This is a genomic window from Streptomyces sp. NPDC059679 (genome assembly GCF_042734105.1).
In the GTDB taxonomy this organism is placed as follows: Bacteria; Actinomycetota; Actinomycetes; order Streptomycetales; family Streptomycetaceae; genus Streptomyces.
The window spans coordinates 1-57671 of the sequence record NZ_JBHWES010000003.1 but is presented as its reverse complement, the minus strand read 5'-3'; the positions used below and the strand labels follow the sequence as shown (position 1 = coordinate 57671).

48 protein-coding genes, 1 pseudogene and 1 riboswitch (1 of these 50 running past the window's edge) are annotated in these 57671 nt (G+C 72.1%); of the genes and pseudogenes, 18 read left to right on the top strand and 31 right to left on the bottom strand.

The genetic code is table 11. From position 1 onward, the window contains the following. Positions 1-1113, top strand: partial view of a lipase maturation factor family protein gene (locus ACFV2X_RS05180; protein ID WP_385611624.1) — the 3' portion only. The gene continues 333 nt to the left of window position 1, outside the view; only the last 1113 of its 1446 coding nucleotides appear in the window; the start codon falls outside the window, past its left edge; its stop codon occupies positions 1111-1113. Between the two features lie 20 nt (positions 1114-1133). Here the strand turns inward: ACFV2X_RS05180 and ACFV2X_RS05175 are convergent, their stop codons facing one another. Both ACFV2X_RS05175 and ACFV2X_RS05170 read right to left on the bottom strand, forming a co-directional pair. After that, entirely contained in the window at positions 1134-2984 is a 1851-nt protein-coding gene (locus tag ACFV2X_RS05175) for a BTAD domain-containing putative transcriptional regulator (RefSeq protein WP_385611622.1), read from the bottom strand. 238 nt (positions 2985-3222) lie between these two features. After that, positions 3223-4236 (bottom strand): cation diffusion facilitator family transporter, encoded by a 1014-nt coding sequence (locus tag ACFV2X_RS05170; RefSeq protein ID WP_385611619.1) that lies wholly within the window; start codon positions 4234-4236, stop codon positions 3223-3225. 275 nt (positions 4237-4511) lie between these two features. On the opposite strand from ACFV2X_RS05170, the gene ACFV2X_RS05165 reads away from it, so the two are divergent. Next, positions 4512-4763 (top strand): hypothetical protein, encoded by a 252-nt coding sequence (locus ACFV2X_RS05165; RefSeq protein ID WP_385611616.1) that lies wholly within the window; start codon positions 4512-4514, stop codon positions 4761-4763. 55 nt (positions 4764-4818) lie between these two features. Here ACFV2X_RS05165 and ACFV2X_RS05160 read toward each other — a convergent pair whose 3' ends face one another. Beyond that, entirely contained in the window at positions 4819-5247 is a 429-nt protein-coding gene (locus tag ACFV2X_RS05160) for an NUDIX domain-containing protein (protein ID WP_385611614.1), read from the bottom strand. Continuing rightward, positions 5244-8891, bottom strand: coding sequence for a cobaltochelatase subunit CobN (gene cobN / locus ACFV2X_RS05155; protein ID WP_385611611.1), 3648 nt, complete (start codon positions 8889-8891; stop codon positions 5244-5246). Before cobN ends, ACFV2X_RS05160 begins: the two co-directional genes overlap by 4 nt. Positions 8892-8921: 30 nt before the next feature. Beyond that, positions 8922-9083: riboswitch (cobalamin riboswitch) on the bottom strand. A gap of 62 nt (positions 9084-9145) precedes the next feature. Here cobN and ACFV2X_RS05150 point away from each other — a divergent pair. Genes ACFV2X_RS05150 through ACFV2X_RS05140 form a run of 3 tightly spaced genes read left to right on the top strand, consistent with a single transcriptional unit; the run spans position 9146 to position 12896 of the window. Beyond that, positions 9146-10765: a nitrite reductase gene (locus tag ACFV2X_RS05150; protein WP_385611608.1), complete on the top strand. Its 1620-nt coding sequence runs from the start codon at positions 9146-9148 to the stop codon at positions 10763-10765. Continuing rightward, the gene (locus ACFV2X_RS05145) at positions 10762-11403 is read left to right on the top strand and encodes a precorrin-8X methylmutase (RefSeq protein WP_385611606.1); all 642 of its coding nucleotides are present in this window, start codon (positions 10762-10764) and stop codon (positions 11401-11403) included. The genes ACFV2X_RS05150 and ACFV2X_RS05145 overlap by 4 nt, the downstream gene beginning before the upstream one ends. Continuing rightward, positions 11400-12896, top strand: a complete 1497-nt coding sequence (locus tag ACFV2X_RS05140; RefSeq protein WP_385611603.1) for a precorrin-2 C(20)-methyltransferase — start codon at positions 11400-11402, stop codon at positions 12894-12896. The genes ACFV2X_RS05145 and ACFV2X_RS05140 overlap by 4 nt, the downstream gene beginning before the upstream one ends. Positions 12897-12928: 32 nt before the next feature. On the opposite strand, the gene ACFV2X_RS05135 is transcribed toward ACFV2X_RS05140, so the two are convergent. Beyond that, complete coding sequence (locus ACFV2X_RS05135; RefSeq protein ID WP_385611601.1) at positions 12929-13720, bottom strand: cobalt-precorrin-6A reductase; 792 nt, start codon at positions 13718-13720, stop codon at positions 12929-12931. Between the two features lie 113 nt (positions 13721-13833). Between ACFV2X_RS05135 and ACFV2X_RS05130 the strand changes: the two genes are divergently transcribed. Beyond that, a complete protein-coding gene (locus ACFV2X_RS05130; protein WP_385611598.1) occupies positions 13834-14994 on the top strand; it encodes a cobalt-precorrin-5B (C(1))-methyltransferase in 1161 nt (386 codons plus the stop codon). Between the two features lie 12 nt (positions 14995-15006). Here the strand turns inward: ACFV2X_RS05130 and cobM are convergent, their stop codons facing one another. The 13 genes from cobM to ACFV2X_RS05065 all read right to left on the bottom strand — a co-directional run bounded on the left by cobM (position 15007) and on the right by ACFV2X_RS05065 (position 29805). After that, complete coding sequence (gene cobM, locus ACFV2X_RS05125) at positions 15007-15750, bottom strand: precorrin-4 C(11)-methyltransferase (protein ID WP_385611597.1); 744 nt, start codon at positions 15748-15750, stop codon at positions 15007-15009. Continuing rightward, on the bottom strand, positions 15747-17105 hold the full coding sequence (cbiE, locus tag ACFV2X_RS05120; protein WP_385611594.1) for a precorrin-6y C5,15-methyltransferase (decarboxylating) subunit CbiE: 1359 nt from the start codon (positions 17103-17105) through the stop codon (positions 15747-15749). The genes cobM and cbiE overlap by 4 nt, the downstream gene beginning before the upstream one ends. A gap of 108 nt (positions 17106-17213) precedes the next feature. Further along, the gene (locus ACFV2X_RS05115) at positions 17214-17948 is read right to left on the bottom strand and encodes a (2Fe-2S)-binding protein (RefSeq protein ID WP_385611590.1); all 735 of its coding nucleotides are present in this window, start codon (positions 17946-17948) and stop codon (positions 17214-17216) included. After that, complete coding sequence (meaB, locus tag ACFV2X_RS05110; RefSeq protein ID WP_385611588.1) at positions 17941-18954, bottom strand: methylmalonyl Co-A mutase-associated GTPase MeaB; 1014 nt, start codon at positions 18952-18954, stop codon at positions 17941-17943. The genes ACFV2X_RS05115 and meaB overlap by 8 nt, the downstream gene beginning before the upstream one ends. A gap of 4 nt (positions 18955-18958) precedes the next feature. Further along, positions 18959-21118: a methylmalonyl-CoA mutase gene (gene scpA, locus ACFV2X_RS05105; RefSeq protein ID WP_385612334.1), complete on the bottom strand. Its 2160-nt coding sequence runs from the start codon at positions 21116-21118 to the stop codon at positions 18959-18961. Positions 21119-21171: 53 nt separating this feature from the next. Next, on the bottom strand, positions 21172-23070 hold the full coding sequence (mutA, locus tag ACFV2X_RS05100) for a methylmalonyl-CoA mutase small subunit (RefSeq protein ID WP_385611586.1): 1899 nt from the start codon (positions 23068-23070) through the stop codon (positions 21172-21174). Between the two features lie 227 nt (positions 23071-23297). After that, positions 23298-24545 (bottom strand): cytochrome P450, encoded by a 1248-nt coding sequence (locus tag ACFV2X_RS05095; RefSeq protein ID WP_385611584.1) that lies wholly within the window; start codon positions 24543-24545, stop codon positions 23298-23300. A 412-nt stretch (positions 24546-24957) separates the two neighbouring features. Continuing rightward, positions 24958-26154 carry an MAB_1171c family putative transporter gene (locus ACFV2X_RS05090; RefSeq protein ID WP_385611581.1) on the bottom strand — a complete coding sequence of 399 codons (1197 nt, stop codon included), beginning with the start codon at positions 26152-26154 and terminating at the stop codon, positions 24958-24960. Next, positions 26147-26806 carry a hypothetical protein gene (locus ACFV2X_RS05085; protein WP_385611579.1) on the bottom strand — a complete coding sequence of 220 codons (660 nt, stop codon included), beginning with the start codon at positions 26804-26806 and terminating at the stop codon, positions 26147-26149. Before ACFV2X_RS05085 ends, ACFV2X_RS05090 begins: the two co-directional genes overlap by 8 nt. Further along, positions 26793-27320 (bottom strand): helix-turn-helix domain-containing protein, encoded by a 528-nt coding sequence (locus ACFV2X_RS05080; RefSeq protein WP_385611577.1) that lies wholly within the window; start codon positions 27318-27320, stop codon positions 26793-26795. Before ACFV2X_RS05080 ends, ACFV2X_RS05085 begins: the two co-directional genes overlap by 14 nt. A gap of 231 nt (positions 27321-27551) precedes the next feature. After that, on the bottom strand, positions 27552-27728 hold the full coding sequence (locus ACFV2X_RS05075) for a hypothetical protein (protein ID WP_385611575.1): 177 nt from the start codon (positions 27726-27728) through the stop codon (positions 27552-27554). Positions 27729-27913: 185 nt separating this feature from the next. Further along, positions 27914-29185, bottom strand: a complete 1272-nt coding sequence (locus ACFV2X_RS05070; protein ID WP_385611572.1) for an MFS transporter — start codon at positions 29183-29185, stop codon at positions 27914-27916. A gap of 119 nt (positions 29186-29304) precedes the next feature. Continuing rightward, the gene (locus tag ACFV2X_RS05065) at positions 29305-29805 is read right to left on the bottom strand and encodes a MarR family winged helix-turn-helix transcriptional regulator (RefSeq protein ID WP_385611569.1); all 501 of its coding nucleotides are present in this window, start codon (positions 29803-29805) and stop codon (positions 29305-29307) included. 120 nt (positions 29806-29925) lie between these two features. On the opposite strand from ACFV2X_RS05065, the gene ACFV2X_RS05060 reads away from it, so the two are divergent. Next, on the top strand, positions 29926-31416 hold the full coding sequence (locus ACFV2X_RS05060; protein ID WP_385611567.1) for a PQQ-binding-like beta-propeller repeat protein: 1491 nt from the start codon (positions 29926-29928) through the stop codon (positions 31414-31416). A 44-nt stretch (positions 31417-31460) separates the two neighbouring features. Here the strand turns inward: ACFV2X_RS05060 and ACFV2X_RS05055 are convergent, their stop codons facing one another. Beyond that, positions 31461-33092, bottom strand: coding sequence for a TROVE domain-containing protein (locus tag ACFV2X_RS05055; RefSeq protein ID WP_385611566.1), 1632 nt, complete (start codon positions 33090-33092; stop codon positions 31461-31463). Between the two features lie 248 nt (positions 33093-33340). Between ACFV2X_RS05055 and ACFV2X_RS05050 the strand changes: the two genes are divergently transcribed. Then, positions 33341-34240, top strand: coding sequence for a CPBP family intramembrane glutamic endopeptidase (locus tag ACFV2X_RS05050; protein WP_385611564.1), 900 nt, complete (start codon positions 33341-33343; stop codon positions 34238-34240). A gap of 185 nt (positions 34241-34425) precedes the next feature. Beyond that, positions 34426-35331, top strand: a complete 906-nt coding sequence (locus tag ACFV2X_RS05045) for a lytic polysaccharide monooxygenase (protein ID WP_385611562.1) — start codon at positions 34426-34428, stop codon at positions 35329-35331. Here ACFV2X_RS05045 and ACFV2X_RS05040 read toward each other — a convergent pair. From ACFV2X_RS05040 to ACFV2X_RS05020, 5 genes are all read right to left on the bottom strand, one after another. Continuing rightward, complete coding sequence (locus tag ACFV2X_RS05040) at positions 35294-35977, bottom strand: nucleoside/nucleotide kinase family protein (protein WP_385611560.1); 684 nt, start codon at positions 35975-35977, stop codon at positions 35294-35296. The two genes, ACFV2X_RS05045 and ACFV2X_RS05040, sit on opposite strands and share 38 nt — an antisense overlap. Further along, positions 35974-36858, bottom strand: a complete 885-nt coding sequence (locus tag ACFV2X_RS05035) for a sugar phosphate isomerase/epimerase family protein (protein WP_385611557.1) — start codon at positions 36856-36858, stop codon at positions 35974-35976. Before ACFV2X_RS05035 ends, ACFV2X_RS05040 begins: the two co-directional genes overlap by 4 nt. Before the next feature lie 36 nt (positions 36859-36894). After that, positions 36895-37680, bottom strand: coding sequence for an ATP-binding cassette domain-containing protein (locus ACFV2X_RS05030; RefSeq protein ID WP_385611555.1), 786 nt, complete (start codon positions 37678-37680; stop codon positions 36895-36897). Continuing rightward, positions 37677-38651 carry an ABC transporter permease gene (locus ACFV2X_RS05025; RefSeq protein ID WP_385611552.1) on the bottom strand — a complete coding sequence of 325 codons (975 nt, stop codon included), beginning with the start codon at positions 38649-38651 and terminating at the stop codon, positions 37677-37679. The genes ACFV2X_RS05030 and ACFV2X_RS05025 overlap by 4 nt, the downstream gene beginning before the upstream one ends. 83 nt (positions 38652-38734) lie before the next feature. After that, on the bottom strand, positions 38735-39748 hold the full coding sequence (locus ACFV2X_RS05020; RefSeq protein WP_385611549.1) for a substrate-binding domain-containing protein: 1014 nt from the start codon (positions 39746-39748) through the stop codon (positions 38735-38737). Between the two features lie 150 nt (positions 39749-39898). On the opposite strand from ACFV2X_RS05020, the gene ACFV2X_RS05015 reads away from it, so the two are divergent. Together ACFV2X_RS05015 and ACFV2X_RS05010 are read left to right on the top strand one after the other, a co-directional pair. Beyond that, positions 39899-41107 carry an ROK family protein gene (locus ACFV2X_RS05015; RefSeq protein ID WP_385611546.1) on the top strand — a complete coding sequence of 403 codons (1209 nt, stop codon included), beginning with the start codon at positions 39899-39901 and terminating at the stop codon, positions 41105-41107. Between the two features lie 32 nt (positions 41108-41139). Beyond that, the gene (locus ACFV2X_RS05010) at positions 41140-41634 is read left to right on the top strand and encodes a hypothetical protein (protein WP_385611544.1); all 495 of its coding nucleotides are present in this window, start codon (positions 41140-41142) and stop codon (positions 41632-41634) included. Here ACFV2X_RS05010 and ACFV2X_RS05005 read toward each other — a convergent pair. After that, positions 41613-42641 (bottom strand): LacI family DNA-binding transcriptional regulator, encoded by a 1029-nt coding sequence (locus ACFV2X_RS05005; protein WP_385612331.1) that lies wholly within the window; start codon positions 42639-42641, stop codon positions 41613-41615. The two genes, ACFV2X_RS05010 and ACFV2X_RS05005, sit on opposite strands and share 22 nt — an antisense overlap. 121 nt (positions 42642-42762) lie before the next feature. Between ACFV2X_RS05005 and ACFV2X_RS05000 the strand changes: the two genes are divergently transcribed. Together ACFV2X_RS05000 and ACFV2X_RS04995 are read left to right on the top strand one after the other, a co-directional pair. After that, positions 42763-44511 (top strand): DUF2264 domain-containing protein, encoded by a 1749-nt coding sequence (locus tag ACFV2X_RS05000; protein WP_385611542.1) that lies wholly within the window; start codon positions 42763-42765, stop codon positions 44509-44511. Beyond that, on the top strand, positions 44508-47207 hold the full coding sequence (locus ACFV2X_RS04995) for a carbohydrate-binding protein (RefSeq protein WP_385611540.1): 2700 nt from the start codon (positions 44508-44510) through the stop codon (positions 47205-47207). Before ACFV2X_RS05000 ends, ACFV2X_RS04995 begins: the two co-directional genes overlap by 4 nt. A gap of 50 nt (positions 47208-47257) precedes the next feature. Here the strand turns inward: ACFV2X_RS04995 and ACFV2X_RS04990 are convergent, their stop codons facing one another. Both ACFV2X_RS04990 and ACFV2X_RS04985 read right to left on the bottom strand, forming a co-directional pair. After that, positions 47258-48463: an XRE family transcriptional regulator gene (locus tag ACFV2X_RS04990; RefSeq protein ID WP_385611538.1), complete on the bottom strand. Its 1206-nt coding sequence runs from the start codon at positions 48461-48463 to the stop codon at positions 47258-47260. Next, positions 48460-49281: a hypothetical protein gene (locus ACFV2X_RS04985; protein WP_385611535.1), complete on the bottom strand. Its 822-nt coding sequence runs from the start codon at positions 49279-49281 to the stop codon at positions 48460-48462. Before ACFV2X_RS04985 ends, ACFV2X_RS04990 begins: the two co-directional genes overlap by 4 nt. 176 nt (positions 49282-49457) lie before the next feature. On the opposite strand from ACFV2X_RS04985, the pseudogene ACFV2X_RS04980 reads away from it, so the two are divergent. From ACFV2X_RS04980 to ACFV2X_RS04970, 3 genes and pseudogenes are all read left to right on the top strand, one after another. Next, positions 49458-50816: pseudogene (locus ACFV2X_RS04980) on the top strand (rhodanese-like domain-containing protein); the annotation flags it as partial. Between the two features lie 57 nt (positions 50817-50873). Beyond that, positions 50874-51233: a rhodanese-like domain-containing protein gene (locus ACFV2X_RS04975; RefSeq protein ID WP_385612328.1), complete on the top strand. Its 360-nt coding sequence runs from the start codon at positions 50874-50876 to the stop codon at positions 51231-51233. Beyond that, positions 51230-51976, top strand: coding sequence for a sulfite exporter TauE/SafE family protein (locus ACFV2X_RS04970; protein ID WP_385611532.1), 747 nt, complete (start codon positions 51230-51232; stop codon positions 51974-51976). The genes ACFV2X_RS04975 and ACFV2X_RS04970 overlap by 4 nt, the downstream gene beginning before the upstream one ends. Before the next feature lie 3 nt (positions 51977-51979). On the opposite strand, the gene ACFV2X_RS04965 is transcribed toward ACFV2X_RS04970, so the two are convergent. After that, positions 51980-52267, bottom strand: a complete 288-nt coding sequence (locus tag ACFV2X_RS04965; protein WP_014174404.1) for a metal-sensitive transcriptional regulator — start codon at positions 52265-52267, stop codon at positions 51980-51982. An 83-nt stretch (positions 52268-52350) separates the two neighbouring features. Between ACFV2X_RS04965 and ACFV2X_RS04960 the strand changes: the two genes are divergently transcribed. Beyond that, entirely contained in the window at positions 52351-52923 is a 573-nt protein-coding gene (locus tag ACFV2X_RS04960) for a rhodanese-like domain-containing protein (RefSeq protein WP_385611529.1), read from the top strand. A gap of 71 nt (positions 52924-52994) precedes the next feature. Here ACFV2X_RS04960 and ACFV2X_RS04955 read toward each other — a convergent pair whose 3' ends face one another. Both ACFV2X_RS04955 and ACFV2X_RS04950 read right to left on the bottom strand, forming a co-directional pair. After that, the gene (locus ACFV2X_RS04955) at positions 52995-53402 is read right to left on the bottom strand and encodes a PPOX class F420-dependent oxidoreductase (protein ID WP_385611527.1); all 408 of its coding nucleotides are present in this window, start codon (positions 53400-53402) and stop codon (positions 52995-52997) included. A 123-nt stretch (positions 53403-53525) separates the two neighbouring features. Continuing rightward, entirely contained in the window at positions 53526-53969 is a 444-nt protein-coding gene (locus ACFV2X_RS04950) for a spore-associated protein A (protein WP_385611525.1), read from the bottom strand. 222 nt (positions 53970-54191) lie between these two features. Between ACFV2X_RS04950 and ACFV2X_RS04945 the strand changes: the two genes are divergently transcribed. Then, positions 54192-55799 (top strand): DUF6055 domain-containing protein, encoded by a 1608-nt coding sequence (locus ACFV2X_RS04945; protein WP_385611523.1) that lies wholly within the window; start codon positions 54192-54194, stop codon positions 55797-55799. A gap of 83 nt (positions 55800-55882) precedes the next feature. On the opposite strand, the gene ACFV2X_RS04940 is transcribed toward ACFV2X_RS04945, so the two are convergent. Continuing rightward, on the bottom strand, positions 55883-57671 hold a 1789-nt coding region (locus tag ACFV2X_RS04940), incomplete at its 5' end, for a glycoside hydrolase family 9 protein (RefSeq protein WP_385611520.1).

The following is a 57671-nucleotide window of genomic DNA, read 5'->3' as shown; positions in this document are numbered from 1 at the left end:
TCGATCGTCAACGTCGGACAGGTGTGGTACGGATTCGGCTGGGAGTCACTGCTCCTGGAGACCGGCTTTCTCGCCGTCTTCCTCGGCAACGCCCGCACCGCGCCGCCGGTCCTGGTGCTGTGGCTGCTGCGCTGGCTGCTGTTCCGGGTCGAGTTCGGCGCCGGGCTGATCAAGATCCGGGGGGACCGCTGCTGGCGGCAGCTGACCTGTCTGTACTACCACCACGAGACACAGCCGATGCCGGGCCCGCTGAGCTGGTTCTTCCACCGGCTGCCGAGGCCCCTGCACCGGGTCGAGGTCGCGGCCAACCACGTCGCCCAGTTGGCCGTGCCCTTCGCGCTGTTCACGCCGCAGCCGGTGGCGAGCGTGGCCGGGGGCGTGATCGCGGTCACCCAGCTGTGGCTGGTCGCGTCCGGCAACTTCTCGTGGCTGAACTGGGTGACCATCCTGCTGGCCCTCGCCGCCGTCGACGGGCGGCGCGCGGCCCAGGCGCTGGGGCTCCCCGAGCCGCCGCCGCTCGCCGCTCCCCCGGTGTGGTACGAGGCCCTGGTGCTGGCCGCCACCGTGCTGGTGGTGGTGCTCAGCTACTGGCCGGCCCGGAACCTGGTGTCGGGCAGTCAGCTGATGAACTACTCCTTCAACCCGCTGCACCTGGTCAACACCTACGGCGCCTTCGGCAGCGTCAACCGCGCCCGGTTCGAGGTGGTGATCCAGGGCACCGACGATCCGCTGCCCACGCCGGACGCGGTGTGGAAGGAGTACGAGTTCCGGGGCAAGCCGGGCGATGTGCGCCGGATGCCGCGCCAGTTCGCCCCGTACCATCTGCGGCTCGACTGGATGATGTGGTTCGCCGGGATCTCACCGGCCTACGCCCGGTCCTGGTTCGGTCCGCTGGTCACCAAGCTGCTGGAGGGCGATCGGGCGACGCTGAAGCTGCTGCGGGTGTGCCCCTTCCCCGGCGCGCCGCCCACCCACATCCGCGCCCGGCTGTTTCTGTACCGCTTCACGACCTGGGATGAGTTGCGGGCCACCGGCGCATGGTGGCACCGCACACTCATCCGCGAATTCCTGCCCCCGGTCGCCCTCGACCGCCCGGACCGGCGAGACCGATAGCCAAGGGGGATGCCCGCGGCTCATAAGCCCCTGAAGTGGCGCGCCGACGGCGCCGTACGCTCCACCGCCACCTTCTCCAGCGCGTAGGCGCGGACCGGTTCCCGGAAGCGGTAGTGCCGCCCGCCCGCCGCCCGCTCCTCCGAGACCTCCACCAGTGAGGCGTCGACCAGCCGCATCAGCACCACATCGGCCGTGGTGGTGTCCGTGCCCAGCACCTGAGCGCCCTGCCCTGCGGTGAACAGCCGGAGCGGTATCAGGGCCACCCGCAGAAAGGCTTCCTGGGCGTCCTCATCGAGCTTGCGGAAGCAGCTGTCCAGCCGGTCGTACAGATCGAGCCCCAGCGCCGACAGTTGGGAGAGCCGGTGCTGCCCCTTGGCGGATCGTATCTTCGCCAGTACGCAAGAGATACTCACCGGCCGCAAAGCCATCAGCCGCTCGCCGAGGAAGGTGATGGCCAGGGGCAGCCCGTCCGCCAGCCGCACCACGTCGGCGACGGCCTCGGGCTCGGCGTCCCTCCACTCCCGTCCGATCAGCCGGGTGAGCAGCTGCCCGCCCTCCGCGGTGGACAGGCAGCCGAGCGCCACGGTCCGCGCCCCGCGCAGCCCGTACAGCAGGGAGCGGGCGGTGATCAGCACGGCGCAGCCGGTGCCGCCCGGGAGCAGCGGTTCGACCTGCTGCGGCGAGTCGGCGTCGTCCAGCACCAGCAACACCCGGCGGTCGGAGCTCCAGGTGCGGAACAACGCCGTCCGCCCGCCCAGTGTGGAGGGGATGTCGCGCGGCGCCACGCCGATCCCCCGCAGGATGTGCTCCATCGCCTCCGCCGCGGTCGCCGGGGTGGGCTGCGATCCGCCCAGAGGTACGTACAGCTGCCCGTCGGGGTAGCGGGCGCGGACCGCATGGGCGAGGTGGACGGCGGTGGCCGTCTTGCCGACACCCGGCATACCGGCCAGCGACACCACGGGCAGGCCCGTGGTGTCGCCGTGGGCCGCGAGCAGGCCGGCGATCTCGTCGAGCACGGTCTGCCGACCGGTGAAATCGGCGGTGTCCCGGGGGAGTTGGGCAGGCGGGGCCGGGGGCTGCGCGCAGCGGGGCGGCGGGGGCGGGGCGGCCGGTGGGTCGAGCGAGGCGTCCCCGGCGAGCATGGAGCGCTGCAGCCGCTGGAGTTCGGGGCCCGGCTCCAGGCCCAGCTCGTCGACCAGATGGCGGCGCAGATCGTGGAAGACCTTCAGCGCCTCGCCGCGCCGCCCGGAACGGTAGAGCGCGAGCATCAGCTTGGCGTGAATGCCCTCGTGCAGGGGCCTGGCCGCAGCCAGCGCCTTGAGCTCACCGTTCAGCTCATGATGCCGGCCGAGCTGGAAATCGGCTTCGACGCGCATCTCCAGGGCGCGCAGCCGGCGCTCCTCCAGTTCGGTGGCATGCGCTTCGAGCAGTTCCCCGCAGTCCACATTGGCCAGGGCGCTGCCCTGCCACATCCCCAGGGCCCGGTTCAGCACTTCCCTGGCATGTCCGGGGTCCCCGGCGGCAAGCACCTCCCTGCCTTCTTCGACCAGGGCCCGAAAGGAATTGAGGTCGATCGCGCTTTCCGGTACGCGGACCGTATAGCCGCCCGGCCGGGTCCGGAGTAACAGCTCTCCGCCGCAGCCCGGACGGGCCAGGCTGCGGCGGAGTTCATAGATATAGGTGTGTACTGCGCGAATGGCCTTGTCCGGGGGGCTGCTTCCCCACAGTTCGCCGATGAGGTCCTTGGTGGGCACGACCTCGTTGTGCCGCAGTATCAGCAGGGCCAGAGTCCGGCGGAGCTTGGGGGCGCTCGGCGTGCGGACGCGGGAGTCGTCCAGGACTTCGAAGTTTCCCAGAACCTGAAACCTCATTCGCGAACCCCCCGGTTCATTGGCGACAAGGCCCTGCCCGTTCCCCCGTATTCAGTTCGTAGCCGAGGATACCTCCGCCCTGCATGATCACTGGATTCGGGGAATATTTCGACTCATTCGCACCTGTGCCTGTTGATACGCGATTTAGTTGATGAGCCGTACGCGCCCAGCAATCGCGGATCAGTTCGGCGCATATCTTTCCGAACCGGGGTGGCGGATTACCCGCACCGCGAATGTGTCAATGGCCGTGCGGCGCCGAGCGGTGCACCGGCCCATGGGCGGCGAGGCAGTGCTCGTCGCGCGCGTCGCCCTCGATCGCCGGGCCGTGTGCGTCGTTCGGCGGCCGACGGTCGCCGAGGTGGTCGACCTGGAGGGTGGTGTGGGTGATTCCGTAGTGCTCGCCCAGCATCCGCTCCAGGTCCTCGCGAACGGCGTGGCAGTCGCCGTCCGGGGCCGCGACCAGCACATGGGCGGAGAGCGAGACCTCCCCCGAGGTGATCTGCCAGACATGCAGATCGTGCACTTCGGCCACGGCCGCGTGGGACACCAGCCGGTCGCCGATTTCGTCGGGCTCGACCCCACTCGGCGCGGCCTCCAGCAGCACCCGGCCGGAGGCCCGGACCAGCCCCACGCCGGCCTTGACCATGAGCGCCACCACGACGAGCGAGGCGATCGCGTCCGCACGCGCGAAACCGGTGGTCAGAACGGTGACACCGGAGATGGCGGTGCCGATGAAGGCGAAGAGGTCGTTGAGGATGTGCTGATAGGCGCCTTCGACATTGAGCGAGCTGCGATTTGCCTTGGACATGCACCAGGCCGCCGCGATGTTGACGGCCACTCCGGCGAGTCCGGTGGCCAGGACCAGGGCGCCGTTCACATCGGGCGGGTCGATCAGACGCTCCACCGACTCATAGCCCAGCCACACCGCGAGGAGCAGCAGCGAGAGCCCATTGGCCTGGGCGGAGAGAATTTCGGCGCGTTTGAGACCGTAGGTGTAGCCGCCGCGCGAGGGGCGGGCCGCGAGCCGGATCGCGAACAGCGCGAGAACGATGGACGCGGCGTCGGTGAGCATATGGGCGGCGTCGGAGATCAGCGCCAGCGAGCGCGCGACCACCCCGATGACGCCCTCGATCACGATGAAGCCGCTGATCAGCGAGAGCGCTGCCAGCAGCCAGCGACGGTCGGCGTTCTCCGCCACGCCATGGCTGTGCCCGGCGTGGCCCTCCCCGGGTCCGTGCGTATGGGTGCCCACCCGCGCCTCCTCGAATCAACCATCGGAACAGCGCAATTGAACAGCACATCGGAAAATAATCCAAAGGCTGCAATGGACACGGTTATCAAGTGCCGCAATCACGTGGCGCGGGCGGCGATACCGGCGACGACGCGGAATGCCTTTCTGAATTGGCAACGCTTTTCATTGTCGGACACGGTCGGTGATATGTGCGAGACCGCCCCGGTCCGGGTGAGCTCCGCGGGGAGCCGGTGACCGCGCCGGGCGCGGCGCGTTGGCCTGACATGACGACGACGATGCGACGCCGTTCTCTCTCGCAGCCGAGCAGAGCGCTGGACCGGAGCACCGCGGGCGGCGAATCGCTCCATCAGAGCACCTGTGTGCCCATCTACGCCGCCCTGGTCGAGCGCTGGGCCTCCGCGGGCCGGGCCGTGCCGGGGCGCTACGACCGGGAGTGGGCCGAGCTGGTGAACTGTCCGCCCTGGCCCGAGCGGGTCCGCTCGGCCTCCCGGCCCGCCGCTTCCCCGGCGCCCCTCAAGCGCTCCTGATATCCGGCGCCGGATGTTTACCGGCGCCGGACCCGCCCGGCCCGGGCGGGCCGCATCACGCGCCGCGGACGCGGCCCTCGGCGACCAGCCGGTGCAGCACCTGGCGCAGCGCGGGGGCGCAGCGGCCGACCCCGTCCGCCGTGAGCCAGGCCAGCTCGGCGATTTCCCGGCCCGGGGCCGGCTCGCCCTGCGCCGCGCCCGTATAGCAGGTCATCCGCAGCCGTCGGCCGCCCTGGCCGTGTGCCTCGTCCTCGATGACGAAGGGCTCACGTGCGGCCAGGGCCGCGGGCACGGCGGTCAGGCCGAGCTCCTCGGCGAGCTCCCGGGCCAGAGCCTGCGGCCCGTCCTCCCCCGGGTCGAGCTTGCCTCCAGGCAGGTAGAACGCGTCGCGCCCGCGGGTGCGCACCGCCAGCAGCTGCCCGTCGCGTACGCAGACCCAGCCCACCGACTCGAGCGGCGCCGCCCCACTCCCCGAGTCGGTCATTCGGCCTCGTCCTCCCCGCCCGCCGCGCCCTCCAGGCCTCCTTCGGTCTCCAGGTACAGCTCCCGCACCGCCGCCAGGACCTCGGGGTCCGGGTGCTCCCACAGGCCGCGGCTCTCCGCCTCCAGCAGCCGCTCGGCCATGCCGTGCAGCGCCCAGGGGTTGGCCTCTTGGAGGAAGGAGCGGTTCTCGGGGTCGAGGAGATAGCTCTGGGCCAGCTTGTCGTACATCCAGTCGGCGACCACGCCCGTGGTGGCGTCGTAGCCGAAGAGGTAGTCGACGGTCGCGGCGAGTTCGAAGGCGCCCTTGTAGCCGTGGCGGCGCATCGCCTCGATCCAGCGCGGGTTGACCACGCGCGCGCGGAAGACCCGGGAGGTCTCCTCGTGCAGGGTGCGGGTGCGGACCGTCTCGGGGCGGGTGGAGTCGCCGATGTACGCGGCCGGGGCGGTGCCCTTGAGGGCGCGCACGGTGGCGACCATGCCGCCGTGGTACTGGAAGTAGTCGTCCGAGTCGGCGATGTCGTGTTCGCGGGTGTCGGTGTTCTTGGCCGCGACCGCGATCCGGCGGTAGGCGCTCTCCATCTCCGCGCGGGCCGGGCGGCCTTCCAGGCCGCGTCCGTACGCGTAGCCACCCCAGACCGTGTAGACCTCGGCCAGGTCGGCGTCGGTGCGCCAGTCACGGCTGTCGATGAGCTGGAGCAGACCCGCGCCGTAGGTGCCGGGACGGGAGCCGAAGATACGAGTGGTGGCGCGGCGTTCGTCGCCGTGCTCGGCGAGGTCGGCCTGGGCGTGGGCGCGGATGTAGTTGTCGGCCTCGGGCTCGTCGAGGGAGGCGGCGAGGCGTACGGCGTCGTCGAGCAGCGCCACGACATGCGGGAAAGCGTCGCGGAAGAAGCCGCTGATGCGCAGGGTGACATCGACCCTGGGGCGGCCCAACTGGTCGAAGGGGACGGGCTCGAGTCCTGTGACGCGCCGCGAGGCGTCGTCCCACACCGGACGGACGCCGAGCAGTGCGAGTGCTTCGGCCACGTCGTCGCCCGAGGTGCGCATCGCGCTGGTGCCCCACAGCGACAGGCCGACGGAGCGCGGCCAGGCGCCGTCGTTGTCGCGGCGGTAGCGCTCCAGCAGCGAGTCGGCGAGCGCCTGGCCGGTCTCCCAGGCCAGCCGGCTGGGCACGGCCTTGGGGTCGACGGAGTAGAAGTTACGGCCGGTCGGCAGGACGTTGACCAGGCCGCGCAGCGGTGAACCGGAGGGGCCCGCGGGCACGAAGCCGCCGCCCAGGGCGTGCACGGCGTGGTCGATCTCGTCGGTGGTGGCGGCCAGCCGCGGCACGACCTCGCGCGCGGCGAAGTCGAGGATCGCGGTCACCGCGCCGTGCTGCTCCTCGGGCAGCCCCAGGCACGCCTTCTCGACGGCCTCCGGGGCCCAGTCGGCGTCCTCCATCGCCTGGACGAGGGCGCGGGCGCGGTCCTCCGCCTCGTCCGCGCCGGTGCGGGTGGCGGCCGACTCGTCGAGGCCGAGTGCCTCACGCAGCCCGGGGAGCGCCGTGGTCCCGCCCCAGATCTGCCGGGCGCGCAGAATGGCCAGGACGAGGTTGACCCGCTCGGGGCCGGAGGGGGCGTTGCCGAGAACATGCAGGCCGTCACGGATCTGGGCGTCCTTGACCTCGCACAGCCAGCCGTCCACGTGCAGCAGGAAGTCGTCGAAGCCGTCGTCGTCCGGCCGGTCCTCCAGGCCGAGGTCGTGGTCGAGCCTGGCGGCCTGGATGAGGGTCCAGATCTGGGCGCGGATGGCGGGGAGTTTGGCCGGGTCCATCGCCGAGATGGCGGCGTACTCGTCCAGCAGCTGCTCCAGGCGCGCGATGTCGCCGTAGGAGTCGGCGCGGGCCATGGGCGGCACGAGGTGGTCGACGAGGGTGGCGTGGGCGCGGCGCTTGGCCTGTGTGCCCTCACCCGGGTCGTTGACCAGGAACGGGTAGATCAGCGGCAGGTCGCCGAGCGCGGCGTCGGGGCCACAGGCGGCGGACAGGCCCGCGTTCTTGCCGGGCAGCCACTCCAGATTGCCGTGCTTGCCCAGGTGCACCATGGCGTCGGCGCCGAAGCCGCCGTCGGCCTGGGGGGTGGCGATCCAGCGGTAGGCGGCCAGGTAGTGATGGGAGGGCGGCAGGTCGGGGTCGTGGTAGATGGCGATCGGGTTCTCGCCGAAGCCGCGCGGTGGCTGGATGACGACCAGAAGATTGCCCCGGCGCAGCGCGGCCAGCACGATCTCGCCCTCGGGGTCGCGGCTGGTGTCGACGAACATCTCGCCCGGCGGCGGCCCCCAGTGCCCCTCCACCGCCTCGCGCAGCTCCTGCGGCAGCCGCTTGTACCAGCGGCGGTAGTCGGCGGCGGGGATCCGGACCGGGTTGCGGGCCAGCTGCTCCTCGGTGAGCCAGTCCTGGTCGTGGCCGCCCGCCTCGATGAGCGCGCGGATCAGCTCGTCGCCGTCGCCGGAGGCGAGACCGGGCAGCGCCTCGGGGCCTTCCACCGGGCCGAGGTCGAAGCCGTCCGCGCGCAACCGGCGCAGCAGGGCGACGGCGCTGGCGGGCGTGTCCAGGCCGACGGCGTTGCCGATGCGGGAGTGCTTGGTGGGGTAGGCGGACAGCACGAGCGCGAGGCGCTTGTCGGCCGCCGGTATGTGGCGCAGCCGGGCGTGTCGTACGGCGATTCCCGCGACACGCGCGGCGCGCTCGGGATCGGCGACATAGACGGGCAGGCCGTCCTCGTCGGTCTCCTTGAAGGAGAACGGCACGGTGATCAGCCGCCCGTCGAACTCCGGGACGGCGACCTGGGTCGCCGCGTCCAGAGGCGAAAGACCCTCGTCGTTCGCCTCCCACGCGGCGCGCGGGCCGGTCAGACACAGCGCCTGGAGCACCGGGACGTCCAGCGCGGCCAGCGCGCCCGCGTCCCACGCCTCGTCGTCGCCGCCGGCCGATGCCTCGGCGGGCCGGGTGCCGCCCGCGGCGAGCACGGTGGTCACCACCGCATCGGCCTCGGCGAGGGCTTCCAGCAGCTCGGGCTCGGGTGCGCGCAACGAGGCGACGTACAGCGGCAGCGCGCGGCCCCCGGTGTCCTCGACGGCCTGGCACAGCGCCTCGACGAAGGCGGTGTTGCCGCTCATGTGGTGAGCGCGGTAGTAGAGCACGGCGATCCGCGGGCCGGTGACGTCCTCGCGCGCGGTGCGCTCAAGTGCGCCCCACGAGGGCGCGGGCGCGGGCGGCTCGAAGCCGTGGCCGGTCAGCAGGACGGTGTCGGACAGGAAGCGGGCCAGCTGGCCGAGGTTGCCGGGCCCGCCGTGCGCGAGATAGGCGTGTGCCTCGGCGGCGATCCCGACCGGGACCGTGGATGCCTCCATGAGCTGGGCGTCCGGGGCCTGTTCGCCGGTCAGGACCACGACCGGGCGGTCCCCGGCGAGCAGCGCGTCGAGCCCTTCCTGCCAGGCGCGCACCCCGCCGAGCAGCCGTACGACGACGAGTTCGACGCCCTCGAGGAGCGCGGGCAGCTCGTCCAGGGGGAGCCGGGCCGGGTTGGCGAGCCGATAGGGCACCGGGGTCTGTGCCGCGCGGGCACTGAGCAGGTCGGTGTCGGACGTCGACAGCAGCAGGATCATGCGACGGCAGGCCTTCCTCGGGGTCCGCGCCCCGGGCGGGTTGAAGACGGCGGGAGTTCCTGGCTCGCGCGGCCGTCGCAATACCGGCTGCCGCGCTCACAGTGGCGGGACCGCGCCGGATTTCCACCGGCTTCCTACCCTTTTTGCCGTCTTTTGTGGTGGCGGGCCGGGACCGACCCGCCGTGAGCATAGTAGGCGCTTCTGACCTGCCGCGGGGCGGAGAGCCGAACACAATCGTCGGTATGCTCGCCGCCATGCCCCTCCCCCCGACAACCGCCCCACCAGGGGACGAAACCCCCGCGCGCGGTCGCGACGACGCCTGCCCCGGCGCGCTGCGCCTGCACTCGGCGGACGACGGCGCGCTGGCCCGGGTGCGGCTGCCCGCCGGGCTCCTGACGGCACGCCAGGCGCTCGTGCTGGCGCTCGCGGCCGAGGAGTTGGGCGACGGCAGACTGGACCTCACCTCCCGGGGCAATCTGCAGCTGCGCGGCCTCGACGCGGGGTGCGGGGCCGGACTCGCGGCCCGGCTGCGGACGGCAGGGCTGCTGCCGTCGGACCGCCACGACCGGGTGCGCAACATCGTGGCGTCCCCGCTGTCCGGGCTGGACGGGGCGGGGTACGCGGATGTCTCGGCGTGGGCGCGGGAGCTGGACGCCCTGCTGTGCGGCAACGCGCCCGCAGGCTCCGGATTGGCCGAACTGGCCGGGCTGTCGGGCCGGTTCCTGTTCGCGCTCGACGACGGGCGGGGCGATGTGGCGGCGCTGGGCGCGGATGTGACATTGATCGCAGCGCCGGACGGCGAGGCGGTGCTGCGGCTCGGCTCCGCCGGGGGACATGGACCCGCACGCCCGAAATCCACCGCGCCGAACGCCACAGAGTCCCCCGACTCCACAGACCACCACGACGCGCCGGACCACGCTGACGCGCCGGAGGACGCTGACGCGCCGGGCGTCGCGGCGCGTCAGGACGGGCGGCTGGTGGCCGACGACACGCCGGGCCGGGCCCGGCCGCCGGGTCCCCCCACGCCCGCGGGCGGCCCCGGGGACACGAAGCCGAAGCCCGCGCCCGGTGGCGACCCCGTGGGCGCCGAACTCCAGGTGCGCGCCTCGGACGTGCCGCGCGCGGCGGCGCTGGCCGCGGTGGCGTTTCTCGACGCGGTGCGCGCGAGTGGCACACGCGCGTGGCGTGTGAGCGAGCTGCCGGCGCGACACGCCGTGACGGCCGACCAATTGGTGGGGCGACTCGCCGAAGCAGGAATCCAGCTCGCATCCCTCGCCCCTCACTCCCCAACCACCGCGCCGAGCACACCACTCGTCGGGCTCGTCGCCGGGCCGGACGGGCGGTGCGCGGTGTCGGTCGCCGTCCCGCTGGGGCGGCTCACCGCCGCGCGGTGGCGGCTGCTCGCCGAGCTCGCCGCCCGGGGCGGCTCGGGCGAGTTGCGTGTGACACCCTGGCGCGGCGTGGTGCTGCCCGGCTTCTCCGCCGGCGACGCCGAGGCCGCGCTGCGGGAGCTCGCCGACGCCGGGCTGGTGACCGCGCCGCACTCCCCCTGGTTCGGGGTCGGCGCGTGCACGGGACGGCCCGGCTGCGCCAAGTCCCTGGCCGATGTGCGTGCCGAGGCGGCGCGCGCGGTGGCGGGCGAGGCGTCCGGCGACGGCCGACCGGGCCCGGCGCGAAGCCGGCTGCCCGTGTACTTCTCCGGCTGCGAGCGGCGCTGCGGCCACCCCGGCGGGCCGGTCCGGTGGGTCGACGTGCTGGCGACGGGCGACGGCTACCAGGTCGCCGTACGAGATGCCACAGGGTCCGCGCGGGGCGTGGACGTAACAGCAGAGCAAGTGGCCGGCGCCGTGGCGGCGGCCCGTGGAACGACATGATCGAGGGCACAGTGTTCGACTACGAGAAGGACGGCGCGGCCATATACCGCGCCTCCTTTGCCACCATCCGCGCCGAGGCCGATCTGGGCGGTCTGCCCGCCGACGTCAGCCAGGTCGCGGTGCGGATGATCCACGCCTGCGGCATGGTCGACCTCGTCCAGGACCTCGCGTACACCCCCCAGGTGGTCGCCCGCGCCCGCGCCGCGCTGCGCGCCGGCGCGCCCGTGCTCTGCGACGCGCACATGGTGGCCAGCGGTGTGACCCGCAAGCGGCTGCCCGCGGACAACGACGTGGTGTGCACCCTGTCCGACCCCACCGTGCCCGAACTGGCCCGCCGGATGGGCACCACGCGCAGCGCCGCCGCGCTGGAGCTGTGGCGGGACCGGCTGGAGGGTGCGGTGGTGGCCATCGGCAACGCGCCCACCGCGCTGTTCCGTCTGCTGGAGATGGTCGAAGCGGGCGCGCCGCGCCCGGCGGCCGTCATCGGCGTACCGGTCGGCTTCATCGGCGCCGCCGAGTCCAAGGAGGCGCTGGCCGGGCATCCGGCCGCGCTCGACCACCTGGTGGTGCGCGGCCGGCGTGGCGGCAGCGCCATCGCCGCTGCCGCGGTCAACGCGATTGCGAGCGAGGAAGAGTGAGCGAGCAGCAGACGGGCCGGCTCTACGGCGTGGGTCTTGGCCCCGGCGACCCCTCGCTGATGACCGTACGTGCCGTGGAGGTCATCGCCGAGGCCGATGTCGTCGCGTACCACAGCGCCCGGCACGGCCGCAGCATCGCGCGCTCCATCGCCGAGCGTCATCTGCGGCCCGACCACATCGAGGAGCGGCTGGTCTATCCGGTCACCACCGAGACCACCGACCACCCCGGCGGCTACCGCGGCGCGATGGAGGAGTTCTACGCGGACGCGGCGGCCCGGCTGGCCGCCCATCTGGACGCGGGGCGCACGGTCGCGGTGCTCGCCGAGGGCGATCCGCTCTTCTACGGCTCATACATGCATATGCACAAGCGCCTGGCCGACCGCTACCCCACCGAGGTCGTCCCCGGCGTCACCTCAGTGAGCGCGGCCGCCGCCCGGATCGGGGCGCCGCTGGTCGAGGGCGAGGAGGTGCTGACCGTCCTGCCCGGCACACTCCCGGAGGAGGAGCTGGCGGCCCGGCTGGCCACGGCCGACGCGGCCGCCGTGATGAAGCTCGGCCGCACCTTCCCGGCGGTGCGGCGGGCGCTGGAGCGCTCGGGTCGGCTGGCGGAGGCCCAGTACGTGGAGCGGGCCACGATGGGCGCGGAGCGCGTCGCGCCACTGGCCGAGGTGGACCCCGAGTCGGTGCCCTACTTCTCGGTGGCGGTGCTGCCGAGCCGGATCGACGCGCGGGCCCCGGCGCGCCGCGGCGAGGTCGTGGTGGTGGGCCTCGGCCCGGCGGGCCCGCTGTGGCTGACGCCCGAGGCGCGGGGCGAGTTGGCCGCCGCCGAGGATCTGGTCGGCTACACCACCTATCTGGACCGGGTGCCGAAGCGCCCGGGGCAGCGCCGGCACGCCTCGGACAACAAGGTGGAGGCCGAACGCGCCGAGTTCGCGCTCGACCTGGCCCGGCGCGGACGGCGCGTCGCCGTCGTCTCCTCGGGCGACCCGGGCGTTTTCGCCATGGCCACGGCCGTACTGGAGGCGGCGGCCGAAGACCCGTACCGCGAGGTGCCGGTCCGGGTGGTGCCCGGCATGACCGCCGCCCACGCGGCCGCCGCCCGCGCGGGCGCCCCGCTCGGCCACGACTACGCGGTGGTCTCCCTGTCCGACCGGCTCAAGCCCTGGGAGGTCATCGCCGAACGCCTCCGCGCCGCGGCCGCGGCCGACCTGGTGCTCGCCCTGTACAACCCCGGCTCGCGCAGCCGCATCTGGCAGGTCGGCAAGGCCCGCGAACTGCTGCTCGAACACCGCGCGCCCGACACGCCCGTCGTACTCGGCCGGGACGTGGGCGGCCCCGAGGAGCGGATACGGATCGTCAGGCTGGCCGATCTCGACCCGGCCCAGGTCGATATGCGCACCATCCTGCTGATCGGCTCCTCCCAAACCCGCACGGCCCGGCGCGGCGACGGCACCGAGATCGTCTGGACGCCACGCCGTTACCCGGAGCGCTGACCCACGGCGCGGGCGGTCAGCAGGTCAGCAGGTCAGCCGAGGGTGGTGCTCAGCCAGGCCAGGGCGGCCGCCGGGTCGGGCACGACCGGCACGCCGTCCGGGGCCGTGGGGCGCCGGACGACGACGACCGGCAGCCCGGCCTCGCGCGCCGCGGTGAGCTTGGCGGCGGTGGCACCGGCGCCGCTGTCCTTGGTGACCACCACGTCGATGCGGTGGCGGCGCAGCAGTTCCGCCTCCCCCGCCACGCTGAACGGACCGCGGTCCAGCAGCACTTCCATGTGCGGCGGGGCCGGTGGCTCAGGCGCGTCGACGGAGCGGACCAGGAACCACTGCTCGGTGAGTTGGGCGAAGGCGGCCAGGCCCATCCGCCCGGTGGTGAGGAAGATCCGCTGCCCCAGGGCGGGCAGCAGCCCGGCCGCCTCGTCCAGCGACCCCGCCCAGTGCCACCGGTCCCCCGGGCCGGGCACCCAGCCGGGGCGGCGCAGGGCGAGCAGGGGAACATGGGTCGTGGCGGCCGCGCGGGCCGCGTTGAAACTGATCGTGCCGGCGAAAGGATGGGTGGCGTCGATGAGCGCGTCCACCTGCTGCTCGCGCAGCCAGCGAGCCAGGCCCTCGGGGCCTCCGAACCCGCCGATCCGCACCTGCCCCGCCGGCAGCCGCGGCTCGGCGACACGCCCGGCCAGCGAGCTGGTGACGCGCAGCCCGGGGACGTCGGCGACTTCGGCGGCCAGTCGGCGCGCCTCGGTGGTGCCGCCCAGGATGAGCACATGGCGGGGCCGGCGCGGCCGGGCTCCGCGGGCGGCCTCCGCCGGGTTCGGTGTCATCGGGTGCCTTCCGTGGTGCGTGGTGCCGTGCCGGTCCGCGGCCTGCCGGCCGCGCCCGGTCCACCCTGCCATGGACGTCGCCGACCGCGCGGAAACGAGAGGCGGCGCTTCCCGTGGCTGAGCAGACATCGAAGGCCGGGACCGCTCCGGCCGGGGGCCGCAGTGCGCAGTTGGAGCGTTCGGGGTTGCGGCACGGCTGGACCACCGGGGCGTGTGCGACGGCGGCGGCGACGGCCGCGTACACCGCGCTGCTCAGCGCGGAGTTTCCCGATCCGGTGACCATCGAACTGCCGAAGGGGCAGCGGCCCGCGTTCGCGCTCGCGGGCGAGGAGCTGACGGCGGACCGGGCGATGGCCGCGGTGGTGAAGGACGCGGGTGACGACCCGGATGTCACGCATGGCGCGGTGGTGCGGGCCACGGTGCGGCTGCTGCCGCCCGGGAGCGGTGTGGTCTTCCGGGCCGGGCCCGGTGTCGGTACGGTGACGCGTCCCGGGCTGCCGCTCGCGGTCGGCGAGCCGGCCATCAACCCCGTACCCCGGCAGATGATGCGCGATCACATCGCCTCGGTCGCGGCCCGTCTCGGTGACACCGGGGACGCCGAGGTCGAGATCGCGGTCGACCACGGCGAGGAGATCGCCCGCAGCACCTGGAATCCGCGCCTGGGCATCCTCGGCGGGCTGTCGATCCTCGGGACGACGGGCATCGTGGTGCCGTACTCCTGCTCGGCGTGGATCGACAGCATCCGGCGCGGCGTGGATGTGGCGCGCGCGGCGGGGCGCCGGCATGTGGCGGGCTGTACGGGGGCGACCTCGGAGAAGGTCGCGGTGGCCGTGCACGGGCTGCCGCAGGACGCGCTGCTGGACATGGGCGACTTCGCGGGGGCGGTGCTCAAGTATCTGCGTCGCCATCCGGTGGACCGGCTGACCGTCGCCGGAGGATTCGCCAAGCTCTCCAAACTGGCCGCCGGACATCTGGATCTGCACTCCTCCCGCTCGCAGGTGGACAAGGGCTTCCTCGCGGAGCTGGCCCGCCGTGGCGGGGCGGACAAGGAGCTGGTGGCGGCGGTGGCGGCGGCCAACACGGGCCTGGAGACGGTGCAGCTGTGCGCGGCGCGCGGGGTGCCGCTCGGTGATCTGGTCGCGGTGGCGGCCCGGGAGACGGCGCTCGGGGTGCTGCGGGGGGCTCCGGTGGCCGTGGACGTCATCTGCATCGACCGCGCGGGCTCCATCGTGGGCCGTGCGGCGGCGCGGGGGCCCCGGGGCGCGGCGACCTGACGCGCCCCCGTCTCAAGGCCGCTCGCGGCGCGCCGAGTACAGGTGGCTGTCGCGGAACTGCTCCGCGCCCAGCGTGCGGCCCACCATGATGACGGCGGTACGCACCACTCCCGCCTCCTTCACCCGGTCCGCGATATCGCCGAGCGTGCCGCGCAGCACCAGCTCGTCGGGGCGGCTCGCCCGGGCGACCACCGCCGCGGGACAGTCGGCGCCGTAGTGCGGGAGGAGTTCGGCCACCACCCGGTCCACGTACCGGGCGGCCAGGTGCAGCACGATCAGCGCCCGGCTGCGGCCGAGGGTGGCGAGGTCCTCGCCGTCCGGCATCGGCGTGGCCTGCTGGGCGACGCGGGTGAGGACGACGGTCTGGCCGACGGTCGGCACGGTCAGCTCGCGCCCCAGCGCGGCCGCGGCGGCGGCGAACGCGGGGACGCCGGGGATCACCTCGTACGGCACGCCGTGCGCGTCCAGCCGCCGCATCTGCTCGGCGACGGCGCTGAACACCGACGGGTCGCCGGAGTGCAGCCGGGCCACGTCCTCACCCGCTCGGTGGGCCCCGACCAGCTCATCAGTGATCTGGTCGAGGTTGAGCCGGGCGGTGTCGACCAGGCGGGCGTCCGGCGGACACTCGGCGAGGAGTTCGCGCGGCACCAGGCTGCCCGCGTACAGGCACACCCGGCAGCGGGCCAGGGTGCGGGCGCCGCGCACGGTGATCAGGTCGGCGGCGCCGGGACCCGCGCCGATGAAGTACACGGTCATGGGGAGGTCTCTCCTTCGGCGGCTTCCACCGCGGGTTCGGCAGCGGGCCCGGCCGTCGCTCTGACCGCAGCGGGCCCGGCCGTCGCTTTGACCGCAGCGGGCCCGGCCGTCGCTTTGACCGCAGCGGGCCCGGCCGTCGCTTTGTCCGCGGCCCACTGGGTGACCGGCATCGCCTGCCGCCATCCGGTGAAGCCGCCGACCGGGGCTGCGTGCGCGACCGCGATCCGGACCAGCTCCCCTCCGTACCGCCGGTACCATCCGGCGAGCAGCACCTCCGACTCCAGCGTCACGGTGTTCGCCACGAGCCGCCCGCCGACGGGCAGCGCCGCCCAGCATGCCTCGAGCAGGCCGGGCACGGTCAGGCCGCCGCCGATGAACACCGCGTCGGGGGTGGGCAGTCCGGTCAGCGCGTCCGGGGCGGCGCCGGTGACGACGCGCAACCCGGGCACCCCGAGCGCGGCGGCGTTGCGGCCGATGCGCTCGGCCCGTACGGGGTCCCGCTCGACGGACACCGCGGCGCAACTCCGGTGCGTACGCATCCACTCCACGGCGATCGAACCGGAGCCGCCACCGACGTCCCACAGCAGCTCTCCGGGGGCGGGGGCCAGCGCGGCGAGCGTGGCGGCGCGCACATGGCGCTTGGTCAGCTGGCCGTCGTGCTCGTACGCCTGGTCCGGCAGCCCGGGGACGGCGGACAGGCGCACCGTGTCCGCGGCGCGGACGCATTCGACGGCGATGACGTTGAGGGGGTCGCCGGGGGCGTGGGGCCAGTCGTCGGCGGTGCCTTCGAGGTGGCGTTCGCGCTCGCCGCCCAGCTGCTCCAGGACCCGTACCCGGCTGGGGCCGAAGCCGCGGTCGCGCAGCAGCGCGGCGACCTCGGTGGGGGTGGCGGCGCCCGCGCTGAGGACGAGCAGCCGCCGCCGGGCGTGCAGGGAGCGGGACAGGGAGGCAATGGGCCGTCCAACGAGGCTGATCACCTCGGTCTCCTCCACCGGCCAGCCCAGCCGCGCGCAGGCGTGGGACACGGACGACGGGTGGGGCAGCACCCGCAGCCGGTCGGCGCCCAACTCCTCGGCCAGAGTGCGGCCGATGCCGAAGAACATGGGGTCGCCGCTGGCCAGCACGGACACCCGCCGCTCGGCGTACTCCGCGAACAGCCCCCGCACGGCGGGCCGCAGCGGCGACGGCCACGGCACGCGTTCGGCGGTGCAGCCGGGGGGCAGCAGATTCAGCTGGCGCGGGCCGCCGATGACCACCTCGGCCGCCAGCAACGCCTCGCGCCCCGTCGCCGCCAGCCCGTCCCAGCCGTCCGCTCCCAACCCTACGACGGTGACCGGGGGGTGGGCGTGGTTCACGGGGTTACGGACCTTTCGGTGTGCGGGACATGCGCGAGGCGTGTGCGGGACGTGCGCGGGGCGACGACCGGAACTCTACTGTGACCTGCGGCGGAACCCTGACCCGGGTCAGCGGCCGAGGGCCGGCCGGCGCAGTACGCAGTCGCCGCACAGGCCGCCGCCCGGCACCCGGTAGTAGAGGCAGCAGGTGCGGCGGCGGAAGGCGGGCGGAGGGGAGGTCAGGGTGCCGGCGTCGCGCAGCGGCGGGTGGGCCAGCTGGGCACGGGCCAGCTCGGTGGCCCGCTCCGCCGCCTCGGGATGGCCGTGCGCCTGGCACCAGTCGTACAGGACACGCAGCGAACCGGCCAGCGCCGAGGCTGCGTTCCCCCACAGCAGCCGCCCCGAGACCCGGTAGGCCCGGGTGACGGCGGCGTGCAACGGCAGCAGATTGGTGTACGCCGCGTCGCCCACCTGACCGGCGAGCCCTCCGGGTTCGCCCATGACCGACGGCACGCCGGGCCACCACAGGTCGTCGGGGGCGGCGCGCCCGGGGTGCCACCACAGCCGGTCGCAGCGGAGGAGCGACACCCTGCCGGTCAGGGCCGCCTGACCGAGAGCGAGCGACCACACCCGGGCGGCGAGGCCCTGGAAGACGAGCGATGCCGCGACCCTCGGCTCATCGGTGCCGAGCGACTCGGCCACGGCCTCGACGCGGGCGCGCAGCAGCGGCCCGGCGGCGCCCTCGGGCGTCAGCCGGTACGCCTCGCCGATCAGCGCGTAACCCTCGTCTCGAGGATTGCCGGGGTCGGTGCGCAGGGCGAAGAACGGCCCCGCCTCGGCCGCCGTCAGCGGCGGGTCACCCATCCGCGTCGGTCGGCGTCCCGAACGCCTCCAGCAGCTGGTCGGCGGCCAGCGTCGCCGTCAGCGTGCCGTCGCGCACCTGCTGTTCGAGTACGGGGCCGAGCCGCCGCACCCCGGGGTGTTCGCGCAGCCGGGTCAGCAGCTGGTCGCGGACCATGGACCAGGTCCAGTCGACCTGCTGGTCGCGCCGCTTGGTGTCCAGCGCGCCGGTGGCCTCCAGCACCCGGCGGTGCTGCTCAAGACGCTCCCACACCACATCGAGGCCGGTGCCCTCGCGGGCGCTGCAGGTCAGCACCGGGGGGTTCCAGGGCGCGTCCGCGGGCTGCAGCAGCCGTAGCGCGCCCCTGAGTTCGCGGGCGGCGGCCTTGGCGTCGCGCTCATGGGGGCCGTCCGCCTTGTTGATGGCGACGACGTCCGCGAGCTCCAGCACGCCCTTCTTGATGCCCTGGAGCTGGTCGCCGGTGCGGGCGAGGGAGAGCAGCAGAAAGGAGTCGACCATGCCCGCCACGGCGGTCTCCGACTGGCCCACGCCCACCGTCTCGACCAGCAGCACGTCGTAGCCCGCGGCCTCCATGACCACCATGGACTCGCGGGTGGCGCGGGCCACCCCGCCCAGCGTGCCCGCGCTGGGCGAGGGACGGACGAAAGCGTCCGGGTCGACCGCCAGCCGCTCCATCCTGGTCTTGTCGCCGAGGATGGAGCCGCCGGTGCGGCTGGAGGAAGGGTCGACGGCGAGCACCGCGACCTTGTGGCCGAGCCCGGTGAGCAGCGAGCCCAGGGCGTCGATGAAGGTGGACTTGCCCACGCCGGGCACGCCGCTGATGCCCACCCGGCGCGCCCCGCCCGCATACGGCAGCAGTTCGATCAGCAGCCGCTGGGCGAGGTCGCGGTGGTCGGGGCGGGTGGACTCGACGAGCGTGATCGCGCGGGCGATGTACGCCCGGGAGCCGTCGAGCACCCCCTTGGCGTAGGTGTCGATGTCGATAGTTGGTCGCTTCTTCGCCGACATGGGCCTACAGCTCGTGGCCGAGGTCCACGGCCAGCGTCTGCACCAGCTCGTACGCGGCGTCGGGGATGACCGTGCCGGGCAGGAAGACGGCGGCGGCGCCCGCCTCGTGCAGGGTCTGCACGTCCTGCGGCGGGATGACCCCGCCCACCACGATGGTGATGTCCTCCCGCCCCGCCTCGGCCAGTTGCTCGCGCAGCGCGGGCACCAGCGTGAGGTGGCCGGCCGCGAGCGAGGAGACGCCGACGATGTGCACATCGGCCTCGACCGCCTGCCGCGCGACCTCCTCGGGCGTCTGGAAGAGCGGGCCGACATCGACGTCGAAGCCCAGGTCGGCGAAGGCGGTGGCGATCACCTTCTGGCCGCGGTCATGCCCGTCCTGGCCCATCTTGGCGACCAGGATGCGCGGGCGGCGGCCCTCCGCGCGCTCGAACTCCTCGACCACCGCGCGGGTGCGGTCCACGCCGGAGGACGGTCCGGCCTCGTCTCGATACACACCGGCGATCGTACGGATCTGGCCGGAGTGGCGCCCGTACACCTTCTCCAGCGCGTCGGAGATCTCGCCGACGGTGGCCTTGGCGCGGGCCGCGTTCACGGCGAGCGCGAGGAGGTTGCCCTCCAGGCCGGCGCCCGGGCCGGACTCGGCGGCCGCGGTGAGCGCGCGCAGCGCGTCCTGGCAGGCGGCCTCGTCGCGCTCGGCGCGCAGCCGGCGCAGCTTGTCGAACTGCTGGGCACGGACCGCGGAGTTGTCGACCTTGAGGACGTCGATCTGCTCGTCGCTGTCGACGCGGTACTTGTTGACGCCGATCACCGGCTGCCGCCCGGAGTCGATCCGCGCCTGGGTGCGGGCCGCGGCCTCCTCGACACGCATCTTGGGGATACCGGCGTCGATGGCCTTGGCCATGCCGCCCGCGGCCTCGACCTCCTGGATGTGCTGCCAGGCGCGCCGGGCCAGGTCATGGGTCAGCCGCTCCACATACGCGCTGCCGCCCCACGGGTCGATCACCCGGCAGGTGCCGGACTCCTGCTGGAGCAGGATCTGGGTGTTGCGGGCGATGCGCGCGGAGAAGTCGGTGGGCAGCGCAAGGGCCTCGTCGAGGGCGTTGGTGTGCAGCGACTGGGTGTGGCCCTGGGTGGCGGCCATGGCCTCCACACAGGTGCGGGCCACGTTGTTGAACACGTCCTGGGCGGTCAGCGACCAGCCGGAGGTCTGCGAATGGGTGCGCAGCGACAGCGACTTGGGGTTCTTGGGGTCGAACTGGCCGACGAGCTTGGCCCACAGCAGCCGGGCCGCCCGCAGCTTGGCGATCTCCATGAAGAAGTTCATGCCGATCGCCCAGAAGAACGAGAGCCGGGGCGCGAAGGCGTCCACGTCCATGCCGGCGTCGAGCCCCGCGCGCAGATACTCCACGCCGTCGGCGAGGGTGTACGCCAGCTCCAGGTCGGCCGTGGCGCCCGCTTCCTGGATGTGGTAGCCGGAGATGGAGATGGAGTTGTAGCGCGGCATCCGCTGCGAGGTGAAGGCGAAGATGTCGGAGATGATCCGCATCGACGGCTGCGGCGGATAGATATAGGTGTTGCGGACCATGAACTCCTTGAGGATGTCGTTCTGGATGGTCCCGGCCAGCTTGTCGGGCGCCACGCCCTGTTCCTCGGCGGCGACGATATAGAGCGCGAGTACGGGCAGCACCGCGCCGTTCATCGTCATCGACACGCTCATCCGGTCCAGCGGGATGCCGTCGAAGAGCTGCCGCATGTCGTAGATGGAGTCGATGGCCACGCCCGCCATGCCGACGTCGCCGGTGACCCTGGGGTGGTCGCTGTCGTAGCCGCGGTGGGTGGGCAGGTCGAAGGCGACCGACAGGCCCTTCTGGCCCGCGGCGAGGTTGCGGCGGTAGAAGGCGTTGGACTCCTCGGCGGTGGAGAAGCCCGCGTACTGGCGGATGGTCCAGGGCTGGTTGACGTACATCGTCGGGTACGGGCCGCGCAGATAAGGCGCGATACCCGGGTAGGTGCCCAGAAAGTCGAGGCCGGCCAGGTCCTCAGGCCCGTACAGCGGTTTGACCCCGATGCCCTCGGGGGTGTCCCACACCAGGTCCTCGACACCCTTGCCGGTGGCGCTCTGCAGCGCCTCCGTCCACGCCGCGGCACCCGCCGCGCCGGACACCTCCTCCGGTGTCCCGAGGTCGACCGTGGAGAAGTCAGGAATCCCGCTCACGGTCACGCCACTCCCATCGTCTCGAGGGCCGAGGTCAGCACCTCGACCGCGTCACAGCCGGCGAAGACGAACGCGTCCACACCGGCCCGCTGCAACTCCCCACGCAGTTCCTGGCGCCGCTCACCGGGCCTGCCCGCCAGGTAGACGCGCAGCGCTCCGGCGGCCTTCAGCCGCTCCGCCACGGCCACCGCCTCCTGCTCGTACACCTTGTCGCTCGAACACAGACAGACCACGCGGGCGCCGCTGGCGGCGAACGCCTCGGCGGCCGACTCCGCGTCGACCGTGGCGGGTTCGTGCACCGCCTCGATGCCGCCCGCCCGGAAGAGGTTGGCGGCGAACGCGGCGCGCGCGGTGTGCGCGGCCGCGGGGCCGAGCGCGGCCAGGAACACCCGGGGCCGGGTCCCCTCCGCCGCCAGGTGTCTGTCGGAACGGGCGCGCAGCGCCTCGTACGCCTCGTCGCGGCGTACCCGCGGCAGACCGCCGCCGGGCGGTACGGGGGCGGGCTCGCGCTCCACCGGCTGCTCCGCGAGGTTCGGGAACTCGCTGACGCCGGTGATCGGCTCCTTGCGGCGGGCGAGGTCCTTGGCGCGACGCTCCCAGGTGGCGGCCAGCCGCCGCTCCACAAGACCGGAGGCGAGGGCCCGCGCCAGCCCCCCGGCGCGCTCGATCTCCTGGAAGAAGGCCCAGGCCGCCTTGGCCACGTCGTCGGTCAGGATCTCGACGTACCAGGAGCCTCCGGCCGGGTCGATCACCCGCGCCAGCTGGGACTCCTCCAGCAGGATCGTGGAGGTGTTACGGGCGATCCGGCGGGCGAAGTCGTCGGGCAGGCCGATCGCGGAGTCGAAGGGCAGCACGGTGACGGCGTCGGCCCCACCCACCCCGGCGGCCAGGGCCGCGACGGTGGTACGCAGCATGTTCACCCAGGGGTCGCGGCGGGTCATCATCACCGGGGAGGTCACCGCGTGCTGCCGCTGGGCCGCCGCCTCGGTGGGCGCCCCGCACACCTGCGCCACACGCGCCCACAGGCGCCTGGCGGCGCGCAGCTTGGAAATGGTGAGGAACTGGTCGGCGGTGGCCGCGTAGCGGAACTCCAGCTGGCCGCAGGCCGCTTCGGCCGTCAGCGGCCCGGCGTCGGTCAGCGCGCGCAGGTACTCCACGCCCGCGGCGAGCGAGCAGCCGAGTTCCTGCGCCGCGGATCCGCCGGCCTCGTGGTACGGCAGGGCGTCCACGGTGAAGGCCCGTACGCCCGGGTGGTCGCGGTCGCAGACCGCCGCGAGCTCGGTGGCGGCGGACAGGTGGGCCGCGAGGTCTGTGTGGTCACCGGTGCGGGCCGCCAGGCCCAGCGGGTCGGCGCCGAGGTTGCCGAGGGCCGCGCGCGGCGGCACCTGGCGGTCGGCGTACAGCCGCAGCAGCGCGCGGGCTGCGGCGTCGAAGTCGGCGCCCGCGTCCAGGACGACGGGGGCGAGGTCGAGATAGACCCCCTTGAGGGCTTCGGGCAGCGACTCGACGGGCAGCCCGGCCGCGCCGACCGCCAGCCACACCGAGCCCGCCCCGTTCTCCAGGTCCGCGAGCACCGCGCGGTTGGTGTGCGCGGGATCGGAGTGGGCGTGGCGCTGGCGTACGTCCCAGCCGGACACCGTGGAGCCCTGCGCCCGGCCGCCGCGTACGAAGGGCGCGAACCCGGGATAGCCTGGGTCGGCGGGTGCGTCCTCCGCGGTGTAGAGGGGGTGGACGGAGATTCCGTCCTCGAGCGCGGTGGAGAGCGCCGCCGCGGCCTGCGCGCCGACGGCGTCCACCGTGCCGGATTTGCGCAGCACCCCTTCGACAAGGTGGTGCCACTGGTCTCGGGTCGCCGCCGGGAAGTCGGCGGCGAGCGGTAGATCGTCAGGCAGGACCGTCATGGGAGGAGGCTAGTGCGAGGACCTAAAGCGACAGCAGTGTCCCCCTCTGTGACCTTGCTCTCTAGCAGAATCTCCAACCCGTCCGGCCCTGTGACGGGAACGACGACGGCCCGTCTGAACGACGAAGGCCCGCCCGGTGCGACGGGGGATGCACACCGGGCGGGCTCAGGACCTTTCTACCGCATCGAAGCGCAGTTATGCATCAAAAGCTTGTTCGCTTTCCCCCGCTACCACGCGACGGGAAGCGACATCAAGCCATGTGCGCGAATCGTCGGCCGCCGGCGCAGCTCTGTGCGCGAAATGTCCAGATGCAGCCCCGGAAGGCGGCTCAACAGGGCGGCCAGCGCCGTTTCGGCCTCCAGCCGGGCCAGCGGGGCGCCAAGGCAATAGTGGATTCCGTGGCCGAACGCAAGATGCCCCAATCGGCCAAAATCCGGATCAAGTCGGTCCGGTTCCTTGAAATGGCCGGGGTCGCGGTTGGCGGAGGCAAGGGAGAGCAGCACGGTCTCCCCCGCCGGGACCGTCACCCCGCCGATCTCCACGTCCTCGACCGGAAAGCGGCGGATCGCCAGCGGCGCCGGGCCGTCGTGGCGCGCGAACTCCTCGACCGCCGCCGCGATACCGGCGGGCCGCTCGCGCAGCTCCCGCAGCAGCGCGGGGTGGTCGAGCAGAGAGAGCACCGCGTTGCCGATGAGGTGGGTCACGTTCTCGTACCCCGCCATCAGCAGCAGAAAGGCCAGCGAGGTCAGTTCGTCCTCAGTGAGCCGGTCGCCGCCCTCGCCGGCGCTGCCGCCCGCGTCGTCCCGTACCGCGATCAGGTCGGAGAGCAGATCGTCGCCGGGCTCCTCGCGCTTGCTCGCGATCAGACCGGTGTAGAAGCGCAGCATGTTGCCGACCGCCTCCTTCGCCAGATGCGGCCGCTCCGGGTCGGGGGCGATGAGGGCATCGCTCCAGGCGCGGAAGTCCCGGCGGTCGCGCTGGGGGACGCCGAGCAGATCGCAGATGACGGTGATGGGCAGCGGTCCGGCATACGCGGCGATCAGATCGGCCCGGCCGGCCGGCTCGACGGCGTCGAGGAGTTCGTCCGCGGCGCGCCGGACCGGCTCCCGCATCCGCTCGACACGCCCGGGGGTGAATGCCTTGGCCACCAGCCGACGCACCCGAGTGTGGTCCGGCGGGTCCATGTTGAGCAGATTGGCGTCCAGGGCGGGCGGCAGGGCGAATCCGCGGAAGTTGCCGGGCAGAGCGTTGCTCTTGTCCAGGGACAGCCGAGGGTCGGCGAGCGCCCGCCGCACATCGTCGTAGCGGGTCACCAGCCAGGCGGGCCGCCCGTCCGGACCCGGGATCCGGTGGACGGGGCCCGCCTCGCGCAACTCGGCGTACGCGGCATGCGGATCCGCCAGCAGCGCACGGGTGTCGAACGGCTCTGGCGGGCCGGGCACAGCGGTGTTCGCGGTGTTCGCGGAGTTCTGCATGGCTCCCGACTCTAAGCGGCCCCGGGGAAGTAGGGGTGGGTTCCCGCGTCGTCTGGTGCGGTGCATCGCAAGGCGGAGGATCGCCCTCGTACTGGGCGCTGCGGTCGATATGCCGCTGCCGCGGCGTGGCGGGCGACTCCGACAACGCAGCGAGGTGCCGCCCGCCGCGGCAGCGGCTGATGTGACTGCGGCGGCGTGGGGGCCCGCCTCTACTTCCTCGGGGTCGCTTAGGGCCTGGTCCGTGACGCCCCGGTCGGTCAGAGCCAGTCTCTCGACCAGTCTTCGAGCTCGGCCCGGGCAGGGTGACGCATGGTGGCCGAGAGGCGGCGCCGGGGCTGAATCTCCCCGGCGCCGCCCTGTGCCACGGGCGGCCCCGACCCCCGTCCAGGGCCACCTCGCTCTCGGTCCCCCTTCACTGCCGCTGGGCGGCGGTCCGTTCGCCCAGCTCCTCAAGCACCTCGTCGACGAGCGGCTGGTGGTACACGTCGGCGACGCGCGCCAGGTGCTCATGCTCCTGGCCCGGCCCGGCGCCCGTCTCGACCACCACGCTGTCAGCGCCGGGCACCGGCACGCGCCCGGCCGCTTGGTTCAGCAAACCGCGTCGGAGCGCCGCCGCTTCCATGAATGCAACAAGTTGCCAATCCCCGAGTCCCGCAGCACGCCCCTTGACACGGGCGATCTCCAGGGCCTCGGCCTCCACATGGCGCCGGACACCGCGCTGTACGTCCCGGATCTCCGCCATCTGGCGGTTGGCCCGCCACTCCAGATCGGCGAACGGCCACCAGCCGGTCCAGCCGGGGTACCCCATGTACGCCGCCATGGCCACTTCGGGCGCCTGGGCGGTGACCTCGCGCCACAGCGGGTTCAGCCGGCGGAGCCTGCGCCAGGCGGAGACGCGCGGCCCGAGCGCCGGGATGGCGAACCCGGCCAGGACCAGCAGGGCGGCGACCGAAGCGGTCAGCGGCGCCACGCCGTTGGACAGCCAGGGCAGGTCCCGGCCCGCCCAGGAGAAGAGAAAGCCGATCACCTTGCAGGCGCAGTACGCCAGGCCCAGCCAGCACCCGGCGGCCAGCACCCGCAGCCCCCGGGCGAGCCAGGAGCCGCGCAGGGTGGACGCGTAGCGCCGGCACAGCACCCCGAGCCCGGCCAGACCCGAACCGAAAATGGCCAGATACAGCACCAGGAAGGTGACAACTCCCGGCGCGTCCGCGTATGCGGTGCTGAAGTCGCGGGGGTGCTCGACGGCGTCGGGGCGGCCGACGGCGAAGCCGATGACGGCGACCGACCACGCCGCGCCGACGGCGGTCACCACCGTACGGGGCCGCACCGCCGAGCCGGTCCAGCGCAGCATCAGCACCAGGGCGCCGGTGGCGAACACCACCACCGAGGAGTAGAGGAAGACCATGGCCAGATTGGCCACGCCCACCAGGCGGTCGAACCAGCGGTAGACACTCGGCGCGGACAGCAGGAACACATTCGCCACGCCGGCCGTCATGACGCAGGTCAGGCCCAGGTCGGCGTTCTGCCGGTCGCGGAACCAGGCGCGTGCCTTGTAGGCGACGATCGCCCACGCGGCGGCGCCGAAGCACAGGTAGACGACGTCAAACACGCGCACCCCCGCCCTCGCCACCGGTCCCGCTACCGCCCGTCCGCGAGCCGCGAACATGCCGCAGCGCGGGCCCGAGCGCGGCGGCGAGTTCGGCCGCCCGCCCCTCGAGCGGCAGTCCGTCGTCGGGCGAGGCCGGCACCACGCGCTCCATGAGGAGGGTGCCCAGCACCTCGGTCTCGCGCTCGGTCAGGTCGTCGTAGCAGTGGTGGCGAGCGAAGTCCGCGGTCATCCCCAACCGCCGCATGGCGGTGGTGACATCGACCGACGGCGCCCACATGCGCAGCGCGTCCTGCGTGACGGCGGGGTCCTGGTCGTGGCCGAGCAGCAGATGCCCGACCTCGTGCAGCACGATATGGGTCTGGTGCCAGGGGGACGTCCGCAGTTCGTAGAAGATCCAGAATCCGTCGTCGGTGCTGGCCGTCATGCCCGAGACCACGCCGCCCAGGCTCATCGGCACCAGGTGAACGGGACGGCCCACACGGCCCGCCACGAGGTCGCACAGACCCGGCAGGTCTGTCGTGGCCGGCAGCCCGAGCTCCTTGATGAGCTGCTTGCACCGCCGCCGTATCCGCCCCACTCGCATGCCCGCACCGTCCTCGTCTCCGATCCGCCGCCAGGATTGGAACAGCCGATCCTGGTCACCGTCGGCCACTGGGCGCCCCGTCGTCGGGATCCCGTGCGCCGCCCGGACCGAGGGGACCGTCGGCGTCGGCCGGGTCGGACGGGAGGTTCATCTGCTGTCGGAACTGGGAGATGATCGCGGCAAGGCTGTCCTGCACCTCCGGTGGCAGGCCCACCGAGCGCAGCGCGATACCGCGCACCCGCTTGTCGCGCATCGCGACGAGGAACCGCACCTCTTCCTCGACCCGCTCGGCCTGCGACGGGGACAGGTCTCCCAGCAGATAGCCGACGGGCACGGCGAAGAACTTGGCCAGGGCCCGCAGCACGTCCGGGCTCGGGTTGGTGCGCTTGCCGTTGCGCAGCATGGACAGGTACTGCTCGGTCAGGCTGACGCCGCCGTACTCGTCGCCGCCGCTGATGGCCTCGGCCACATGGGCGTTGGTGTAGGGGGCGCCCGGCGGATGCATGGTGGCGAACAGGTAGTTGAGCCGCCGCGCCAGCGGGCTGCCGTCGGCCTCCGGCGACCCATGGGTCCCCACTGCCATCCGCACCCCCTCCTGCTGCTCACGGCGCATTCACTCACGGTTGGTTAAGGCGGACTCGGCCGCGCGATGCATCCTGCCATGAGCATCGGGCGGCACACCAGCCCACCCCCGGCCGACCATGGCCGGGGCGGACTTAACCAGCAGTTGAGGAGCGCGAGCGCTGAGAGGGGCACAAAAGGAAAATCCTTGTGCTGCCGCGCCGGGCGCGTGAGTTCAGGGGCGCTTGCCGCATCAGTCCACGCTCTGGAGGATGTGCGGCTCGGCCAGGTCGTCCTCGTACCCGGCGAGCCGGATCGGGGCTGATCTCGCCCAGACTTCCAGGCTGCCCACCTCCGTCGGCTCCGCGAACGCGAACCGCTCGCGGTTCTTGGTCGGCGAATCGTCGCTCTGTGTCTTCTCGGGGGTCACCGCACACTCCCTAGTGTCGGCTGAACCGGATGTGTCGCCAGGTTAACGAGATCCAGAACGCCGTGCGCGTTGATTCCCAAGGAGTGGACACCCCGTCCCGGGACCGCGGGCCGGTGGCCACCCGCCCGCGCCGCGACGCACCAGGCCACAAGGGGGTCGCGGGCGGGTACCGCCGAACGGGTGGCTCAGCTCGCGGAGCCCACGTCCTCGGCGAGCGCGTCCCGCTCCAGCCGCTCCACACGGTTCTCGGCGGGGGTGTGCAGCGCCGCCTCGGCCGCCTGGGCCCGCTCGGCGTCCGCGAGCAGGGAGTGGCCGGTCGACAGGACGGCCAGACCGACCAGGACCGCGGCCGCGCCGACGTAGAACGGCACATGCACGTCGTAGTGCTCGGCCAGCCGGCCGGCGGCGTACGGCGCCAGACCGCCGCCGATGAACCGGACGAAGCCGTAGGCGGCGGAGGCCACCGAGCGCTCGACCGGGGCGACGGTCATGACCGCCTGGGTGGTGATGGTGTTGTTCACGCCGATGAAGGCGCCGGCCAGGATCACCGCGGCGATCAGCGTCGTCCGGGACGAGGTGAACAACCCGATCACCAGGATGTCCAGGGCGAACAGCGCCAGGTTCAGGTAGAGGGCGCGGGCTATGCCGAGGCGGGCCTGGAGCCGGGGCGCGACGAACACGGAGAAGATCGCGACCAGCGCACCCCAGCCGGTAAAGACATAGCCGAGCTCATGGGTGCCCAGCTCCATGGGGTACGGGGAGTAGCCGAGAACGGTGAAGAAGCCCCAGTTGTAGCAGAGCGCCATCAGGCCCATGGTGAGCAGCCCGCGGTGGCGGAGCGCCTTGAGCGGGTCGAGGAGCGAGGCGCGGCGGGCGGGGGTCGGGGTCGGCTGGACCAGGACCAGGGTGGCGATCAGCGCGATCGCCATCAGCACGGAGACGCCGAAGAAGGGCCCGCGCCAGCTGATCCCGCCCAGCTCGCCGCCCAGCAGCGGGCCGACGGCGATGCCGACGCCGAGCGCGGTCTCATAGAGGATGATCGCCCCGGCGAACCCGCCGCTCGCCGAGCCGACGATCACGGCGAGCGAGGTGGCGATAAACAGAGCGTTACCCAGGCCCCAGCCCGCGCGGAAGCCGACGATGCCGCCGATGCTCCCGGACGCGCCCGCGAGCGCGCTGAACACCACGATGACCGCCAGGCCCGCCACCAGGGTCCGCTTGGCGCCGATGCGGCTGGAGACGAAGCCGGTGACCAGCATGGCGACGGCGGTGACCACCAGGTAGCTGGTGAACAGCAGCGACACCTGGCTGGGCGTGGCATGCAGTTGGCTGGACAGGGCGGGCAGGATGGGGTCGACGAGCCCGATGCCCATGAAGGAGATCACGCAGGCGAAGGCCACGGCCCATACGGCCTTCGGCTGCCGGAACGGACTCGGCGCGCTGGGATGAGTGGACAAGGTGTACTCCCGGATAGGAATGCGTTCTGCGAATGCGCTCTCGGGGGATGCGGCCGAGAGCGGCGAAACGGGGTGACGGCGCGCCATGCGCCGGGCGTGACAGGAGGGGTGACGGTCCGTCACCTGGCGGGCGCCGCGGGGCGGCCGCCCGGGCCTGCCACGCTCGCCACGAGGCGCCGCAGGGCGGGCGCGGCCGAGCCGACCGCGGCGGCTAGAGTCGCCTGATCCTCGGCCGGGAGCGCGGCCAGCAGGCCGGACAGGCGCGTGACGCGGTCCCGGCGCCGCTCGGCGAGCAGCCGCCGCCCGGCGTCGGTGATGGACACGAGCACGGCCCGGCCGTCGTCCGGGTCGGCGACCCGGGCCATCAGCCCTTGCTTGGTCAGGCGCTGCACCAGCTGGGTCATGGCGGGCTGGCTCACTCCCTCGTCGGCGGCGAGGGCGGTCAGCCGGGTGGGGCCCTCGCGGGCCAGCCGGCCGAGGGCGGAGGCGGCGGTCATGCTGATGTGCCGCTTGCCCAGTTGGCGCACCGCGAGCACCGCCAGCTGTTCCAGGACGTCGGCGATCTCCTCGCGCCGCTCGCGGCCGACCGGATCCTGGCTCGCCATAGATGCATCACCCATACATTCACTTGTATCACACACCTATATAAATGAACGAGCCCTCGCACGCCGCCCGTCCGGCACCCCGGGTTAAGGTCTGCTGCGCGCCGTACGCGCGCTGATCACATCCGTGGGGGGACCGTGTCGATTTCGCGTGCCGTCAAGCCCATCGCCTTGCCCCTGGCGGGGATCTTGGTCTCCTGTGCCGTGGTGTTCCACTGGCTGGGCTGGTCCGCGCTGTCCAGCGAGTCGAACGGAGCGTGCGGGGGCCGGTACGACCCGTGCCCCGAAGGACTCACGCCGGTGCTCATCCTCGCGTTCGTCTTCACCTTCGCCGGTGCCTTCGGGGTGATCACCGCCGTCGCTTTGAACAGCGGATCGCTGGCCACGCCCTGGATGGTGTCGCTGGTCGTGGTGGGCCTGGCCGGCGGCGTATGGCCGGGCCTGCTCGGGTACGAGTGGCTGCGCGGGCCGCACCTGGACGTGGCCTGGGAGGCGCCCCGGGACCGCCCCTCCTCCGTGCGGGCCGTCGGCGACTGGATGCCGGGGCCGTCCACCCTCATCAGGGCGCGCAACGACGGGCTGTTCGCCTACGACACCTCGGACGGCACCCGGCGGTGGACCGTCCCGGCGCCCGAGCGGAGATCGGTGTGCACGATGAGCCGCACCACGCCGTCCGCCATCGGTCTTGTGGGCCTCGGGCGGTACGAGAAGCCCTGCGACACCGTGATCGCCGTCGATCTGTCCTCCGGCCGCACGCTGTGGACGGAAAAAATCAGCGCCGACGACTCCGTCACCCGGGCCACCGACGCCCGGCTGGTCGGCGCCGGTGACACCGCGGTGGCCCTGGAGCGGAAGGCGGTCGTCGGGCTCGGGCTGCGCGACGGCGCGGCCAGGTGGCGCAGCCCGCTGGACCGCAACTGCGAGGCCCTGGCCGTCGACGCGACGTCCGAGCGCGCCCTGGTCATGGAGCAGTGCACCAACACCGATGGGGAGAACCCCAAGATGCGGCTGTCCGCCCTCGACCCCCGGTCCGGCGCGTGGCAGTGGCACAGCACGCTGCCGACGGAGAGCAAGTGGAAGGCGTTGTTCATGCTCTCGGCCGACCCGATCGTCGTGTATGTGGACGAGGACGACGACCGCGGGACCGACGCGGTGATCAGCTTCGACGACAAGGGGCGGCGGCAGGCCGTGATCCCCCGGTCCGGGCCGGAGGACGACCTCAACTTCCAGGTCATGCCGTACGGCTACAGCCAGCCCTTCGACGCCCGGCCGGTCTTCCGGTCGGTGGTGACCAAAGGGCTGTTCATCACCGCTGTCGGCCCGACGGACAAGGACGCTCCCGAGGACGTCGCCGCGTACTCGCTGAAGGACGGCAAGCGCGTCTGGAAGACATCGCTCGGCGCGGCCGTCGCCACCCTGACACAGGATCGCGCGGAAGAACTCGATCTCCTGGCCGGTGGCGGCGTCTGGCGCCTCGACCCGGCCACCGGTGAGAAGCACGGCAGAACCCCGCTGCGCGGAGCGCCGGTCGGCGACGTCCTCGCCCTGCACCGGGTGAAGAGCGGCCGGTACGTGATCGTCAACTCGAACGGGGCGGAGGACGCGCCACCGGTGTTCGCGGTCAAGTAGCCGAGGACGCGACCGCCGCGGCCCTGCCGCGGCCTGCCGCGCCCTCAGCCCTCCCAGGGCCAGCGGGCGCTCCGGCCGGCCTCCAGGAGCGGGATCATGCGGAAGGCATGGTCCGTCAGGCCCCCGAACGCATGGCGGTTGCCACCGCCCGAGGGCATCGCCCCGGCCCGGTAGCCCGCCATGTTCCACATGTAGACCGGCACTTCGGCGGGCACCAGGTCGTCGATGTGCGTCTCGGGCATACCGCCCCACTGGCCGTGGCAGTTCGACGGCAGCCAGCCGGGGCGGGTCTGCTCATCGGTGACGATGACGATCCGGTCGTGACCGGCGTAGTGCTTCTTGACCGCGGAGGGGATGTCGGTGCCGTTGATCCGCCCGAACTCCTCCATGAGCCGCAGCGCGCTGCCGCCCTTGGACACCTTGAGCCGCCGGCTGCTCATGCCGAACTCGACCAGCGTCGGGGCCTCGGCCCGCACCGCGAGACCCGCGCCGAACACCGCGGCCTGCTCGGCGAGCGGGATGTCCGAGGTGTTCGGGGTGGAGTATCCGTAGCCGGGGAACATCGACGGCGACCGGTCGATGAGGATCAGCGTCCGGCCGGGCAGGGACGGCACGTTGGCCAGCGAGGCGTTCAGCGCCTGCTCCAGGGCGTGGCCCCAGCGCAGCGACCGGGTGTGCTTGTACGCCGCCCAGAACCGGAACGGGAACATACGCGACCGCGCGACCTGCGCGGGGTCAGCGATACGCGCGGCCACCTGCTCGGCGACCTCGTCCGAGACACCGGCCTCGTCGAAGTTGCGCAGATTGCGCACCAGCGCCATCAGGCCCATGGCCGGGATGGCCGCTTCCCAGGCCGCCTTGTCCATCGGCCCCTGCAGCCAGCCGGCCAGCCGCTCCCAGGTGAACCCCGCGCCCGCGAGCCCGCCGGAGGCGGTGACCAGCGAGGGGTCGAGGACATACGCCCGGCGGTCCGGGACCGGAAGCGCGGAGAGCTCCGCCGCGGCCCGCAGCACGGTCAGGCTCTCGGGGATCTCCGTGTCGCGCCCGTGGCGCCGGTCGAGGGCGTGCTTGAACAGATCGCCCTGCCACGGCTTGTCGTCCGCCGGGCGGGCGTGCACGAGGCCCAGCACATCGCCGAACCGGAAACCCTTGGCGGCGGTGTCGTACTTGAGCAGCGACCGCTCGTCGTAGAGGCGCCGTACCGCGTCGGCCACGCCGCGCTTGACGGGCTTGGGCAGCGCCCGGCCGTACCGGCCGGTCCAGTAGCCGAGCATCTCCCCCGGCTCGTCGGCGCGCCGCAGCACCGAGTCCACGACCTGCCGCGAGTGGCCGGGCGCCGCCGCGTCCAGGCGCGCCCTGACGTACTCGGCGGCGCCCACCAGGGACGCGGTACGCATATTGCCCCCGCGGCGCAGCCAGCCCAGCAGCCGGGCAGTCCACTCCGGGTCCTCGACGGCCAGCTTGCGCACCAGGTGGCGGTAGCGGTCGTCGCGGTCGTCGCCCTGCTCGTAGAAGGTGTCGGTGCCGACCATGTTGGACACGGCGAGGAGGAACAGCTCGCTCTTGTCGTCGCGGAGGTATCCGGTCGCGCCCTCGTGGGTGGCCGTCCGCTCCCCGGTGGTGGCGATCGGCGAGACGGGCGCCCGGCGCGTGGCACGGGTGTTGAAGCGAGCCATGAGATTTCCCCCTCGTACCGGATGTCCAGGTGAAGTGGCCCCCGCCTGCGCACCTGGACGCGTTCACTGTAGCGACGACGGCCCTGGACACCGAACCGATTAACGGCCCCGGCCCCTCCCCCGTACGAGCCATCGCCACCTCCCGCCACCGGGCGAAACGCAATTCACTCCGCGCAGCGATGTGGGCCCGTACCGGCGAATGACACGTTGGTGCGCGGATCCGGTTCGGTCGCGAAGGAAAGGCGCGTATGTCGAAGACTCGTATGTCGAAGACGAAGAGGAACAGAGGGGTCGTGGTGTTTCTCGCCATCACCTGCGGCAGTACCTGGCTGTGGCTGTGGGTGGCCCACGGTGTTTTGGGCCTGTCGGCGCTGAACCCGCTGCTGCAGCTGCCGGGTTTCTGTATGCCGGGGATCGCGGCGATCGTCGTACGGCGGTGGGTCACCCGGGAGGGGTTCGCCGACGCCGGGCTTCGGCCTCGTCCGCGGGCCGCCTGGCCGTACTACCTCGCCGCCTGGCTCGGCCCGCTCGCCCTGGCCGCGGTGACCATGGCGCTCGCCGCCGTCCTGGGCGTATGGCACCCGGACCTGTCGCCGCTCGACGAGCTCGCACCGGGGGTGGCGAGGTGGCCGGCGCTGCTGGTGCTGATGCTCGTGGTCCCGCTGCTCACCCCGGTGTACTGGGGGGAGGAGTTCGGGTGGACCAGCTATCTCCGGCCGCGGCTGTTCGGTGGCCGCGTCGTGCCGTCCGTGGTGGCCACGAGTCTCATCTGGGCGGTGTGGCACTACCCGCTCGCCTTCATCGGCTATGCCGACTTCGAGAACGTGGCGCTCGGTCTGCTGGTCTGGACCGTGTCCTTGCTGTGTCAGGAAGTCGTCCTGGCGTGGCTGTATCTGCGCAGCGGCACCGTCTGGGTGGCGAGCCTGGCGCACGCCGGGAACAACATGGTGCTCTTCCTGCTCACCGGCCAGTTGCTGAGCGACGGGGCCGACGGCCTCGGGGCGATCGCGACCATGCTCCTCACCACGGCTCCGGTGGCCGTGCTCGCCGGGTGGCTCGCGTGGCTCTCCCGCCGCCGGGCAAGGGCGTTGAACGCACGGCCCGCGCGCCGCGTACTCCAGGGCGCGGGCGGGCCCGCCCGCCGCTAGGGCCTGTCGTCAAAGGGGGCGCCCTGCTCCCGACGCCTGGCACGGCGCCTCGCTGCGTTGTCGCACCGCCCGAGTACGCCCAGTACTCGGACGATGCTCCGCCTTGCGAGGCACCGCACCAGACGCCGCTCGCGGCCGGCCGCCCTCTTTGACGACAGACCCTAGGGCCAGGAAGGCTGCATCGAATGACCCCACATCGCACCGCCGCCGTGGCCGCCCTCCTCGGGGCGGCCCCGGTCCTGCTCATGACGCTGGCCGCCGGGCCTGCCCAGGCGCACGGCGCGCCGACGGACCCGGTCAGCCGGACGGTGGCCTGCTCCCCCGAGGGCGGCGAGAACTCCCGGTCGGCCGCGTGCCGGGCGGCCGTCGCCGCCGGCGGGGTCCCGGACGAGTGGGACAATCTGCGGGTGGCCGGGGTGGCCGGCCAGGACCGGCAGAAGATTCCCGACGGGAAGCTGTGCAGCGGGGGGCTCGACGTATACAAGGGGCTCGACCTGGCCCGCGCCGACTGGCCCTCGACACGGCTGACCGCCGGTGCGGACCTCACCCTCACCTACCGTTCGACCATCCCGCACACCGGGACGTTCGAGCTGTATCTCACCAAGGAGGGCTACGATCCCACGCGGCCGCTGAAGTGGTCCGACCTGGACGCCAAGCCGTTCGCGACGGCCACCGACCCGGCCCTGGTCGACGACGCCTATCGCATCAAGGCCAAGCTGCCCACCGGCCGGACGGGCCGTCAGCTCCTGTTCACCATCTGGCGGAACACCAGCACGCCCGACACCTACTACTCGTGCTCCGATGTGGTGTTCGGCGGAGCCGAGGACACGGCAGGCAAAAAAGCCCCGGCCGAGGGCGGCGAGACCGACACCGCCGAACGCCCCGCCAAACCCACTGGCACACCCACCAACACACCCACCGGCGAAGGCACCGCCGAAAACACCGGCACCGGCACCGGTGAGGACACCAACCGCGCCGACGCCACCGAGAACACCCCGGTGACGCTGTACGCGGGTGGCGCGGCGGCGCTCGCCGTCGGTGCGGGCGTGGTCGTCACCCTGCGGCGGCGGCGCCCCCGACGTCACCGGTGACGACGAGGTCGGCCCGGTGCCGGGTGCCGGCCACCAGGTCGGCGTTGCGCTGGTCCGTGCCCAGGCTCCAGGCCACCGCCGCGGCGTGGTCCTTGCCGAACCGCTCGTGGCGGGCGACGAGCCGGCGCAGCCGCTCGGCCTCGTCCAGCTCGCAGTACCAGACCTCGTCGAGCTGCGGCCGTACCCGGGCCCAGTCCCCCTCGTCGTACAGCAGGTAGTTGCCCTCGGTGATGACCAGCCGGGCGGTGCGCGGTACGGGGATGCTGCCCGCGATCGGCTGCTCCAGCTCCCGTTCGAAGCCCGGCGCGTACACCACGTCGTCCTCGTCCTGGTGCAGCCGGCGCAGCAGCGCGGCGTAGCCCGCCGCGTCGAAGGTGTCCGGGGCGCCCTTGCGGTCGCGGCGGCCCAGGCGGTCGAGCTCGATATCGGCGAGGTGGAAGCCGTCCATCGGCACATGGGCCACCCAGTCGCCCACAACCTCTCCCCCGTCCTCGGCCGGGCCGTCGCGCAGCGCGGTCAGCAGGTGTTCGGCGAGGGTGGACTTGCCGGCCCCGGGGCTTCCGGTGATCCCGAGAACGGCGCGCCGACCGGGCCGCACCAGCGCGCGGGCGCGGGCCGCGAGATCCTCGATCGTCATCGGCGTCATCGACCGCGGCCGCTCACGGCGAGCTGGTTGGTGATGAAGGCGTGGGCGTGGCGGGCCAGGTCCTCGCCGTCGGACCACAGGTCGCGCCAGACGGCGAGGTCGTTGGACAGGCCCTGGGCGACCACGGCGGAGGAGAAGGACTCGAAGGTGATCGGGCCGCGGTAGCCGATATCGGCGAGCGCGTGGAAGAAGGCCGTGAAGTCCAGGTGTCCGGAGCCGAGGTAGCCGCGGTGGTTCTCGCCGATGTGGACGTAGCCGAGCCGATCGCCGACCTCGTGCACCGGCCTGATGAGATCGTCCTCTTCGATGTTCATGTGGTAAGTGTCCAGGTGGATCAGGACGTTGTCCGCACCGATGTCATCGGCCAGCGCGAGGGCGTCGCGGGCGGTGTTGATGACGTTGGTCTCGTAGCGGTTGCAGATCTCCAGGCCCAGCGTCATGCCGAGGCCCGCCGCCTCCTGGGCGAGCCGCTTGAGCACGGTGACGGCGTTGCGCCGGCCCGCCGCGGTGAGGGGGCCCGCGTACTTGCCGAGCGCGCTGTAGAGCGCGCCGGTGAAGTGTGTTCCGCCCAGGCCGTGGGTGACGGCGAGGGAGCTGTGCAGCAGGCGCTCACCGCGCTCGACCACGGCAAGGTCATCGCTGGAGACATCGGCGTCGAAGGCGAGGCCGCGGGAGCAGGCGACCCGCAGTCCGGCGTCCTCCAGCTGGCGGCGCGCCGCGGGGACATCCAGCGAGTCCGAGTCGTGCAGCGAGAGTTCGAGGAGGTCGAAGCCGGTGGCCTTGGTCTTGTCGATGGCGTAAGTGAGCGATTCGAGCGAGGTGTCGCCCGCCCACACGAGGGCGTGCACGCCGATCGGGTTGGCCTGGGTCACGGTGGTCATGAGCGGTGTTCCTTTGTGTGGCTGGTCGATGAGTGGCTAGGCGGCCTGCGCGCCGGTGATGAGCGCGACGATCTCCTCGCCCGTGGTCTCCGCGGTCCGGCGGCCCGCGACGCAGCGGCCGGACCGCATCACCCAGACCTGGTCGCTGAGCCGCATGACCTGCGCGAAGTTATGGCTGATGAGCAGCACCGCGTGGCCGTCGTCGCGCAGCTTGAGGATGAGCTCTTCGACGCGCGCGGTCTCCTGGACGCCGAGGGCCGCCGTGGGCTCGTCCATGATGACCAGCTGCGAGCTGAATCCGGCCGCCCGGCAGATGGACACGGCCTGGCGCTGGCCGCCGGACAGCCGCCGCACCCGCGAGGTGACCGCCGGGACGTTGACCGCGAGGGTGGAGACCATCTCCTGGGCGCGGCTCTGCATGGCCTTGCGGTCGAGGAAGGACACCGGTCCGATGCGGCGGACGATCTCGCGGTTGAGGAACAGGTTCTGCCAGACGGTGAGGTCTTCGACCAGCGCGAGGTTCTGGTGGACGGTCTCGATGCCGGCCTCGCGGGCGTCCTCCGGCGAGCCGAAGTCGACCTGCCCTCCGTCGAAGAGGATGCGGCCGCTGTCCGGGCGGTGGATTCCGGACACGCACCGTACGAGGGTGGACTTGCCCGCGCCGTTGTCGCCGACCAGCGCGGTGATCTCACCGCGGCGCAGGCTGACGGACACATCGACGAGGGCGCGTACGCTGCCGAAGGACAGCGAGACGTCCTCGCAGCGCAGCAGTTCGTCCGAGGCGGTGGCCGCGGTCTGGGGCTCGGACTTGACGGTCGTCATCGCTGAAACCTCATCAGGAAGGCCGCGAGCACCACGACGATGCCGACGGACAGCGGCTGGTAGAACTGGGAGACGCCGAGCAGGGTCAGTCCGTTGACCAGCGCGGTCAGCAGCAGTGCGCCGATGACCGGGCCGATGACGGTGGCCCGGCCGCCGAACAGGCTGACCCCGCCGAGGACCACGGCGGCGACCGAGTTCAGCAGGAAGGACGTGTTGGCGGCGGGCTCGGCGGCCCCGACCCGCGCGACCAGCAGGATGGAGGCGAGCCCGGCGAGGAGTCCGGCGACGGCGTACACCGCGATCTTGATGCGTGCGGTGCTGATGCCCATCGCGGTGGCCGATTCGGGCGATCCGCCGGTGGCCAGCAGATGGGTGCCGAACCGGGTGTGGAAGAGCACCACATGGGCCACGATGGCGACGGCCGCGGCGATGATGAACATCCAGCCCAGGATCCCGATGCCGTTGGTGGACAGCTTCAGCAGAGCCGGTTCGATGACGGTCACGGGCTTGCCGTTGGAGACGATGAGGGCGAGCCCCGAGGCCGCCGACAGCATGCCGAGCGTGACGATGAAGTCGGTGATCTTGCCGCGAGCCACCACGAAGCCGTTGAGCAGTCCGGCGAGCGTCGAGGCGGCCACGGCGACGGCGCAGGAGGCCGCGAGCCCCCAGCCGGCCGAGTACGCCTGGCCGAAGCCGACCGCGCCCAGGGTCATGGTGGAGGCGATGGACAGGTCGATGCCCGCGGTGGCGATGACGAAGGTCTGTCCGACCCCCAGAATGATCAGGATCGCGGCGGCCTCCAGCATGGACTGGATGTTGCCGGTGCTCAGAAAGGTCGGGTTGGCGGCCTGGAAGACCACCACGAGCACGATGAGCCCGACCAGGGCCGCCCAGTCGGCCCAGAAACCGATGTCACGCAGGCGCGTGGACCAAGTGTCACGGTCGGGTGCCGCGAGCGTTGCGTTTGCCATGTGTGTCCTCCTGGCGATGGCGGGTGGCGTGGCACGCCACCCGCCCGCCGGATGCGTCGCTGTTGGGGCTGTTGAGGGCGGCCCTAGCGCAGGAGCTGCTTGAACGGGTCGTCGTAGGTGCCGAAGGGCTTGGGCGTGGCGGCCAGGGCCTTGCCCGCGTTGTCCTTGGTCACCAGTTCCACCGGGGCCTTGACGTCGGCGGGCAGCTTCTTGCCCTTGGCGGCCGCCTGGCACGCCTCGACGCCCATCAGGCCGATGGCGTACGGGTATTGAGCCACGGTGGCGTCCAGGGTGCCGGACTCGACGGCCTTCAGCGCGTCCTTGACCCCGTCCACACTGATGACCTTGACCTTGCCGGTCTTGCCCGCGTTGGCGATGGCGCGGGAGACACCGAGGCCCATGTCGTCGTTGGCCACGAAGAAACCGGACAGGTCCTTGTTGGCGCGCATCACATCAGTGGCCTTGGTGAGGGCGGTCTGCCGGTCCCAGTCGGCGGCCACCGTCTGGACCACCTCCAGCTTGCCGCTCACGCCCTTCTTGAACCCCTCGACGCGGGCCGCGCTGGTGACATCACCGGCGATGCCGCCTATGACGGCGACCTTGCCGTTCTTGGGCAGCAGTTCCGCCATCCGCTTGCCGGCCATCTCGCCGGCCGCCACGTTGTCGGTGCCGATGTAGGTGGCCGGGGTGGCGCCGGCGGCCTTGGCCGCCTTGGCGTCGACGGGGTTGTCGATGTTGACGATGGTCTTCTTCTTCGCGGCCAGCTTGGCCAGCCCCTGGACCAGGTTGGAGCCGGAGATCGGGTTGACGATGAAGCAGCCGTAGTCCTGGCCGGCCAGCCCGTTCAACTTGTCGGCCTGGCCGGTGGTGTCGGTGATCGAGTTCGCTGCCTGCACGGTCGTCGACAGCTTCTCCGACGTGGCCTGTGTCTCGATGCCCTGGCGCATGCTCTGGAAGAACGGGTTGTCCAGCCCCTTGATCACGGCGGCGACCTTGGTGCTGCCCGACGCGCCCGTGTCGCCGGATCCGCAGCCGCTCAGGACCAGGGCTCCGGCCACGACGGCGGCAGCGGTGGCGACAACGCTCCCTCTTCTCACGGTGGCTTTTCTCCGCATCAGGCGTCCCTTCCGATGGTGATGCGGCTGAAAGTAGCCCCCATTTATGAGATCGAGCAACCCTTCTTTCAACTTTTTCCGTCACAAGATTGCCATCTTCCGTCCACTCACACCCATGGCTAGAGTGTGCGAGTGGACACCATCAACGCAGGCGCTCTCCGGACCGGGATCGCTCTCGGCGATGTTCTCGCCCTGTTCCGCGATGTCGACGAGGGCCTGACCAAGGCGGATGTGGTGCGTCTTACGGGGCTCTCACGGACCACCGTCAACCAGCGTCTCGACAGCCTCCTCGGCGCCCAACTCCTCGTCCCCGCGCCGGAGGACGCGCGCACCCGCGGCCGCCCCGCGAGCCGATTCGTCGTCAACCGCCACCGTGGAGTGCTGCTGGTGGCCGACATCGGCGCGACCGGGCTGCGCACCGCCGTATGCGACCTGGGCGGGGAGGTACGGGCGGAGCGCGAGGCCCCCTCGGATGTGACCGCCGGGCCGTCGGCCGTTCTGGCCCTCGCCGACGAGCTGTTCGGCCGGCTGCTCAAGGAGACCCGGCACGAGGAGTCGGACGTCCTCGGCGTGGGCCTCGGGGTGCCCGGCCCGGTGGACTTCGGCACCGGGCGCGTGGTCAGCCCGCCGATCATGACCGGCTGGGACCGTTATGACATCCCCGGCTGGTTCGCCCCGCGCTACGACTGCCCGGTGCTGGTGGACAAGGACGTCAACGCCATGGCGTACGGCGAACACCGGCTGCGCTACCCCGACACCGCCCATCTGCTCATGGTCAAGATCGGCACCGGCGTGGGCACCGGCATCATCGCCGGCGGCCGGATCCACCGGGGGGCCGACGGCGCGGCCGGGGACGTGGGCCATATCCAGGTCACCGTCGAGGACGTCACCGAGCCCCCGCTGTGCCGCTGCGGAAACACCGGCTGTGTGGAGGCCTACGCAGGCGGCTGGGCCCTGGTCCGGGACCTGAGGGAGGCCGGTTACGAGGTGACCACGGTCGACGACGCGGTACGGCTCATCCGCTCCGGCGACATCACCGCCGTACGGCTCGCGCGCCGCGCCGCCCGCATCCTGGGGGGCGCCATCGCCGACGCGGTCAATATGTTCAACCCCCGGGTCATCGCCATCGGCGGTCAACTCGCCCACACCGATGAGCAGTTGTTCGCCGGCATCCGGGAGGTCGTGTACGGCCGCTCGCTGCCGCTGGCCACCCGCAACCTCCAGATCGTGCGCAGCGAACTGGATCCGCACGCCGGCATCCTCGGCCTGTCCCAGCTGCTGACCGACGGCATCTACGCACCGGAGCGGGTCAGGCAACTCGTCGAGGGCACCGCCTCGTAGGATGCGAGGCCCCGCCTCTTAGGATGCGGGCCATGGACATCGAGCTGGACCCGCCGCACGGCATCACGGGCTTTCCCCTGGGCATGCCCGCGGACGACCTCAAGGCCGCGGCCGCGGAGCTGGGCAGGATCAAAGTCAGCAACGACGGCTCCGCGGCGCGGTTCCGCTCGATGAAGGTGCTCGCGCTGCACCCGCAGTTCGAGATCGTCTTCCATCTCGAGGACGGCAAGACCCTCGGCGCCGCGGAGGTGTGGATCCCCCGCCCCGGCCCCGAGGACATCACCGTCCGCTTCCGCGGTATCGACGTCTTCCGCACCCCGGCCCGGGAGTTGCTGGGGCGGCTGGTGGCGATGGGCCTGACGGTCCTGGACGAGACCTTGTACGCGTATCTGCCCGGGCTCTCCCTCGGCTTCACCCGGGTGGCCGGTCATGAGGTCCCGCTGGACACCGACGGCGAACCGCTGTACTTCCAGGCGGTGCTGACCGGTCCGACCGGCTACTACGACTACAAACTGTCCGACGGCTGAGCGGGCGGTCCGCTGCTCTCGCGGACGACGAGTTCCGTGGCGACCTCGACCCGCGTGGTCTCGGGTTGTTCGCCGGCGAGCAGTTGGAGGACCATCCGGGCGGCGAGCGCGGTCATATCGGCGAGCGGGGTGCGCACGGTCGTCAGCCGCGGGGTGACCCAGTCGGCGAAGGGCAGATCGTCGAAGCCAACCACGCTCAGGTCCTCGGGGATACGCAGACCGAGGGTGGCGGCCGCGCGGAAGGTGCCGAGGGCCTGGTGGTCGCTGCCCGCGAAGATGGCGGTGGGCCGCCGGTCCAGCGCGAGCAGGTCCAGGGCGTGCCGGTGGGCGAGGTCATGAGTGAAGTCGCCGTACCGTACGAGCTCCGGGTCGAAGGGCAGCCCGGCCTCCTCCAGCGCCGAGCGGTAGCCGTCGGCGCGGGCGCGCGAGGTGAGGCGGCGTTGCGGGCCGCTGATGATGGCGATACGGCGGTGGCCGAGCTCGATCAGATGGCGGGTGGCGGCCAGCCCGCCGGGCCAGTTGGTGGCGCCCACCCACGGCACACCGGGCGCGGGTTCATCGACGGGGGCAACCAGCGCGAAGGGAATACCGAGCCGACGCAGTTCCTCGTGTTGCGCGGTGGTCAACTCGGGTACGACCAGGATCGCGCCGAGGGTGGGCCGGGTGGCCAGGGAGTCCAGCCACTGGCGGGCCAGCCGGGTGCGGCCGTGGGTGGCCGAGACGACCAGGCTCATGCCGACGCCGTGCAGGACCTCCTCCGCGCCGCGGATCAGCTCGACCGCCCAGGGGCTGTCCAGTTCGTTGATGACGAAGTCGATCAGCCCGCCGCGCAGCACCGCCGAGGCCGCGGGGCGGTGCCGGGCGAGGTAGCCGTACCGCTCCAGAAGCCGTTGGACCTTTGCTCGAGTCTTCGAGGAGACATCGGATCTGTTATGCAGCACCTTTGAGACGGTAGAGACCGAAACACCCGCCTCATTCGCTATCTCGGCCAAAGTCGCCCCCGCCATTTCGTCCCCAGCCGTTGACCCCATCCGATGTTTCTCCTACCTTTCGGGACGATCTCGGTGTTGCGAAAACTATCGCAACATCAGCTCCCCGGCATTGAGGTGGTCTTCGATGAGCCAAGGGATGACCGACCGCAACGCGTTGCAGGGGTTCGCACGCCGTCTCACCGAGCCGCTGCTGCCGCACTTCAGCGAGGGCCGGGCCAGGCTCAGGCTCGGCGTCAACACCGCCATCCACGACGACACGGCCGCCGAACTGGAGTCCTTCGCCCGCCCTCTGTGGGGGCTCGCGCCGCTCGCCGCGGGCGGCGGGGCCTTCGAGCACTGGGGCCACTGGGCGCGGGGGCTGGCCACCGGCACGGACCCGGACCACCCCGAGTACTGGGGCGAACCCGGCCCCCACGACCAGCGGATCGTCGAGATGGCCGCGATCGGCTTCGCCCTGGCGCTCGCCCCCGACCGGCTGTGGGACCCGCTCAAGGGGCCCGAGCGGGACCGGGTCGCGCGCTGGCTGCGCTCCGCCCTCGACCGCCCCACCACCGAGAACAACTGGCTGTTCTTCCCCGTCCTGATCGGCCTCGGCCTCGACCGGGTCGGCGTGTCCTACGACCACGCCCCGATCCGGGCCAGGCTGGACCGGCTGGAGTCCTTCGCGCTCGGCGACGGCTGGTACGCGGACGGGCCCACCGAGCGCCGTGACTACTACGTGCCGTGGGCGATGCACTTCTACGGGCTGCTGTACGCGGCGCTCGCCGGTGAGCGCGACCCCGAACGCGCGGTGCGCTTTCGGATGCGCGCCTCGCTGTTCGCGGGGGACTTCCAGCACTGGTTCGCGGACGACGGGGCCGCCGTCCCGTACGGCCGCAGCCTCACCTACCGCTTCGCGCAGGCCGCGTTCTGGGCCGCGCTGCCGTACGCCGGGGTCGAGGCGCTGCCGTGGGGCGTGGTCAAGGGGCATCTGCTGCGCCATCTGCGCTGGTGGCAGCGGCGCCCGGAGGCCGTGGGCGAGGGCCTGCTGTCCATCGGCTACGGCTATCCGCAGCCCGCGCTCGCCGAACAGTACAACGCCCCCGGCTCCCCGTACTGGGCGATGAAGTCCTTACTGCCCCTCGCGCTCCCCGCGGGCCATCCCTTCTGGGCCGCGCCGGAGCTGCCCGCCCCGGCCCTCGCCCCCGTCAGCGCCCAGCCCCACGCGGGCGCGGTGCTGATGCGCGCGGACGGCGAGGTCACGCTGCTGGCCGGCCGGCAGCACCACGCATGGGTGCGGCACGGCGCGGAGAAGTACGCCAAGTTCGCGTACTCGACCCGATTCGGCTTCAGCCTGCCCTCGGGTCCGCTGGGCCTGGAGCAGGGGGCGTACGACTCGATGCTCGCCCTGAGCGACGACAGCACCCACTACCGCGTCCGCGAGGAGCCCGGCGCCACACAGGTGGCCGGGGACACCATCCGCTGCACCTGGCACCCCTGGCCGGACGTCGAGGTCACCACCTGGCTGACCGCCGCCCCGCCCTGGCATCTGCGCACCCATCGCATCCGCACCGGGCGCACCCTGCACACCGCCGAGGGCGGCTTCGCGATCGACCGGGACCCGGGCCTCACCCGGCAGGCCTGCGCCGGGCGGGCCAGGGCCTGGGGGCCGGCCGGTCTTACCGGTCTGATCGACAGCGACGGGCAGCGCACCGGGCGGGTCGTCGACGCTCTGCCCGGCACCAATGTGCTCGCCCGGCGCACCGCCCTGCCCACGCTCATCGGACAGCTGACGCCCGGTGAGCACTGGCTGCGGTGCGTCGTCCTGGGCACCGCCGCGGGACCGGAGGGCGAGGCCGCCTGGAGGCGCCCACCCGCACACCTCACCATGGGAGGCAGTACATGAGATCCGCGTTCAGGATCGTGTCCATGGTCGCCGCGGCAGCGGCGGCCCTGGCCACGACATCGTTCCCCGGGGCCGCGGCGGCCGACACCGCGGCCGGCGCGTCCCGGGGCCATACGTACCACGTCGCCACCTGGGGCGCCGACCGGGCGGACGGCAGCGCGGCGCACCCGCTGCGCACCATCGGCCGCTGCACCGAACTGGTCCGGCCCGGCGACACCTGTCTGATCCACCGCGGCCGCTACCGCGAGCGCGTCGCCCCGCCCTCGGGCACCAAGGACTCGCCGATCACCATCGCCGCGTACGGGGACGGCACCGTCACCATCGACGGCACCAGGACCGTGACGGGCTGGCGGGAAGCGGGCGACGGGCTGGTCGCCACCGAGGTGGACCTGCCGCTCGACCCCAGCGAGAACGCCCTGTTCGTCGACGGCGGGCGGGCCATGGAGGGGCGCTGGCCCAACTCGGGGCCGGATCCGCTCAATCCGTCCTGGGCCGTGGCCGAGCGGACCTCCACCGATCAGCACATCGACGACCCCGACCTGCCGGCCGGCGACTTCACCGGCGCCACCGTCCATCTGTGGGCCGGGTCCAACCCCTGGAGCCAGCAGACCGGCACGGTGACCGCCACCGCCACCGGCGCGCTCGACTTCAAAGGCGGCAACTACCGCTGCACCCCGCTGTGCATGGGCGACCAGAACTACCGCAACTACTACCTGGTCGGCGCCAAGTCCACCCTCGACCAGCCGGGCGAGTGGTACTACGACAAGGGCGCGAAGCGGCTGTACCTGGTCCCGCCCAAGGGCGGCCTCGCGGGCCACACCGTGACCGCGAAGTACGAGAGCTGGGGCGTGGACCTGGCCGGCAGCTCGTACGTCACCGTCCGGGGGCTCGATCTGTGGGGCACCTCGCTGCACACCGGCGACACCAGCACGGGTGTGCTCGTCGAGGGGTTGCGGGCCCGCTACATCTCCGAGTTCTCGACCCTGCCCATGCCACGCGACGACGAGCTGGCCATCCCGCCCTTCGAAGGGCATATCGTCGCCGCCCGGGTGCTGGGCTCTGGGGTGCAGATCCGCGGCAGCGGGAACACCCTGCGCGACAGCGATATCGGGTACTCCGCGGGCACCGGCGTGCTGCTGCGCGGCAGCGGGAACACTGTCACCAACACCTATATCCACGACGTCGGCTGGATGGGCAGCTACACGCCCGGTATCGAGATCAACGGCAGTGGGCAGACCGTCACCCACAACACGATCCGGCGCACCGGCCGGGCGAGCATCGACACCGCCTGGCAGCTCAACGGGGTGCCCTTCCACGACAACCGCATCGCCTACAACGACCTGTCCGAGGCCATGCGCACCTCGCGTGACGGCAGCCCGTTCTATGTGTGCTGCAACCTGGACGCCAAGGGCACCAGCGTCGACCACAACACCGTCCACGACGCCGACGGGCAGGTCGGCTACTACATCGACAACTCCTCGAGCAACTTCCTGCTGCACCACAACGTGGCGTACAACACCGGCTCCCGCGGCACCTTCTTCAACGGCCACAGCAGCGTCAGCCTCGGCAACCGCGACCACCACTCCACCTATGGCCTCGGTGTCTCCACCGCCGTCCGGCTGAGCGGCGCGACCGACGCCTCGGGCACCTACGTCAGCAACGACGTGGCGCTCGCGCCGATGGACATCACCGGGCCGGGCGACCCGGCCCCGGTGGTGCGCAGCAACCTGTTGCCGCCCACCGACCCGGGCTACACCGACGCGCGCAACGGCGAGCTGTGGCCGCGCGAGGGCTCGCCCGCCATCGACGCGGGCGAGACCGTGGACGGCGTGACCACCGGTGTCCGGGGCGCGGGCCCCGACCAGGGGGCGTATGAGTACGGCGCGCCGATCTGGTCGTCCGGCTGCAATCTGCCGGGCTGCCAGGCGCGGGTCCGCAACGACGGCTGGAAGGCCACTGCCTCCGACGGCGCCGACGCCTCCGCCGCCGTGGACGGCGTCCAGACCACCCAGTGGAAGGGGACGGCCGCACAGACTACGGGCCAGTCGCTCACGCTCGACCTCGGCGCGGCCAAGATCTTCGACCGGCTGTCGATCGACGCCGGTATGGACGCCACCGGCCACCCGTACGGCTTCGCCGTGTCCATCAGCGACGACGGCAGCCACTGGGGCGCCCCCGTCGCCCGGGTCGGCGGCCGCTCCTTCACTCAGGACGCGGTGTTCCCGCAGCAGACCGCCCGCTATCTGCGCGTCCAGCTGACGGCCCCCGGCGAGGTCCCCTGGGCGGTCAACGAGATCCGGCTCTACGCGGACGGTCCGGACGCCGCGGCCACCCTCCAGGCCGAGCAGGCCACTTCCGTACGCGGGGCCGAGCGGGGCGAGGCGGCCACCGGAGTGCTCGGCTCGGGCGACCGGATCGGCTTCCGCGGGGTGCGGTTCGGCGCGGGCGCGGACAAGCTGACCGTACGGCTGGCCTCCGCCGGCTGCGGCCGGGGCTGCTCGCTGCAACTGCGGCTCGACGCCCCGGACGGCCGGGTGGCCGCCACGCTGCCGGTGCCGGACACCGGCTCCACCGACACCTGGCAGGAGCGGTCGGTGGCACTCCCCCGCACCGTCACCGGCACGCATGATGTCCATCTCGTGGCCACCGGCGGCCCCCGGGTCGCCGCCCTCGACTGGCTGACGCTGCGCCGCTGATGTCCAGTTGACGTCTGCTGGGGCGGGTCGGGTCAGGGCCGTCCCAGCAGTCAGGGCCGTCCCAGCAGCGCGTCCCGGTGCGGCCAGGCGAGCCTGAGCAGGGCGGCCCCGGCGGGCTGCATGGGTTCCGCCGTCGTGAGCCGTTCGATGTGGTCGGCCCGGAAGGGCACGCCCATCGAGCGGCCGGTGCCGTCCTCGACGCCGACGAGATGTCCTTCGTCGTTCGTCGCGGCCAGGTCCTGGAAGAGCTCGTCGAAGACCTCGGCGTCCAGGACGAGCACGGTGAGCATGTCGAGGACGAACGTGAGCGGGTCCACGCCGAGCCCCAGCCAGTGGACACTCGCCGCGCCCGAGGCGCGGGCGTCGCCCAGGGCCCGGTTGAAGGGCCATGCGTCGTAGTCGACGGGCGCGGTGTCGCTGCCGTAGTCCTCGCTCGTGCCCAGCAGTTCCTCGCTGAGCTCCCGGACGATCGCGCGCCACAGACCGAAGTCGTTGGCCTCGTTCCAGGGGGCGTCGTGGGACGGCTGGAACATGCCGACCGGCGTCACCTGGTGGAGCCCGCCCGCGGTGGCGACCTTCGCCGGATCGCGCCAGTGGAGGATGAATTCGGCAGTGCTGTCCCCCGGGGCGGGGCCCGGGTCGTGGCGCAGGACCAGGGTGCTGATGGCCGCCATGACCGGGCGGGTGGTCAGATCGGTCGGGTCGCCGATGAGGGCGCGGAACGGTGTGCGCGCCGGGTCCGGGGCCCGGTTGGCGCCCACAGGGCTCGCCGCGGCGAATTCATGCGCCGCGGCCTCGCAGATGTCGATGACATCGAAGTAGCGGCCGCGGCCGAAGGTGAGCGTGGCCGCGTCGTCGCCCGTCACCTGGAGCAGCCGGTAACACACGCGGTTTTCGAAGAGGCGGGGGCGCGCCAGCTCACCGACGGCCTCGGCGTACGAGGCGTACGGTGTGCCGTCGTCGCGCAGTGGCCGGATGGGGTCGAGCGCGGGGCTGTGTCCGTCCACCGGAGTGGCGGGGGTCTCGCCGGTCCACACCAGCCGCACCCCCTCCAGCGGGACGGGCCGGTCGGGGATCCACCCCGGCCGGGCGAGCAGCGGGGTACCGGCCACCCGCCGGTGGGCGGGGAACGCTTCGGCGGCGCGGGCGGTCAGCTCGGACCGGCGCCGGTTCAGATCCGCTCGTACGGAGCGCCACTGGTCACGGGTTCGGCCGGGCTGCACGCGCGGGGCGGATGCGGGGTGGTCATGGGTCACCTTCCCCTCTTTACCAGCACCCGGTGCGGCGTGTTCGTCAGTCCCCAGCGGGTCGGGGTGGCGATGGTGTTGCCGTTCGCGTCCTTCCCGTCACCCGTGTACTGCTTCACCACGATCCCGGCGAACGAGGTGTTGCGCACCGTGGAGTGCCGCACCTCGATGTCGCCCAGGACGGTCGGGGCGGCGGGCGGCGCGGTGATGTCGGGCACGGTGGTGTCGAAGATGATGCCGCCGGTCTTCTTCGAGCCGTCCCAGCCCGTCTTGAAGTGGATCCCCGGAGCGTTGTTCGAGACGCTGCCGCTGATCCAGTTCACCTCGCCCGTGACGTCGTGGACGTCGACCCGCTCGATGACGAAGTGGTCGAGCCGCCGCGAGTCGTCCCCCGACACATGGATGCCGCGCAGATCGCGCAGGTTCTCACCGGGTGTGCCGGTGGCGGGGACGGCGTTGCTGACGTCGAGGTCCCGGATCTCCCAGTACTCCTGGTTGAACAGGCGGACCGCGTCATCGACCCGCCCCTCCCCCTCGATTCTCGGCTTCGGCCCCTTGCCGTAGTCGCCGATCACGATCGGCCGGTGCTCCTCACCCGACCCCTTGGGCCGCAGCTGCCCCTGCCATGAGCCACCCGCCTTGAGCAGGATGCGGTCACCGGGCCGGAACGTCGTCCGGTTGACCTGGTCGAGGCTCCGCCAGGGCATGGCGGCGCTGGTGCCCGAAGCGCTGTCGTTCCCCGCGCGCGAGTCCACGTAGTACGTGGTTCCGCCCGGCGGGTCGTCGACCCCTTCCTCGGGATGGTTGCCGCGCTGCGGCCGAGTCATAGAAAGCGCTCTCAGCCACCCTGTCAAGGCATCACGCATGCCTTACGCCGAAAACGGCTTGTCCAAGACAGCGCTTTCTGGAGCTCTTACATCTCCCTCAGATACCCCGGGGGGTAATTCTGCTAGGGTCGGCCATATACCCCCGGGGGTAAATGAGAGACGAAGGGAGCATGCTCGTGTTCTTCATCGACACCGTGGACGTGCCAGGGCTGGGAAACCGCGGCTATCTGGCCGGCGGCCGCGAAGCGGCCGTGGTGGTCGACCCGCCACGTGACATCGACCGGATCATCGCCATGGCCGCTCGACGGGGAGTGCGCATCTCCCATGTGGTCGAGACGCACGTGCACAACGACTACGTGACCGGCGGCCTGGAGCTCGCCCGGCTCACCGGCGCCGCGTACCTGGTCCCCGCCGGGGCCCGGGTGGCGTATGAGCGGGTGCCGGTCGGCGACGGGGACACCGTGGACATCGGCGACGGGCTGGCGCTGCGCGCGCTGGCCACGCCCGGCCACACCCCGCACCACACCGCGTACGTACTGGAGGAGGCCGGGCAGGCGGTGGCCGTCTTCACCGGCGGGTCGCTGCTCATCGGTACGGTCGGGCGCCCGGATCTGGTCGAACCGCGGCTGACCGAAAGGCTGGCCCGGGCCCAGCACGCGTCCGTCCGCAGGCTCGCCGCCGAGCTGCCGGACGAGACCGCCGTACTGCCCACCCATGGCTTCGGGAGCTTCTGCTCCTCCGGGCCGACCGCGGGCGACGCGACGACGATCGGCGAGCAACGCGCCACCAACGAGGCGGTCACCGAGAGCGCCGACACCTTCGTCGCCAAGCTGCTGTTCGGCCTCGACGACATACCCGCGTACTACGCGCACATGGGCCCGGCCAACGCCGCCGGACCGGCACCCGTCGATCTGACCCCGCCCGCACGCGCGGACGCCGACGAGATAGCCGCGCGCCTGGCGGCCGGCGAATGGGTCGTCGACCTCCGCAACCGCGTCGCCTTCGCCGAGGGCCATGTCGGCGGCACCTTCAACTTCGCGGCCGACGGTCAACTCGCCAGCTATCTGGCCTGGTTGCTCCCCTGGGGGAAGCCGGTCACCCTGCTCGCCGAGTCGCCCGAGCAGCTGGCCGCCGCCCAGCGCGAACTCGTCCGCGTCGGCATCGACCGGCCCGCTGCCGCCGCCACCGGCCCACTCGCGGCATGGCTGCGGGACGGGGAGCGGCCACGCTCCTTCCCACGCGCCACCTTCGCCGAACTCGCCGCCCGGGCCGCGGACCGGGGGACGGCCGTCCTCGATGTCCGCCGGGAATCCGAGCGCGCCCGGGAGCACATCGCGGGTTCGCTGCACATCCCCGTACACCAGCTGCGGGACCGGCTCGCGGAGATCCCGGCGGGCACCGTATGGGTGCACTGCGCCGGGGGGATGCGGGCCGCCATCGCCGCCTCGCTGCTGGACGCCGCCGGCCGGTCCGTCGTCGCCGTGGACGACGGGTTCGACGCCGCGCGCGAGGCCGGTCTGCCGGTCGTCTCAGGTGTCCCCGGCAGTGCCCCTGAGCGGATCACCGCCGAGCAGGCCCGGACCCGCACCGCGGTGGGCGGCGACGCGGTGCTGCTGGACGTGCGCGAGCCGGAGGAGTGGGCCGCCGGACACGCACCCGGCGCGGTGCACGCGCCACTGTCCGCGCTGACGGCCGGGGCGCCACTGCCCCAGGGCCTCCAGGGCCGCCCGCTGGTGGTGATCTGCCGTACCGGCAACCGCTCCCGGCAGGCGGTCGAACTGCTCGTCGGGCGTCGCATCGACGCGGTGGACGTCACCGGCGGGATGGGGGCCTGGGCCGAGGCGGGCCTGCCGGTGGTGGGCGGCCCGGGCGACGGCAGCGCGGTGGTGGGCGGCGCGGGCGACAACAACACGGTGGCAGGCGGCGCGGGCGACGGCGGCCGGACAGCGTGAGCACCGCGCTTCTCGCCCTGGCCGCCGGGGCCGTCATCGGCCTCGCACTGGGCGCCCTCGGGGGCGGCGGCAGCGTGCTGGCAGTCCCCGCTCTGATCTATCTCCTCGGCTTCACCCCCGCCGCGGCCACCACCGCGAGTCTGATCATCGTCACCGCCACCTCCGCCACCGCGCTGTACGCGCACGCACGCGACGGCAACGTCCGCTGGCGTACGGGGGCACTCTTCGCGGCCGCGGGCCTGCTGCCCGCGGCCCTGGGCGGACTGGCCGCCGGCCATCTGCCGCCCTCCCTGCTGACCGGGGCGTTCGCCCTCGTCGCGGCCGCCGCGGCGCTGGGCATGTTCCGGCAGGCACCCCAAGAGGAGGGCAGCCGACCGGTACGGCCGGGCCGGGCCGCCGGGGCCGGGGCCGGGCTCGGCGCCGTGACGGGCGTCCTGGGCGTGGGCGGCGGCTTTCTCGCCGTACCGGCCCTGGTGGGCGCGCTCGGCCTGCGGATGCGGGCCGCGGTCGGCACCAGCCTGCTGGTCATCACCGCCAACTCGCTGGCCGCGCTGCTCACCCGCGGCGGCAGCGCCCACGGCATCGACTGGGCGGCCCTCGCGCCCTTCGCCGGGACCGCGATCCTCGGCGCCTGGGACGGGAAACGCCTCACGGCCAAGGCCTCCGGCGATGCGCTCCGGCGGGTCTTCGCCTCGGCGCTGCTGGCCGTGGCGGCGCTCATGCTGATCGACGTGATCGTATGAGCGTCAGGCGAGGGAGAGAAACAGCTTCTCCAGCCTGGCGCGCATCTGATCCCGGTCCTCGTCCGCGTTTCCACGCGCCTCGACGTCGGTCAGACACTGCTGCAGCCCTGTGGCGATGATGGCGAAGCCCGCCCGGTCCAAGGCGCGCGACGCGGCGGCGAGCTGAGTGACGACGTCCTCGCAGTCCCGCCCCTCCTCGATCATCCGGATCACACCGGAGATCTGCCCCTGAGCACGCCGCAGCCGATTCAGTACGGCCTTCAGCTCCGCGCCGGCGAGATCCAGTTCCACGAAAACACCTCCACACAATACCCCTAGGGGTAATTTACCCCCCGCATGGGGCACCGTCGACAACCCTCAGGATGTGCACCACCATGAACGCTCCCGACACCTGCACCGCCGACCAGGCCCGCGCCAGTCTGCACGACCTCACGGTGATCGATGTCCGCACACCGGGCGAGTACGCCACGGGACATCTGCCCGGCGCCCACAACATCCCCCTGGACCAACTCGGCCACGCCCTGCCCACGATCGAGGAGGCCGCCGGGAGGGGCGGCATACTCCTGGTCTGCGCGTCCGGCGCACGCTCCGCGAAGGCGTGCCGGACGCTCGCCGAGCACGGGGTGGCCGCCGCGACCCTGACCGGAGGGACCAGCGCCTGGGCGGACCGCGGCCATGAGCTGCACCACCCCGAGACCGCCTCCCGCGCCACCTGGAGCATGGAGCGTCAGGTCCGCTTCACCGCCGGGACCTTCGTGCTGACCGGTCTGGGCCTCGGTCTGCTGCACCCGGCCTGGCAGCTGGTCTCGGCGGGTATCGCGGGAGGGCTGGTGTTCTCGGCGCTCACCAACACCTGTGGCATGGCCGCGCTCCTCGCCAGACTCCCCCACAACCGGCCCCGCCCCGCCGACCTCGACGCCACGCTGGCCGCCCTGCGGGGACGCTGAGCGCGGGAACACCCCCCGCGCCCGTCCGAGCGGCATCGGGCCGCCCGGCGGGACGCGGGGGGTGCGGTGGTTCAGAGCCGGCCCACGACCTTGGTCGGGGTGACCCGTACGATGACCCGCTCACCGTCGTCCTTGGAGGACGGGTTGAAGGTGGCGTATTCCTTGCCCGTGTACTTCAGCGACAGTTTGTTCAGCACTTCCTTGTCGCCGTCCGGGGCGAGGGTGGCGGTGCCGCGGATCTCGGCGTAGGTGTACGGGTTCTCCGGCGGGTTGACCATCAGGGTTATCCGCGGGTCACGGTGGAGGTTCTTGCCCTGGAGCCGGTCCACGGTCGTGGAGAACAACAGGTCGTCACCATCGCGGATGACCCAGACGACCGTCAGATGCGGGCGACCGTCCGGCGAGATGGTCGCCACTGTCACGAACGCACGCGATTCGTCGAGGTACTTCTTCAAGCCGTCCGAGAGGCTGGCCGCCACAGTCAGAACCTTTCCACAGGGGGCAGGGTCGTGACACCACAGGGGTGCCGGTCGGAACGTACCACCCCACCCGACCGCGCGGTTGCGCGAAGGCATCGGCCCTGGCGGCGAACCGGCCGCCGGTCACCAGCCCTTGGTCACCCGGTGCTCCCTCAGCGATCCGCAGTTGCTCCCGTACGTCCAGGTGGACTGGTTGTCGATACCGCCGGCCCAGTCCACGCACTTCCCGCGCGCGTAGGTGTACACGGGCCCCGCGTAGGACCTGTACATACCGTTGTCCTCCTGCGGCTCGCCATCGTTCGCATAGAGGTAGGCGAACATCGAGACCGGGGCGCCCGTGGTGTTCCGCACGGTCACCACGCAGTTGGCGCCCTTCGCGGAGTTGTACGTCAGGTAGACGGTGCCCTTCTGGCCGATCGGCGCCGAGTTCACCACCTTGTAGCCGCTGCCGCAGACCCCGTTGTACGCGGCCGTCGTGGCGGCCGTGGCCTGCGGAGCCAGGGCCACGGCGCCCCCGACGGCGGAGGCCAGCACCGCGGTGGCGGCCATATAGCGAGAAAGCTTCATGTATCCCCCTTATTACCCCAGGACGCTTTTTGCGTCATCTAGGTGACATGCGAGGGGGTTGAATGGTTGTAGGCGCCGACCGGGTCTTCGACCGGTTCGGCCATACGCGCGGGCATGGCCGTGGGAGCGCTCCCATGACACCATCCCCTCACACCCCACGGGAACCCCATCGGAAACGGAGGATCGGGCATGAGACCCCCATTATTGACATGACCGCGACGATTGATCGCGGCGGCGGCGCTGCTGGCGCTCACCGTCGCCCTGGGCGTGACACCCGCGACCGCCCGCCCGCACGCACCGACGGCAGCCGCGGCCAAAACGGTGTACATCCCGCTGAGTTGGGCGGCGACCGGCGAGGTGCCATGGGCCCAGAACCGGACCAAAGAGTCCAACAATTTCATCCTGCTGTGGGGAGAGAAGTCGGGCACCGACCCCAAGAACGCCTCGGGACAGTACCGGTTCGACCCTGATGACATCCTCAGCCAGTTGGAGCGGCTGTACACCTTCTATGTCAACTCGCTGCGGTTCACGCCGGAGACCGGCCTGCTGTCCCAGTACAAGATCGGCGTGATCGTCACCCAGACCTGGAACAACAGCAACCTCAACGCCTGGGCCTCGGGCGGCCAGGCCGACGGCAAGGTCGGCGTGATCGACATCGCCCCCGGCGCGGCCCAGCCCGGCTCCTGGGGACTGGCCCATGAGCTGGGCCATGTGTTCAAGAACTACACCTTCATGGGCAAGGGCGGCGGCGCCGGGCTGACCGACCCGTCGGCCGGGACGTTCTGGGAGACCGGCGCCGAGTACATGGCGATGCAGGTGTACCCGGACGGGGGCGCGGGCGATCTGACCCGGTTCCTGCGCACCGAGAACCTCGCCTACTCCTCCAGCCGCCACCACTACGGCAACTGGATGCTGGTGCAGTACCTGGTCGACCGCTACGGCGGAATGAAGACCTTCACCGACATCTGGAACCAGGCCAAGAACAACGAACACCCGCTGGAGGTCTACCGGCGGATCAACAACCTCAGCCAGGCCCAGCTGAACACGCGGATCGCGGAGTACGCGCAGCGCCAGGTCACCTACGACTACTCCAACCGGTCCCACATCATGCCGTTCATCAACAACGTCTACGGCGCGGGCTTCATCAACGCCTACAACGGCGTCCCGGTGAACGCCGTCAACCAGTCCGCCGGCCACTACGCCATCCCGGACCCGCTCGCCCCGTCCGACTACGGCTACAACAAGATCAAGCTGGTGCCCAGCAGCGACGGGGCGCTGATCAAGCTGCACCTCAAGGGCCATGTCAACACGGCCGCCGGATCCGGCTGGTCGTACGGCTTTGTCGCGGTCAAGAACGGCACCCCGCGCTACGGTCCCGTCTCCACCAGCGCCGACGGCCAGCTCAGCTTCCAGACCCAGCCCGGCGAGAAGGAGGTGTACCTGGTGGTCACCGGCGCCCCGAGCACCGTGCACCACTACGCCTACCTCGACGGCTACACCAAGAACTACCGCTATCCGTACGAGTTCCGGATCAGCGGCGCCATCCCGTCCGGCTTTGAGCCGGGCTACCAGAAGCCGGCCGCCACCGGTGGCGGACACTGGCACTCCAACGGCGGTGGCTGGGTCGACAACCGCGCCAACGTCGCCGCCAGCGTCTACGTCGGCCCGCGCGCCGCGGTGTACGGCAGCTCCACCGTCACCGGCAACGCCCGTATCGAGGGCCTGTCCTGGGTGACCGCGGCGGGGAGACGGACATCAACCCCGCGCACGGCACCTTCACCGACGACGAACTGGCCATCACCATCTCCTGACGCCCCCGCTCATGCGTAGAGGGCGGCCGCGTACTGTGCGCGACCGCCCTCGACGGCGTGGTGTTGGCCGAGTCAGCCCTTGCCGGCTCAGCCTTTACCGGCTCAGCCCTTGTAGGCCATGCCCTTGCCCAGATCGTCGGCATACGACGAGATCCAGGCCAGCGGGGCGTTCCAGTTGATGGTCACCTCGTTGGTGGAGAACGCCATGATGTCGTCGGTGTAGCACATCGCCGGGGCGCAGCCCTTGAGCTTCTTCTGGGCGACCGGGTCCTCAAGACCGGAGTTCGGGCCACCGGCCAGCGTGCCGGGCGACGGGCTCGGCAGCTTGGCGTCGAGCTGGTGCGCCCAGAAGCGGTGGTGCTGGCGGTGCGAGTCCCGTTCGCCGTAGCCCGTGACATAGGACTGGTTGAGCGGGTTCCCGCCCAGCAGATAGTCCATGCCGCGCAGCACCGCGTCACGGTAGCGGGTCTTACCGGTCAGTTCGTGTGCCGTGGCGAGGACGACCATGTTGTTCAGCACCTGGCTGTTGGAACCCCACTCGTACTTGCCGCTCTTCGGCGCGTACGGCACGCCGTACGCCGACTTCGCGGAGAACGCGGCGTAGCGGTCGGCGGCCCGGATCACCGTCTTGCGCACCTCGGCGCGCTGCTTGGCGGTGAGCTTGTTGGGCACCGTGGCCAGGTCGAGCTGTCCGAGGCCCGCGGTCGACGCCCAGGACAGGGCGCTGGTGCGCGGGAAGATCGCGTCGACGTCGCCGTACAGCGGAGAGTCGAGAACGGCCTTGCGGTAGGTGTTGTCACCGGTGGTGATGAACAGCTCGGACGCGGCCCAGTAGAACTCGTCGCTGACGTTGCTGTCGCCGTACGCGCCACCGCCCGTGGAGTCCTGGTCGCCGGCGAGCATATTCGGATGTGCCTTGGCCGCGGCCCAGGCGGTCTTGGCCACGTGCAGGCTCCGGGCGGCGAACTGCGGGTCGTAGGGCTTGAAGAGGCGGGCGCTCTGGGCGGCGGCGGCCGCGAGGTTGAGCGTGGCGGCGGTGGACGGCGTGTGCAGCTCGCGCTGCTGCTTGTCCTGGTCCGGCCGCGTCGGGAAGCCGGTCCACTCCTTGTCGTGCACCTTATGGAAGGCCATACCGGCGAGCGGCTTGCCCTGAGGCACCTGCATGCGCATCAGGAAGTCCATCTCCCAGCGGGCCTCGTCGAGGATGTCCGGGATGCCGTTGCCGTGCTCGGGCACCCGGAGCTTGCCGTCGCCCAGTGGCTTGGCGTCGGCGCCCTTGGTGGTCTTGGTGCGCTCGAACTCCGACATCAGCTGGGCCACGGAGATACCGCCGTTGACGACGTACTTGCCCTGGTCGCCGGCGTCGTACCAGCCACCGGAGACATTGCGGCGGTAGTCGCACACACCCTGCTGGCACGGGACGTCGGTGTCACCCCGGTGCGGAGCGGCCTTGTCATGACCCGCGGGGCGGGCGTACTTGCCGCCGACGAGATCAGCGTCGATCTTGATGCCGCTGCGGTTCTGGTAGAAGTACTCCAGCGAGTCGCGGCGCAGCGAGCTGTAGAGGTCGTCGCTGATGGAGAACGGCTCGCTCTGCTTCCCGTCGACGTTGACGGTGTACCCCTTGCCCTTGTCCGTGACCTTGCTGAAGTCGAAGGTCTGGACGTTCTGCCCGGAGCTCGGGTCCACGCCCGCGGGCGTGGTGGTGCCACTGGCTCGCTTGGTGCCGTCGGCGGCCCTGAGGGTCCACGTCAGGGGCTTGGTGGCGTCGGTGACGACGGTGCCCTTCTTGGGGCCGTGGGTCAGATAGCCGACCTGGTTCACTCGCACCGGGGAGCCGGTGTTGAGCTTGGGGCCGGGCTGCTGGCCCTCGGCGAGGGCTTCCCCGATC

Coding starts and splice junctions, on each gene's coding strand:
- ACFV2X_RS05150 (WP_385611608.1), top strand. CDS start 9,146: ATGCCCCTCCCCCCGACAACCGCCCCACCAGGGGACGAAACCCCCGCG.
- ACFV2X_RS05030 (WP_385611555.1), bottom strand. CDS start 37,680: ATGACGACCGTCAAGTCCGAGCCCCAGACCGCGGCCACCGCCTCGGAC.
- ACFV2X_RS05045 (WP_385611562.1), top strand. CDS start 34,426: ATGACCCCACATCGCACCGCCGCCGTGGCCGCCCTCCTCGGGGCGGCC.
- ACFV2X_RS05055 (WP_385611566.1), bottom strand. CDS start 33,092: ATGGCTCGCTTCAACACCCGTGCCACGCGCCGGGCGCCCGTCTCGCCG.
- ACFV2X_RS05135 (WP_385611601.1), bottom strand. CDS start 13,720: ATGACACCGAACCCGGCGGAGGCCGCCCGCGGAGCCCGGCCGCGCCGG.
- cobM (WP_385611597.1), bottom strand. CDS start 15,750: ATGACCGTGTACTTCATCGGCGCGGGTCCCGGCGCCGCCGACCTGATC.
- ACFV2X_RS05115 (WP_385611590.1), bottom strand. CDS start 17,948: ATGGGTGACCCGCCGCTGACGGCGGCCGAGGCGGGGCCGTTCTTCGCC.
- ACFV2X_RS04995 (WP_385611540.1), top strand. CDS start 44,508: ATGAGATCCGCGTTCAGGATCGTGTCCATGGTCGCCGCGGCAGCGGCG.
- ACFV2X_RS05145 (WP_385611606.1), top strand. CDS start 10,762: ATGATCGAGGGCACAGTGTTCGACTACGAGAAGGACGGCGCGGCCATA.
- ACFV2X_RS05005 (WP_385612331.1), bottom strand. CDS start 42,641: ATGGCGGGGGCGACTTTGGCCGAGATAGCGAATGAGGCGGGTGTTTCG.
- ACFV2X_RS04950 (WP_385611525.1), bottom strand. CDS start 53,969: ATGAAGCTTTCTCGCTATATGGCCGCCACCGCGGTGCTGGCCTCCGCC.
- ACFV2X_RS05010 (WP_385611544.1), top strand. CDS start 41,140: ATGGACATCGAGCTGGACCCGCCGCACGGCATCACGGGCTTTCCCCTG.
- ACFV2X_RS04960 (WP_385611529.1), top strand. CDS start 52,351: ATGAACGCTCCCGACACCTGCACCGCCGACCAGGCCCGCGCCAGTCTG.
- ACFV2X_RS05160 (WP_385611614.1), bottom strand. CDS start 5,247: ATGACCGACTCGGGGAGTGGGGCGGCGCCGCTCGAGTCGGTGGGCTGG.
- ACFV2X_RS05175 (WP_385611622.1), bottom strand. CDS start 2,984: ATGAGGTTTCAGGTTCTGGGAAACTTCGAAGTCCTGGACGACTCCCGC.
- ACFV2X_RS05065 (WP_385611569.1), bottom strand. CDS start 29,805: ATGGGTGATGCATCTATGGCGAGCCAGGATCCGGTCGGCCGCGAGCGG.
- ACFV2X_RS04985 (WP_385611535.1), bottom strand. CDS start 49,281: ATGACTCGGCCGCAGCGCGGCAACCATCCCGAGGAAGGGGTCGACGAC.
- ACFV2X_RS05080 (WP_385611577.1), bottom strand. CDS start 27,320: ATGGCAGTGGGGACCCATGGGTCGCCGGAGGCCGACGGCAGCCCGCTG.
- ACFV2X_RS05095 (WP_385611584.1), bottom strand. CDS start 24,545: ATGCAGAACTCCGCGAACACCGCGAACACCGCTGTGCCCGGCCCGCCA.
- meaB (WP_385611588.1), bottom strand. CDS start 18,954: ATGTCGGCGAAGAAGCGACCAACTATCGACATCGACACCTACGCCAAG.
- cobN (WP_385611611.1), bottom strand. CDS start 8,891: ATGATCCTGCTGCTGTCGACGTCCGACACCGACCTGCTCAGTGCCCGC.
- ACFV2X_RS05000 (WP_385611542.1), top strand. CDS start 42,763: ATGACCGACCGCAACGCGTTGCAGGGGTTCGCACGCCGTCTCACCGAG.
- ACFV2X_RS05025 (WP_385611552.1), bottom strand. CDS start 38,651: ATGGCAAACGCAACGCTCGCGGCACCCGACCGTGACACTTGGTCCACG.
- ACFV2X_RS05040 (WP_385611560.1), bottom strand. CDS start 35,977: ATGACGCCGATGACGATCGAGGATCTCGCGGCCCGCGCCCGCGCGCTG.
- ACFV2X_RS05050 (WP_385611564.1), top strand. CDS start 33,341: ATGTCGAAGACTCGTATGTCGAAGACGAAGAGGAACAGAGGGGTCGTG.
- ACFV2X_RS05165 (WP_385611616.1), top strand. CDS start 4,512: ATGCGACGCCGTTCTCTCTCGCAGCCGAGCAGAGCGCTGGACCGGAGC.
- mutA (WP_385611586.1), bottom strand. CDS start 23,070: ATGACGGTCCTGCCTGACGATCTACCGCTCGCCGCCGACTTCCCGGCG.
- ACFV2X_RS05035 (WP_385611557.1), bottom strand. CDS start 36,858: ATGACCACCGTGACCCAGGCCAACCCGATCGGCGTGCACGCCCTCGTG.